Annotated in this window: 48 protein-coding genes, 1 tRNA gene and 3 pseudogenes (2 of these 52 running past the window's edge); 26 read left to right on the top strand and 26 right to left on the bottom strand. The window is 61.0% G+C overall.

Annotation, left to right across the window (positions count from 1 at the left end; translation table 11 throughout):
- The 7 genes from P0D84_RS19750 to P0D84_RS19720 all read right to left on the bottom strand — a co-directional run.
- Positions 1 to 381, bottom strand: partial view of a sensor histidine kinase gene (locus tag P0D84_RS19750; RefSeq protein ID WP_408339125.1) — the beginning only. Its footprint begins 456 nt before the window's first position; the window shows 381 of its 837 coding nt (coding positions 1-381); it begins with the start codon at positions 379 to 381; its stop codon lies off the left edge, out of view.
- Between the two features lie 439 nt (positions 382 to 820).
- Positions 821 to 1,591, bottom strand: coding sequence for a ferredoxin--NADP reductase (locus P0D84_RS19745; RefSeq protein WP_074285705.1), 771 nt, complete (start codon positions 1,589 to 1,591; stop codon positions 821 to 823).
- 585 nt (positions 1,592 to 2,176) lie between these two features.
- Entirely contained in the window at positions 2,177 to 3,136 is a 960-nt protein-coding gene (locus P0D84_RS19740) for an ABC transporter permease (protein ID WP_408339123.1), read from the bottom strand.
- 36 nt (positions 3,137 to 3,172) lie between these two features.
- The gene (locus tag P0D84_RS19735) at positions 3,173 to 4,204 is read right to left on the bottom strand and encodes an ABC transporter permease (RefSeq protein ID WP_408339121.1); all 1,032 of its coding nucleotides are present in this window, start codon (positions 4,202 to 4,204) and stop codon (positions 3,173 to 3,175) included.
- A complete protein-coding gene (locus P0D84_RS19730) occupies positions 4,194 to 5,759 on the bottom strand; it encodes a sugar ABC transporter ATP-binding protein (protein ID WP_408339902.1) in 1,566 nt (521 codons plus the stop codon). The genes P0D84_RS19735 and P0D84_RS19730 overlap by 11 nt, the downstream gene beginning before the upstream one ends.
- A 438-nt stretch (positions 5,760 to 6,197) precedes the next feature.
- Positions 6,198 to 7,217, bottom strand: a complete 1,020-nt coding sequence (locus P0D84_RS19725; RefSeq protein WP_408339119.1) for an ABC transporter substrate-binding protein — start codon at positions 7,215 to 7,217, stop codon at positions 6,198 to 6,200.
- Between the two features lie 117 nt (positions 7,218 to 7,334).
- On the bottom strand, positions 7,335 to 8,387 hold the full coding sequence (locus P0D84_RS19720; protein ID WP_408339900.1) for a LacI family DNA-binding transcriptional regulator: 1,053 nt from the start codon (positions 8,385 to 8,387) through the stop codon (positions 7,335 to 7,337).
- A gap of 337 nt (positions 8,388 to 8,724) precedes the next feature.
- Here P0D84_RS19720 and P0D84_RS19715 point away from each other — a divergent pair, with 337 nt between their 5' ends.
- Complete coding sequence (locus P0D84_RS19715; RefSeq protein WP_408339118.1) at positions 8,725 to 9,705, top strand: aldose 1-epimerase; 981 nt, start codon at positions 8,725 to 8,727, stop codon at positions 9,703 to 9,705.
- 1 nt (position 9,706) lies between these two features.
- On the opposite strand, the gene P0D84_RS19710 is transcribed toward P0D84_RS19715, so the two are convergent.
- Both P0D84_RS19710 and P0D84_RS19705 read right to left on the bottom strand, forming a co-directional pair.
- Positions 9,707 to 10,504, bottom strand: coding sequence for an endonuclease/exonuclease/phosphatase family protein (locus P0D84_RS19710; RefSeq protein WP_408339116.1), 798 nt, complete (start codon positions 10,502 to 10,504; stop codon positions 9,707 to 9,709).
- Between the two features lie 141 nt (positions 10,505 to 10,645).
- A complete protein-coding gene (locus P0D84_RS19705; RefSeq protein WP_408339114.1) occupies positions 10,646 to 11,152 on the bottom strand; it encodes a hypothetical protein in 507 nt (168 codons plus the stop codon).
- 294 nt (positions 11,153 to 11,446) lie between these two features.
- Between P0D84_RS19705 and P0D84_RS19700 the strand changes: the two genes are divergently transcribed.
- From P0D84_RS19700 to P0D84_RS19690, 3 genes are all read left to right on the top strand, one after another.
- Positions 11,447 to 12,424 (top strand): AAA family ATPase, encoded by a 978-nt coding sequence (locus tag P0D84_RS19700; protein WP_408339112.1) that lies wholly within the window; start codon positions 11,447 to 11,449, stop codon positions 12,422 to 12,424.
- 423 nt (positions 12,425 to 12,847) lie between these two features.
- Positions 12,848 to 13,954 (top strand): NAD(P)/FAD-dependent oxidoreductase, encoded by a 1,107-nt coding sequence (locus tag P0D84_RS19695; protein WP_408339110.1) that lies wholly within the window; start codon positions 12,848 to 12,850, stop codon positions 13,952 to 13,954.
- 238 nt (positions 13,955 to 14,192) lie between these two features.
- Positions 14,193 to 14,504, top strand: a complete 312-nt coding sequence (locus P0D84_RS19690; RefSeq protein ID WP_408339108.1) for a high-potential iron-sulfur protein — start codon at positions 14,193 to 14,195, stop codon at positions 14,502 to 14,504.
- 67 nt (positions 14,505 to 14,571) lie between these two features.
- On the opposite strand, the gene P0D84_RS19685 is transcribed toward P0D84_RS19690, so the two are convergent.
- Positions 14,572 to 16,092 (bottom strand): amidase, encoded by a 1,521-nt coding sequence (locus P0D84_RS19685; protein ID WP_408339106.1) that lies wholly within the window; start codon positions 16,090 to 16,092, stop codon positions 14,572 to 14,574.
- A 478-nt stretch (positions 16,093 to 16,570) separates the two neighbouring features.
- Positions 16,571 to 17,269: a dienelactone hydrolase family protein gene (locus tag P0D84_RS19680; RefSeq protein ID WP_408339104.1), complete on the bottom strand. Its 699-nt coding sequence runs from the start codon at positions 17,267 to 17,269 to the stop codon at positions 16,571 to 16,573.
- A gap of 274 nt (positions 17,270 to 17,543) precedes the next feature.
- On the opposite strand from P0D84_RS19680, the gene P0D84_RS19675 reads away from it, so the two are divergent.
- The 3 genes from P0D84_RS19675 to P0D84_RS19665 all read left to right on the top strand — a co-directional run bounded on the left by P0D84_RS19675 (position 17,544) and on the right by P0D84_RS19665 (position 21,383).
- A complete protein-coding gene (locus P0D84_RS19675) occupies positions 17,544 to 18,647 on the top strand; it encodes an NAD(P)H-dependent flavin oxidoreductase (protein ID WP_408339102.1) in 1,104 nt (367 codons plus the stop codon).
- A 433-nt stretch (positions 18,648 to 19,080) separates the two neighbouring features.
- Entirely contained in the window at positions 19,081 to 20,226 is a 1,146-nt protein-coding gene (locus tag P0D84_RS19670) for a branched-chain amino acid ABC transporter substrate-binding protein (RefSeq protein ID WP_408339100.1), read from the top strand.
- Positions 20,227 to 20,366: 140 nt separating this feature from the next.
- Positions 20,367 to 21,383: a cupin-like domain-containing protein gene (locus tag P0D84_RS19665; RefSeq protein ID WP_408339098.1), complete on the top strand. Its 1,017-nt coding sequence runs from the start codon at positions 20,367 to 20,369 to the stop codon at positions 21,381 to 21,383.
- Between the two features lie 139 nt (positions 21,384 to 21,522).
- Here P0D84_RS19665 and P0D84_RS19660 read toward each other — a convergent pair whose 3' ends face one another.
- Together P0D84_RS19660 and P0D84_RS19655 are read right to left on the bottom strand one after the other, a co-directional pair.
- Entirely contained in the window at positions 21,523 to 23,256 is a 1,734-nt protein-coding gene (locus P0D84_RS19660) for a collagen-like triple helix repeat-containing protein (protein WP_408339096.1), read from the bottom strand.
- Between the two features lie 254 nt (positions 23,257 to 23,510).
- Positions 23,511 to 24,722, bottom strand: coding sequence for an MFS transporter (locus tag P0D84_RS19655; protein WP_408339094.1), 1,212 nt, complete (start codon positions 24,720 to 24,722; stop codon positions 23,511 to 23,513).
- A gap of 303 nt (positions 24,723 to 25,025) precedes the next feature.
- Here P0D84_RS19655 and P0D84_RS19650 point away from each other — a divergent pair, with 303 nt between their 5' ends.
- The 5 genes from P0D84_RS19650 (at position 25,026) to P0D84_RS19630 (ending at position 30,695) form a co-directional block, all read left to right on the top strand.
- Positions 25,026 to 26,129 carry an IS5 family transposase gene (locus P0D84_RS19650; protein ID WP_408339092.1) on the top strand — a complete coding sequence of 368 codons (1,104 nt, stop codon included), beginning with the start codon at positions 25,026 to 25,028 and terminating at the stop codon, positions 26,127 to 26,129.
- Positions 26,130 to 26,351: 222 nt separating this feature from the next.
- The gene (locus tag P0D84_RS19645; protein ID WP_408339090.1) at positions 26,352 to 27,668 is read left to right on the top strand and encodes an IS701 family transposase; all 1,317 of its coding nucleotides are present in this window, start codon (positions 26,352 to 26,354) and stop codon (positions 27,666 to 27,668) included.
- A gap of 169 nt (positions 27,669 to 27,837) precedes the next feature.
- Entirely contained in the window at positions 27,838 to 28,500 is a 663-nt protein-coding gene (locus P0D84_RS19640; RefSeq protein WP_408339088.1) for a HugZ family pyridoxamine 5'-phosphate oxidase, read from the top strand.
- A gap of 396 nt (positions 28,501 to 28,896) precedes the next feature.
- On the top strand, positions 28,897 to 29,199 hold the full coding sequence (locus tag P0D84_RS19635) for an H-NS histone family protein (protein ID WP_054037926.1): 303 nt from the start codon (positions 28,897 to 28,899) through the stop codon (positions 29,197 to 29,199).
- Positions 29,200 to 29,456: 257 nt separating this feature from the next.
- Positions 29,457 to 30,695: a cation diffusion facilitator family transporter gene (locus tag P0D84_RS19630; RefSeq protein ID WP_408339086.1), complete on the top strand. Its 1,239-nt coding sequence runs from the start codon at positions 29,457 to 29,459 to the stop codon at positions 30,693 to 30,695.
- A 327-nt stretch (positions 30,696 to 31,022) separates the two neighbouring features.
- On the opposite strand, the gene P0D84_RS19625 is transcribed toward P0D84_RS19630, so the two are convergent.
- From P0D84_RS19625 to P0D84_RS19615, 3 genes are all read right to left on the bottom strand, one after another.
- Positions 31,023 to 31,481, bottom strand: coding sequence for an Lrp/AsnC family transcriptional regulator (locus P0D84_RS19625; RefSeq protein ID WP_408339084.1), 459 nt, complete (start codon positions 31,479 to 31,481; stop codon positions 31,023 to 31,025).
- A 90-nt stretch (positions 31,482 to 31,571) separates the two neighbouring features.
- A complete protein-coding gene (locus P0D84_RS19620) occupies positions 31,572 to 32,201 on the bottom strand; it encodes a 3'-5' exonuclease family protein (protein ID WP_408339082.1) in 630 nt (209 codons plus the stop codon).
- The gene (locus tag P0D84_RS19615) at positions 32,198 to 32,842 is read right to left on the bottom strand and encodes an MBL fold metallo-hydrolase (RefSeq protein ID WP_408339080.1); all 645 of its coding nucleotides are present in this window, start codon (positions 32,840 to 32,842) and stop codon (positions 32,198 to 32,200) included. The genes P0D84_RS19620 and P0D84_RS19615 overlap by 4 nt, the downstream gene beginning before the upstream one ends.
- Positions 32,843 to 33,481: 639 nt before the next feature.
- Between P0D84_RS19615 and P0D84_RS19610 the strand changes: the two genes are divergently transcribed.
- Positions 33,482 to 34,084 (top strand): septal ring lytic transglycosylase RlpA family protein, encoded by a 603-nt coding sequence (locus tag P0D84_RS19610; protein ID WP_408339078.1) that lies wholly within the window; start codon positions 33,482 to 33,484, stop codon positions 34,082 to 34,084.
- 465 nt (positions 34,085 to 34,549) lie between these two features.
- Here the strand turns inward: P0D84_RS19610 and rsmI are convergent, their stop codons facing one another.
- Positions 34,550 to 35,428: a 16S rRNA (cytidine(1402)-2'-O)-methyltransferase gene (gene rsmI, locus P0D84_RS19605; protein WP_408339076.1), complete on the bottom strand. Its 879-nt coding sequence runs from the start codon at positions 35,426 to 35,428 to the stop codon at positions 34,550 to 34,552.
- On the opposite strand from rsmI, the gene P0D84_RS19600 reads away from it, so the two are divergent.
- From P0D84_RS19600 to P0D84_RS19555, 10 genes are all read left to right on the top strand, one after another.
- Positions 35,427 to 35,987, top strand: a complete 561-nt coding sequence (locus P0D84_RS19600; protein ID WP_408339075.1) for a YraN family protein — start codon at positions 35,427 to 35,429, stop codon at positions 35,985 to 35,987. The two genes, rsmI and P0D84_RS19600, sit on opposite strands and share 2 nt — an antisense overlap.
- Positions 35,988 to 36,214: 227 nt before the next feature.
- On the top strand, positions 36,215 to 36,802 hold the full coding sequence (locus P0D84_RS19595) for a phosphoheptose isomerase (RefSeq protein WP_408339073.1): 588 nt from the start codon (positions 36,215 to 36,217) through the stop codon (positions 36,800 to 36,802).
- Between the two features lie 26 nt (positions 36,803 to 36,828).
- The gene (locus P0D84_RS19590; protein WP_408339071.1) at positions 36,829 to 37,623 is read left to right on the top strand and encodes a BON domain-containing protein; all 795 of its coding nucleotides are present in this window, start codon (positions 36,829 to 36,831) and stop codon (positions 37,621 to 37,623) included.
- The gene (locus tag P0D84_RS19585) at positions 37,620 to 37,970 is read left to right on the top strand and encodes a c-type cytochrome (RefSeq protein WP_408339069.1); all 351 of its coding nucleotides are present in this window, start codon (positions 37,620 to 37,622) and stop codon (positions 37,968 to 37,970) included. The genes P0D84_RS19590 and P0D84_RS19585 overlap by 4 nt, the downstream gene beginning before the upstream one ends.
- 76 nt (positions 37,971 to 38,046) lie before the next feature.
- Positions 38,047 to 38,122, top strand: a tRNA-Ala gene (locus P0D84_RS19580).
- Between the two features lie 162 nt (positions 38,123 to 38,284).
- A complete protein-coding gene (locus P0D84_RS19575) occupies positions 38,285 to 39,502 on the top strand; it encodes a tyrosine-type recombinase/integrase (protein ID WP_408339067.1) in 1,218 nt (405 codons plus the stop codon).
- A 1,289-nt stretch (positions 39,503 to 40,791) separates the two neighbouring features.
- Positions 40,792 to 41,337, top strand: a complete 546-nt coding sequence (locus tag P0D84_RS19570; RefSeq protein WP_408339065.1) for a hypothetical protein — start codon at positions 40,792 to 40,794, stop codon at positions 41,335 to 41,337.
- A 62-nt stretch (positions 41,338 to 41,399) separates the two neighbouring features.
- Positions 41,400 to 43,733 (top strand): DUF3631 domain-containing protein, encoded by a 2,334-nt coding sequence (locus P0D84_RS19565; protein WP_408339063.1) that lies wholly within the window; start codon positions 41,400 to 41,402, stop codon positions 43,731 to 43,733.
- A gap of 185 nt (positions 43,734 to 43,918) precedes the next feature.
- A complete protein-coding gene (locus P0D84_RS19560) occupies positions 43,919 to 44,251 on the top strand; it encodes a hypothetical protein (RefSeq protein WP_408339061.1) in 333 nt (110 codons plus the stop codon).
- A gap of 460 nt (positions 44,252 to 44,711) precedes the next feature.
- The gene (locus P0D84_RS19555; protein ID WP_408339059.1) at positions 44,712 to 47,300 is read left to right on the top strand and encodes an N-6 DNA methylase; all 2,589 of its coding nucleotides are present in this window, start codon (positions 44,712 to 44,714) and stop codon (positions 47,298 to 47,300) included.
- Between the two features lie 551 nt (positions 47,301 to 47,851).
- On the opposite strand, the pseudogene P0D84_RS19550 reads toward P0D84_RS19555, so the two are convergent.
- Positions 47,852 to 48,208: pseudogene (locus P0D84_RS19550) on the bottom strand (methyl-accepting chemotaxis protein); the annotation flags it as partial.
- A gap of 134 nt (positions 48,209 to 48,342) precedes the next feature.
- Here P0D84_RS19550 and P0D84_RS19545 point away from each other — a divergent pair.
- Entirely contained in the window at positions 48,343 to 48,603 is a 261-nt protein-coding gene (locus tag P0D84_RS19545; RefSeq protein ID WP_408337159.1) for a hypothetical protein, read from the top strand.
- Positions 48,604 to 48,712: 109 nt separating this feature from the next.
- Here P0D84_RS19545 and P0D84_RS19540 read toward each other — a convergent pair.
- From P0D84_RS19540 to P0D84_RS19505, 8 genes and pseudogenes are all read right to left on the bottom strand, one after another.
- Positions 48,713 to 48,940: pseudogene (locus tag P0D84_RS19540) on the bottom strand (transposase domain-containing protein); the annotation flags it as partial.
- 131 nt (positions 48,941 to 49,071) lie between these two features.
- Positions 49,072 to 50,079 carry a tyrosine-type recombinase/integrase gene (locus tag P0D84_RS19535; protein WP_408339057.1) on the bottom strand — a complete coding sequence of 336 codons (1,008 nt, stop codon included), beginning with the start codon at positions 50,077 to 50,079 and terminating at the stop codon, positions 49,072 to 49,074.
- Positions 50,072 to 51,034: a tyrosine-type recombinase/integrase gene (locus tag P0D84_RS19530; RefSeq protein WP_408339055.1), complete on the bottom strand. Its 963-nt coding sequence runs from the start codon at positions 51,032 to 51,034 to the stop codon at positions 50,072 to 50,074. Before P0D84_RS19530 ends, P0D84_RS19535 begins: the two co-directional genes overlap by 8 nt.
- Positions 51,031 to 52,011 carry a tyrosine-type recombinase/integrase gene (locus P0D84_RS19525; protein ID WP_408339053.1) on the bottom strand — a complete coding sequence of 327 codons (981 nt, stop codon included), beginning with the start codon at positions 52,009 to 52,011 and terminating at the stop codon, positions 51,031 to 51,033. Before P0D84_RS19525 ends, P0D84_RS19530 begins: the two co-directional genes overlap by 4 nt.
- 428 nt (positions 52,012 to 52,439) lie before the next feature.
- Positions 52,440 to 53,777: pseudogene (gene tnpC, locus P0D84_RS19520) on the bottom strand (IS66 family transposase); the annotation flags it as partial.
- A 30-nt stretch (positions 53,778 to 53,807) separates the two neighbouring features.
- Entirely contained in the window at positions 53,808 to 54,155 is a 348-nt protein-coding gene (gene tnpB, locus P0D84_RS19515; RefSeq protein ID WP_408243351.1) for an IS66 family insertion sequence element accessory protein TnpB, read from the bottom strand.
- On the bottom strand, positions 54,152 to 54,550 hold the full coding sequence (gene tnpA / locus P0D84_RS19510) for an IS66-like element accessory protein TnpA (RefSeq protein WP_408337155.1): 399 nt from the start codon (positions 54,548 to 54,550) through the stop codon (positions 54,152 to 54,154). The genes tnpB and tnpA overlap by 4 nt, the downstream gene beginning before the upstream one ends.
- Complete coding sequence (locus tag P0D84_RS19505; protein ID WP_408339051.1) at positions 54,468 to 56,036, bottom strand: methyl-accepting chemotaxis protein; 1,569 nt, start codon at positions 56,034 to 56,036, stop codon at positions 54,468 to 54,470. The genes tnpA and P0D84_RS19505 overlap by 83 nt, the downstream gene beginning before the upstream one ends.
- Before the next feature lie 451 nt (positions 56,037 to 56,487).
- Here P0D84_RS19505 and P0D84_RS19500 point away from each other — a divergent pair, with 451 nt between their 5' ends.
- Together P0D84_RS19500 and P0D84_RS19495 are read left to right on the top strand one after the other, a co-directional pair.
- Positions 56,488 to 57,060, top strand: coding sequence for a TetR/AcrR family transcriptional regulator (locus P0D84_RS19500; protein WP_408339049.1), 573 nt, complete (start codon positions 56,488 to 56,490; stop codon positions 57,058 to 57,060).
- 56 nt (positions 57,061 to 57,116) lie between these two features.
- On the top strand, positions 57,117 to 57,671 hold the 5' portion of the coding sequence (locus P0D84_RS19495) for an SDR family NAD(P)-dependent oxidoreductase (protein ID WP_408339047.1). 321 nt of this gene lie beyond the right edge of the window; only the first 555 of its 876 coding nucleotides appear in the window; its start codon is at positions 57,117 to 57,119; its stop codon lies beyond the right edge, outside the window.

The following is a 57,671-nucleotide window of genomic DNA, read 5'->3' as shown; positions in this document are numbered from 1 at the left end:
CAGCGCCCCGACGATGCCCGCTTCGAGCGACGGTGCATGCAATTCCGCGACGGCCTGACGGCTCGCGGCGCACACGGCGTCGAGCGAACGATTCGCAACGGCGAGCGCGGCGGCGCACTGCGGCGGCGCATCGGCGGGCAGCCAGGTTTCGACACCGGCAAGCGCGAAGCGCGTCGCGGTCAACTCGGCGCCCACGCCGTCGTGCAACTCGCGCGCCACATGACGGCAGGCAGCTTCCTGCGCCTGAACGAGTTCGGTAGACAGTTCGCGCACGCGAGCGCGCAGTTGCGCGAGCTCCCGCTCAGCAGCGGATTGCGGCGTGGTATAGGCAGGAGTGGGCGGATTGTGGCTGCTGAACGGGACGACAGTCGACGTATCCATGACTTTCCCTCTCACTCAGGAAGCAGTGTGGACGGCGAAACGGTTGCGCATCGGCGCGGCGCGAAGACAAAAGAACGCATGCGAGTCTTGGCCTCCAGTGATGTGCTTGACGCGTTGTGCGCGCGACGGACAAATCGCTACAGCATGACGTAACGAAATTTACATTCAGTAACAACTCAATCGCCCATGACGGACATGTCAAACAACTGTTCGTGCGCCGCGATGATATCTGAAAAAAAGAATGAATGCAGGCGCACCAAGGGTTGGCGCCTATATTTCATGCAATGGTCGAGGGTGGGCAAGGGCGAATTTGTAGGAAGAATACTGACGCCAAATGTTAGAACAACGGCGCCGATTTGTAACTGACAATAAAAAAGGAGCCCCGAAGGCTCCTTTTCTGCTGACCAGGCGGCGCGAGCCGCTCAATCCGGACGTCCGTTTAACCCACGAACGCCTTTTCGACCACGTAGTGACCCGGCGCGTTGTTGCTGCCTTCCTGGAAGCCCAGGTCGTCGAGCAGCTTGCGCGTGTCGCGCAGCATGTGCGGGCTGCCGCACAGCATCACACGGTCGTCTTCGAGCGAGAAGCCCGGCACGCCGAGGTCGGCGAACAGCTTTTCGGTTTCGATCAGTTCGGTGATGCGGCCGCGGTTCTGGAACGCTTCACGCGTCACGGTCGGGTAATACAGCAGCTTTTCCTGCACCAGCTCGCCCAGATGCTCGTGCGCCGGCAGGTGATCCGTGATGTATTCCTTGTACGCCAGCTCGTCGACGAAACGGCAGGTGTGCGTCAGGACCACGCGCTCATAGCGGTCGTAAATGTCCGGATCTTTGATGATCGACATGAACGGTGCGAGACCCGTGCCGGTGGACAGCAGCCACAGCGTCTTGCCGGGCAGCAGGTTGTCGGCCATCAGCGTGCCGACCGGCTTCTTGCCGATCAGGACTTCGTCACCGACCTTCAGATGCTGCAGGCGCGACGTGAGCGGGCCGTCCTGCACCTTGATGCTCAGGAATTCGAGGTGCTCTTCGTAGTTCGCACTCGCGAGGCTGTAGGCGCGGATCAGCGGCTTGCCGTCGACTTCGAGGCCCACCATCGTGAACTGGCCGTTTTCGAAGCGGAACGACGGGTCGCGCGTGCAGGTGAAGCTGAAAAGCGTATCGGTCCAGTGATGGACGCTCAGGACGGTTTGTGAATTCAGGTTGCTCATGGCTTCTTGGATAGTGCGAAAACAAAGGCGGCCAGTCGTTTTAGCCGGCCGGCACGGCAAGGGCGATGCTGCGCTAACCCGAGGTCGGGAATCACGCGCAATCCGCTATTTTACCGCGCCCGTTGCCCGAGGGCTGCGGCGCGGTGGTTGAGCGTGGTGAAGCGGGTTACCGGACCTGGAAGCGTTGGCGCCGATGTCGGTACGAGCGGCGCCGCGAAGTACGTTGGCGGGGCTGCAGCCGCGCTTTAACCAGGGTTCGGCGATGGGCGAAAGCCGCGCAGGGCGGCTGCCATCGGCTGTCCGGCATGCGCCGGATAGGCGCGCCGCGCGGGCAACATTTTCAGGATGATACCGAAAGCTGCCGTGCGCCGCAGCATTGACCCTGCTGATAAAACTGGCAAAAGCGGGGGAAACCGGCGGCAAAGGCAAGGAACGGCCTGAGTCGGCCGACATGCACCGTCCGCATCCGGCAAGGCTGGCGGCCGTGAGCCTACGTCGCCTGTTTGGTACACAAAGGTGGCGCTGTGGACGAAATAACCGCCGAAACGTCAATCTAAATAAGAGTTTAAGCGTCGCGCGGTCAGGTCACGCCGGCGCCACCGTACGCTTCTTGCCGCGCTGCTTCAACACTCGCGCTTGCAGCACGATCACCAGCAGCAGGAACACGCCGCGAATCACAGACTGCCAATACGCCGACAAGCTGATAAATCCAAGCCCGTTCTCGAAATTCAGCAAGTTGAACACCAGACCGAGCAGCAACACGCCGGCAATCGTCATCGCAATCGAGCCTTCGCCGCCGGTGAGCAAGGTGCCGCCGAGCACCACCGCCGAAATCGCGAACAGCTCCCAGCCGACGCCTTCGTTCGGCAGACCCGCGCCGAACTGCGCAGCGAGGATCACGCCCGCCATGCCGGCGAGCAGGCCGCTTACCGCATAAGCCAGAACCAACGTCCGGTCGACGTTCAGCCCCATCAGCCGCGCCGCTTCCTCGCTGCCGCCAATGGCCAGCGAATGCGGCCCGAAGCGCGTGCTGCGCAGCGCGAGCCAGCCGGCTACCGCTGCGACTACCGCCACGATCCCCGGAATCGGCAGTCCGAACAGATCGCCTTGACCGAAGTTGCCGAAGTTGGAGTCGGCGGCAATCGACACTGCGTCGTTCTTGCCGAGCAGCAGCGCGACGCCGTGCGCGCCGAGGCTGGTCGCGAGTGTCACGATGAAGGGCAGGATTTTCAGCCGCGTGATGATCAGACCGTTGAGCACGCCGACGGCCATGCCCGCCGCGCAACCGGCTACGACGGCGACCCAGCCGCCGTAGCCGCTGGTCAACGCCGCGACGACGCTCGCCAGAGCGGCCACGGTGCCAACCGAGAGATCGATGCCGCCCGTGATGATCACGAAGGCCATGCCGATCGAGATCAGCGCGAACATCGAGTTGTAGCGCCAGAAGGACGTGATGTTGTAGGCCGAGCCGAAATGCTCGTAGCGCACGAGGCCGAGCACGATGAGGGCGACGAGCGCAAGGAGGATAGGAAGGTTCTTTTTCATCGCATCGAATCCGGGAGGGTTCCTGAAGCGTGAGGGTTAGCGCGAGCGCCGCTGCACATACACCGCGGCAACGATGATGGCGGCCTTCACCACCAGTGCCGCCGCGTCGGGAATGCCGTGCGCGAGCAGTGTGTAGCGCAGCAACTGGATGATCAGCGCGCCGATCAGCGTGCCGCCGATATAGGCCTTGCCGCCCGTCAGCGCCGTGCCGCCGACCGCCACTGCGGCGATTGCATCGAGTTCGACGCCGAGTCCCACCACATTCGCATCGGACGACGAATTCACCGAGATCGAGATCAGCCCCGCCAGGCCTGCGAGGGCGGCGCACAGCGTGTAGGCGATCAGCTTCACGGTGGCCGTCGGCACACCGCACAGATAGGCGGCCTTTTCGTTGCCGCCGGTGATCAACAGGTACTGGCCAAACAGGGTCTTGCGCACGATCCACGCGAACAGCACGACCAGCGCCAGCATCAGCAGCACCTGGAACGGCACGCCGGCGACCTTGCCCAATGCGATCCACTGAAACGCGGGCGTGTTGAACGCCTGCAAGCTGCCGTCCGTGACGACCTGGGCGATGCCGCGCCCGGCGATGAACAGCACCAGCGTCGCGACAATCGGCTGGACGGAGAGCCTCGTCACGAGCAAGCCGTTGAAGACGCCGCACGCGGCCGCCGCCAGCACCGGCAGCACGAACGCGAGCGCAATGCCGCCCGGCCCCGGAATGTTCAGGAACAGCATCGGCGCGAGCGCGCCTGAGATCGCCATCGACGCGCCCACCGACAGGTCGATGCCGCCCGTCGCCACCACCAGCGTCATGCCGATGCCGACAATCACGATCGTCACCACCTGCGTCATGTTGACGTTGAAGGTTTGCAGCGACCAGAAGTGCGGCGTGAAGATCAGGTTGAACAGCACCATTGCGAGCAGCACGATCACTTCGCGTTGCATGGCGAGGTGCCGCCATTTCTTCACCGTCGACGCGGCCGTGGCGCGCGGCGCGGTGGTGGCCGGCAGCGGCGGCGGTGCGGTTTCGTTGTGCAGCGACTCGGTGTGCAACTTAAGCGCCATGACGGTCGCCCTCCAACGCGTCTTCGAGATGGGCGGACTGGACGGCTTCGGCCAGTTGCGACTGGCCTTCGCTGCCGTAGGCGATGGCGTCCATGATCGCGGTCTCGCTCATGTCGGCGCCGTTCAGTTCCGCGACGGTGCGGCCATCGCGAATCACCACCGCGCGGTCGGCCACCGCCGTCAGTTCTTCGAGTTCCGATGCGGACAGCAGCACGGCGAGGCCTGCGTCGCGCAATTCACGCACGATTTTCGCCACGTCGGCTTTGGCGCCGACGTCGATGCCGCGCGTCGGTTCGTCGAGCAGCAGTAGCGACGGTTCGGCGGCGAGCCAGCGCGCGAGGAGGACCTTCTGCTGATTGCCGCCGGAGAGTTCGCGAATCGGCTGATCCGCCGAACGCAGCTTGATGCCGAGCGACGCAATGAAACGGTCGACGATCGCCTGCTGTTTCTTTATGTCGACTACGCCGTTTTTCGCCAACGTGCGCAAGCAGACCAGCGTGAGGTTATCGCGCACCGAAAGTTCGGGGACGATGCCTTCGGCTTTACGGTCCTCGGTGAGGTAAGCGAGGCCGCGCGCGATCGCATCCTGCGGCGACTTCAACGCTACCGTCTCGCCGCCGATCGACAAGGAACCTTGTTCGAGAGGATCGGCGCCGAACATCAGGCGCATGGTTTCGGTACGGCCCGAGCCGAGCAGGCCCGCGAGACCCAAGGCTTCGCCCGCATGGACTTCGAGTGAGACGTCGCTCACCTTCGGGTGCGTGCTCAGGTGGGTCGCGGCGATCGCCAGCTTGCCACGCCGCGCCAGATTCGCTTCGCGTGCCGCGGTATCGTCCTGCACGACGGCGGCGAGCGTGCGACCGAGCATCGTCGTGACGAGTTGCAGCTTGTCCATGTCCGGCATCGTGCTTTGCGCGACCGTCTGGCCGTCGCGCATCACGGTGACGCGGTCGCATAGCGCATACAGTTCGTCGAGCCGGTGCGAGACGAAGATCACCGCGCGGCCGTCGTCGCGCAGTTTGCGCACCACGGTGAAGAGCAATTCCACTTCGCGTTCATCGAGCGACGAGGTGGACTCGTCCATGATGACCATCTTCGCATCCGACGAAACCGCGCGTGCCAGCGCCACCATCTGCTGGATCGCAGTCGAATAGCGGCTGACCGGTTTCTTCACATCGATCTGCAAGCCGAACGATTCGAGCAGGGCGGCGGCGCGCTGCTGCACCGCGCGCCAGTCGATCAGGCCGAAACGGCGCGGTTCGCGGCCGAGGAAAATGTTCTCCGCCACCGAGCGGAACGGCACCAGATTGATCTCCTGATAGATCGTGCTGATGCCGGCTTCGCGCGCCTGTTTAGGCGTGCGGAAATCGACTTCCCGGCCCTCGAAGCGCACCGTGCCCGAGCCGCGCCGATAGGCGCCGGTCAGGATCTTGATCATGGTCGATTTGCCGGCGCCGTTCTGGCCGATCAGCGCATGCACTTCGCCGGCCGCGACGCTCAGATTGGCGCTGCGCAACGCGGGTACGCCGCCGAAGCTGATGCCGATGTCCTGCATCTCCAGCAGCGGCGAACGGGTAAGGGGAGAGTGTGGCGTCTCTTTGCCGGATTCCGTCACGGGTGTCCTCCTGATGCGTGTGCTGCTTCATGTGCTGCCGTGTGCTGCATGCGTTGCACGTGCGAGCTGCTGTGGCGATTCGTTCGGGCTCTTATGCGGGCGCTATCGTCGCATCATGCCGAACCATGTTACGCCGCATAAAAGCGAAGCGACGGCCCGTGCTGCCACGAACGCGTCGCTCCGAACCCTTCCCGTCGCCCGCCCTCCGAGGAGACAGATTCGGGCGGGGACGTCCTGCGAGGCAATCCCTCGATCCCGATGCCCCAAACGGAACTTGCCTCGGGGCGGGGGACTTCCTTCGGGTCGCGGAGCGCGTGGACGCTCCGCTACGGCACAACTCTCAAACTTCAAAACCGCGCATAGAGGCGCGCTTCGCTATCAATAACCGTACTGCATGTTTTGCTGCACGTTGCTCTTGTCGTAGAAGCGGTCGGACACCTTGACCCACGTCGGGATTTTTTCGCCCTTCGCATAACGCTGTGCAACGTCGCAGGCGAGCGGGCCGAAGAACGGGCTCGACTGCACGCTCGCGCCGAGCTCGCCGGCGGCGATCGCGTCCATGCCGCCCTTGGTGCCGTCGATCGTGACGATCTGGATGTCCTTGCCCGGCTGCTTGCCGGCTGCCTTGATCGCGGCAATCGCGCCGAGTGCCATTTCGTCGTTATGCGCGTAGACGGCGGTCACGTCCGGATGCGCCTGCAACAGCGTCTCCATCACCTGACGACCCTTGTCGCGTGCGAAGTCGCCGCTTTGCGAGGCGATGATCGTCATGCCCGGATTTTTCGCGATGATTTCGTCGAAGCCCTTCTTGCGATCGTTCGCGGCGGATGCGCCGGTGGTGCCTTCGAGTTCGATGATCTTCGCCTTGCCGCCGGTCGCCTTGATGAGCCAGTCAGCGGCGCGATGGCCCTGATCGATGAAGTCCGAGCCGATGAAGGTGATGTAGTCGCGGCCCGCCTTGGCCACCGACTGATCGACGTCGCGGTCGACCAGGATCACCGGAATGCCGGCCTTTTTAGCTTGCAGCACGATCGGCGCAAGCGGCTTTTCTTCGCGCGGCGGGAACACCAGCAGATCGACGTGCTGCGCGATCATGTTCTGGATGTCCGAGACCTGCTTGGAGTTCGAGCTGTTGGCGTCGGTCATGACCAACTGCCAGCCGCACTTCGCGGCGATGTCCTTGAAGCTCCTGGTTTCCGCGAGACGCCACGGGTTGTTGCTTTCGGTCTGCGCGAAGCCGACCTTCAGCGGAGTCTTGGTGGGCAGCTTCGGCAGCGCGTCGTCAGCGTGCGCCGTGGCGACGCCGAAACCGATGGCCAGAGCCAGCAGCGAACCTGCCAGCGGACGAATCTGCTGCTTGCGCACGTGCTTGCGCGACTGCGTGTTGAGCGACGCCATTGTCTTCCTCCAGTACCTGGTGAGGTAGGTGTATTTGCTTTTAGTGTTTCTCTTGCCGGCCGGCGCTGTTTCGCCATGACCGGACGTGCCGATTATTTCACTCGGAATTATTATCGGTCAATCACTAATAATATTAATTATTGGCTTTTTTGCCTCGGTAATTACCCTGACCGAAGCGCGTTCGACCAGTGGACCATCGAGCTTGACCATGCGATGCCGCACCGGCGCGCCGGCGGCGCGGTTTTGTTCCTCTTGCAACAGGGTTTCGACGGCCCAGCGCCCCAATTCGTAGTTCGGCAACACCACGGTCGAGAGCGGCGGGTGCGTATGGCGCGCGATTTCCTGGTCGTCGTAACCGAGCACCGACACGTCTTCGGGGACGCGATGGCCGAGTTGCTTCAACGCCTCGATCGCCCCGATGGCGGTCAGGTCGTTGGCGCAAAAAATCGCGGTTGGCGGATTGGCTTCGCGCATCAGCGAGAGCGTCAGTTCGAAGCCGAGACCGGAGCTCCAGTCGCCGTCGCGCACCAGTTCCGGCGCGAACGGCAGGTCGGCGGTGGCGAGCGCGGTGCGGTAGCCCTTGAGGCGGTCTTTCGAGGCGTCCTGCCACGGTTCGCCGTTGATATAGCCGATTCGCCGGTGGCCCGATTGCAGCAGATAGTCGGTCGCCAGATGGCCGCCCGCGACCTCGGCGGGCACCACCGACGAGCACCCGCCTTCGCTCGTGTAGCAGTTCAGCAGCACCGTGGGTACCTGCGAGAGCGCCGCCGGCAGCGTGACCTTGCGGGTGTAGACGGTCGCGTAGACCACGCCGAATACATGCGGGTTCGACAGCGTCGCGTCGAGCACCTGCTTTTCGATGTCGGCATTGCCGTGTGTCGAATAGACGGCGAGCATCTTGCCGCTCGCATAGGCCGCGTCGCGCGCGCCGTCGATGTTGACGACCGGATGCGGACTGGTCGAGATTTCGTCGGCCAGATAGACGATCAGGTTGCGTTCATCGTTCGACGCCGACACCGGTTCGCGCAGCGAAAGCCGGTAGCCGAGGTAGTGCGCGGCCTTCAGCACCTTGTTGCGGGTGCTCTCGGAGAATTTCGCGCCGGTCGCGTTATTCAGCACCAGCGAGACAGTCGATTGCGACACGCCGGTGAGTTTGGCGATGTCGGTCATGGTGGGACGGCGTTGAGTCGATTTTTTCATTGTGCGGGCCGCGCTGCGGCGGCGCGAAAGCAGGAGCATGCCGTGGCATGAGTGGTCCTGACGGTACCACTAATAATATGCGCGCGGCAACGCGCGCTAACCCGCCATTTGGGTGTTTTGGTATGGCATTGGCTGGCTGATCCTAGCGAATTTATTACTAATAATATTGACCGCCGCGCTTTGTCGTGCGATTCTCGGTCGCGCGGACCCCGACAGTTCGCCGGCCGCGTGCAGTACGCGGCACGTCATAGGAGACATTGATGCGCGTTCATGCCGCCCTTCGCCTGAGGTGCCGCCTTTTCTGACCATGCGCGACGTTTCCCTGAACTCGATCCGGCCGCTCGCGACCGAACTCTCATGGCTCGACGACCCCGTGATCGCACCGACGCTTGTCACGCTGAAGGCCGGCGCTATGCGAGTCGTGATCGCGCCTGCGGTTGGCGGCGCGCTGGCGGCTTACTTCGAGATCACGTCGGCAGGCCCGCTGCACTGGTTGCGGCCGGCCACCCAAGCGGCGTTCGACGAACGCGATCCGCTGCGCATGGCGAGCTTTCCGCTCTTTCCTTACTGCAACCGGATTCGCGACGCGCGCTTCCAGTTCGACGGCGACACGGTCGATCTGAGCGGCAATGACCAGCATTTTGCCCACGCGCTACACGGCAATGCGTGGCGGCGTCCATGGGAGGTTGGGGCGCGCACGGAAAGCTCGGTGGAATTGCACTTCGATCACGAACCGAATGCGCGGCAGGCTGGCGACTGGCCGTTTCGTTATCGCGCGCAGCAATGCATCGAGTTGAGCGACGGCGCGCTGCGCATCACGTTGTCCGCGCAGAACCTGGGCGACCGGCCGATGCCCTTCGGCATGGGCCATCACCCGTACTATCCGCGCACCGCACAGACCCGCATTTACGCCGAGGTGCAAGGCATGTGGCATGCCGACGCCGACGTGCTGCCCACGCATCTTGGCGCGCATCCCGCGGTTGAGGCGCTGCGTCACGGCATGTCGCCCGACGCGTTCGATCTCGACAATAATTTTGCCAACTGGTCGCGCGAGGCGACGATCGCATGGCCGGATGAACACCGTCAACTGACGATGACCGCCGATGCGCCCTTCGATCACATGGTGGTATTTGCGCTCGCCAACGACACACAACTCTGCGTGGAACCGGTGACGAACACCACTGATTGCTTCAACACAGTCGATATGCAGAAGCACGTAGGCGGCTGCGTGTTGCAGCCGGGCGAGGAGATCGCCGCGGCGTTGAACTGGACGCCGAGCCGGGGCTAGCTCACTCGACCCTCAAGCGCGCCATATATGGCAAATGATCCGACAGCCACGCAGTCTCTTGCGTCGGCTGGATCCATTCGACCGGTTCCATGCCGCGCACGAACATCTTGTCGAGCGCGAGCGCCGGCGAGAAGGCCGGGAACGTGCGCCCCGCTTCGCCGAGCAGCGTCGCTACTTCCTGCAGACCGTGTTCGGCGAAGAGCGGAACCGAGTCGTTGCGCCAGTCGTTGAAGTCGCCGGCCAGCACCAGCGGACCTTCCGGCGCTTCCTTCGCGATCCAGTGCGCGATCCAGTTCATCTGCCGCAAGCGCGCGGAACGCGTGAGTGCGAGATGCGCGCACAGCAGCGTGACCGAATGACCGCCGAAGGTTGCCCGTGCCACCAGCAGTCCGCGCTTTTCAAAGCGGTGCGCGGAGATGTCCCAGCGGCCGCCGAGGTCGAGCGGATGCGGCGACAAAATCGCATTGCCATGCCGCCACGACGGCTTGAACACGTTCGGTCCAAGCGCGATTTCGAGTTCGGCCGCGCGTGCGATTTCAGTGGCCTGGCAATGCCAGACATCGCTCAACGGATCGGCGAGCGGTGAGCCGAAAGTGCTTGCCAGGATCGGCGAGGGCATGCGCCGCGCCATCGCTTCCTGCAAAAAATACGCATCCGCGTGGGTCGACTGGACCCAGCGCTGCATGGCCTGCCAGGCCTGAAAGCCAAGCGGTGTGCGGCCCTTATGCAGGTTCCAGCTCACCGCAATGAAATCCTTGGGCGCTGCGCTCTCGCGGATCAATTCTTCTGGGTTTCGCATGCCGCGTTGTCCACGTGTTCTGTTGGGGGCTTCGGTTGTTCGCTTCAGTTTCAGTTGGCGCGATTCGCATCCATCCGCGCTGCATTGCGCTAGTTCGTGCAGTTCGCATCCATCCGCACTGGTTTGCGCCGCCTTTTTGCGCTAGTTCGCGCTGTTCGCAAGGCTCGCATGCACGCGATAGACCAGGTTCGGATCCTTGTCGACGATCGTCCAGCTGGCCCACTGCCCGGCCTGCACCTTCAGACCCGGATGGCTCGCGCTGACCTGACGGGGTTGCGGCGGCAGCTTGCAGCCGGTATCGGTTTGCCGCGCGGTGTCTTCCTCGAAGGTTTCCTGGGCTTCGATCGACAGCGTGACCGCATTTGCATCCGCCTGCAGCGGCGAGATGGTTAGCGTGCGCGCCAGATCGATGCTGCCGCCTGGCTGGTCTTTACAGCCGACGTTATGCTGCACCATCTTGTGATGCGTGTCCGTGCGCGCCTGACCGACGGTGGTGGTGCCGTCGAATGAATCGATCTGCTGGCCGTTGCGCATCACCTGCAATTGCCATTGCACGACCTGTTGCGCCGACCCTTGTTGCGCGTTCGCGAGCAGCGAAGTGCCGAACAGCGCGGCGGCTAGCACGGCAACGATACTGGTTTTCCACATAGAAGCATTCTCCGGTCACTGCGTCCGGCAGCGTTGTCAGAGGGCCATCTTACGCCTGATGGGCTGAACGCTTTTCTGACACTTCAAACGGGGCCGGGTTCAGCAATACAGCATTTCGGATAGGGCGATGAATGCCTCGGGGGGACTTCCTCCGGCCGTCGCCGACAACAAGCCGTGGTTAGCAGCAGAGCCGCACGACTGCTGGCTTGCACACGAATATGTCCTCGATACACTGGACTTGAAACGGCGCCCACCAGGCGCCGCCGCAGCAAGACCAGCCAGACGGGGTGAGCGATGACAACAGCAATGGTCAAACAGGAAATCGCCGTGGCGTCTTTCAGCCGGGTGTACGACCTCGATCAGGTCGAGACCGCGCTGAACGATCTCGGCGAAGGCGCGAACGAAGCGCTGCGCAGCACATACGAAAAGATGCTGAAAACCGGCAATCTGCGTTTCTGCGTCAAGCCGAACCGGATGCCGTCGATCGACGATCTGATCGACGCGCTGCCCAACTTTTCCGCGCCGCTCGACGACATCCGCAGGCAGGTCGCCTTGTGCCTCGAGACCGAAGACCGGCTCGAACTGATGCCGATCCTGCTGCTCGGCGACCCCGGCATCGGCAAGACGCACTTTGCCAAGCAGTTGGCGCGCCTGCTTGGCACCGCCTATCAGTACGTAGCGATGAGTTCGCTGACGGCAGGCTGGATCCTTTCGGGTGCCTCGTCGCAATGGAAGAACGCGAAGCCGGGCAAGGTGTTCGATGCGCTCGTGAACGGCAGCTACGCGAACCCCGTGATCACGGTCGACGAAATCGACAAGGCCAGCGGCGATTCGCAATACGATCCGCTCGGCGCGCTTTACGCGTTGCTCGAGCACGACACGGCGCAAACCTTCACCGACGAATTCGCCGAGATTCCGATCAATGCCGGGCACGTGATCTGGATCGCGACCGCGAACGACGAGCGCTCGATTCCCGAGCCGATCCTGAACCGGATGAACGTCTACGAGATTCCGCCGCCGGATCATGACGGCGCGCGCCGCATCGCTCAATCGATCTATGGCGAGATTCGTTCAGCGCATAACTGGGGTCTGCGCTTTCCCGAAACGCTCGGCGACGCCGCGCTCGATGCGCTGAAGCGGGCATCGCCGCGTGAAATGCGGCGTGCGATTCTGAATGGATTCGGCGCGGCGCGCCTTGCCGGCCGCGATCAGATTGACGCCAGCGATATTCGGCTGGATTACGGAAATCGTCGAAAACCGATCGGTTTTTGAGGTTTTGCGCCTGTTTTTGGCTGAAAATTGCCTTCGGGACGGCTTTTTTACAGCGCCAATCGGGCGTCTATACCGAAAATCGGATGAATGCTTTGGCAATTGTTGCTAATCGTGAGGCGGGACTGCGTATCGTCGAATCGCGCGATGCGCCGTCCCGCTCGCATGAAGAATCGAGCGCGTCGACCTTCGACGGCGTACACTGGCTCTCTCAGGCCCAGACGTTCAAGACCTGCTCAAGACAGAAATGCCCGCAGTTATGCGGGCATTTCTGTCTGTGCAGCGTCGTACAATTTGCAAAGCGGTTCCATCAGGGCAGGGTGCGTTCGACAACGAGCGGTGTGTGGTTCTCGATAGCCGCATCCTGTCTTCATCGATATCGGCTGAACGAGGTAGCGCGCGGCGAGGTCAGCCGCGTCAAGGGACATGGATCAAATCGAATGTGTAGTGATCGGCGCAGGCGTGATCGGTCTCGCCGTGGCACGCGCACTGGCGGCGCGCGGGCGCGAGGTGATCGTGCTGGAAGCGGCCGAGGCGATCGGCGTGGGCACCAGCTCGCGCAATAGCGAAGTGATACACGCGGGGATCTACTATCCGCGCGGTTCGTTGAAAGCAGCGCTCTGTGTGCGTGGCCGCGAGCTGCTGTATGACTATTGCGTCGAGCACAACGTGCCGCATTCGCGTTGCGGCAAACTGCTGGTGGCCACTTCGCGCAATCAGATTCCTCAGCTCGAAAGCATCATGGCGAAGGGGCGCGACAACGGCGTGCTCGATCTGATGCGGATTACTGGCGACCAGGCGCAGGCGCTCGAGCCCGCGCTCGAATGCGTGGAGGCGGTGTTCTCGCCGCAGACGGGCATCGTCGATAGTCATCAGTTGATGCTGGCCCTTCAGGGTGACGCCGAGCGTGACGGCGCGGTGTGCGCGTTCCATGCGCCGGTCGAGGCAATCGAGGCGAGCAACGGCCGCTTCATCATCAAAGTGGGCGGCAGCACGCCAACCACGATCAGCGCCGCGTGCGTGATCAACAGCGCCGGTTTGCAAGCCAACGCGCTGGCACGCAAGATTCGCGGTCTGGACGCGCGCCATGTGCCGCCGCTTTATCTCGCGCGCGGCAACTACTTCAGCATCTCGGGGCGCGCCCCGTTCAGCCGGCTGATCTATCCGATGCCGAACGAAGCCGGTCTCGGCGTGCATTTGACGATCGATCTCGGCGGCCAGGCGCGTTTCGGTCCCGACGTCGAATGGGTCGATGCGGTCAATTACGACGTCGATCCGCGGCGTGCCGATTCCTTTTACGCGGCGATTCGCGCGTACTGGCCCGCGCTTCCGGACGATGCGCTGCAGCCCGCCTATGCGGGGATTCGTCCGAAGCTTTCCGGCCCCGGCGAGCCCGCCGCCGACTTCGTGATTCAAGGTCCGGCCGCGCATGGCGTGCGCGGGCTCGTCAATCTGTTCGGTATCGAGTCGCCGGGATTGACGGCGTCGCTTGCGATCGCGCAGCGCGTCTGCGAACTGAGCGGGCGCGCTTGACGGGCGAGATTAACGGGCGCACTTGGCCGCCATACCTCCGAGCCCTCATGTCGCGTTCGCGTCTCGTGTGAACAACCCGCCTTCCGCGCCCGACTTTCGCGCCCAACTTTCGGGCGCGAGGTCGTACCAATTCGGTTATCTCTATCATTTGGGCCGTCACGCGCGACGGCTTCATTGCTATCCTTGGGGACCGCTGTCAATAGAACGGCGATCAGTTCAATACAAATGGAGTGTCCCCATGAAGTCTTCCCGTCGTACGTTTTTGATCACCAGCATTGGTGTGGCATCCACCTTCGCGCTGTCGCGCCAGGCTTTCGCCGACGCACCGAAAGTCGCCGAGACCGATCCGACCGCACAAGCACTCGGCTACAAGGCCGACGCGAGCAAAGTCGACAAGGCCAAGTTCGCGAAGTACGCAGCAGGCCAGGACTGCGGCAACTGCAGCTTCTACCAAGGCAAGCCGACCGACCCCTATGCAGGCTGCCCGATGTTCGCGGGCAAGCAGGTCGCGAGCAAGGGTTGGTGCAGCGCATACAACAAGAAAGCCTGATTACGTTTGGGCCGCACGGACGCTCAGTGACGCGGCAAATCGCCGCAACGTCGCGACGGCCTTTCCTTTAGCTGCGCGCCTGCATCAACGGTGGTCGTTTGTCGAACCACGGGCGCGCCGCTTCGAGCTGCGCGGCCAGTCGCAACAGCATGGCTTCACCGCCGTTACGCGCGGCGAACTGCACGCCGACAGGCAGCCCGCGCGCGTTCCAGTAAAGCGGCACCGACATCGCCGGTTGTCCGCTCAGATTGAACAACTCCGTGCATCCCGCCCACGCGAACGCCTTGTTCGACGCTTCGGTCAGCAGCTTCTTCAGCAACGGTTCGAGTGGCATGGCGGTGACAGCGCGCATCTGCATGCGCTCGGCGGCCGTCGGCTGCATTTCGCCGATCTTGATCGGGGAGCCGGCGAGCGTCGCGCACAGGAGCACGTCGTAGCGGCCCAGCAAATCGGTAAGGCGTTCGGTGATGCGTCGCTGTTCTTCGAGTGCGCCTGGCAAGCCACGCTCGCCAAGTTTGCGGCCGACATGCGCCATGGCCCACGTGGAGATTTCGAATTCGTCGCGCAGCGGTTTGCGGCCGGTGATGCGATCGGCGTTCAGCACCATTTCTTCCGCCGTCACCGACCACAGCATCAGGAACGCATGGCGGACTGCCGCGAAATCAATGCCGAGCGACACCGGTTCGATGTTATGGCCTAGCGAGCTGGCGAGTTGCGCGGCGTCTTCGAGCGCGGCGCGCGAGTCGGCGGAGAGCGAGGGCGCCAGCATCGAATCGGTGACGTAGGCAATGTTCAGCGGCTTGCATGGCTCGCGGCTTGCGCCGAGGAAGGTGCCCGGCGCGCCGAGCGGTCGGTCCGCGTTGCCAGCCAGCAGATCGAGCAGCAACGCGCTGTCGCGCACGCTGCGCGATATTGCGTGATCGATGCCGAGCTCACCGACCGCGGCGGTCGGCGTTGCGCGCGGCACACGTCCGCGGGAAGGTTTGAGGCCAAACAACCCGCAACATGAAGCGGGAATGCGGATCGAGCCGCCGCCATCCGATGCATGCGCGAGCGGCACGATACCCGCGGCGACCGCCGCCGCCGCGCCGCCGCTGGAACCGCCAGGCGTGTGGTCGAGATTCCACGGGTTACGGCACGCGCCGAACAGTTCGGGCTCCGTATAAGGCATCTGACCGAGTTCGGAGGTACTGGTCTTGGCGAAGATGTTGAGGCCCGCCGCTTTCGCGAGTGCGACGACCGGTGCGTCCTGGGTGGGAATGAAATGCCGATAGTGGCGGCTGCCCATCGCCATGCGCAGCCCGGCGACCGCTGCGCCCAGATCCTTGATCAGATAGGGCACGCCCGCGAGTGCGGCTTGCGCGCTTTCACCGTCCGTATGGTTTGCGCCATTCGCTCTGTTCGCATCGTCGAGCGAGGCACGCTGACGCGCTGCGTCGTAGTCCTTCAGGACGATCGCGTTGATGGCGGGATTGACGGCCTCGGTGCGGGAGATCGCGATATCCAGCAACTCGCGCGCGCTCGCTTCGCGGCTTCGGACCAGTTCGGCGAGGCCGATGGCGTCATGGGCGAGATAGTCTGATTGCACGACGGATGGGCCCTCTCTATCGAGTGTTGGAGTTGCCGGTTGCCAATGCGAATGACGAACGGCTTTGCCGGACGTCCCGTCGTCCCCGGATCATCGATAAGCATGGAAGAAGACGACGCGCCGATGGCGCGCCGTCTTTGAGAGAGTAACCCAGTACTGGTGCGAGTTACAGGCGCCGATTGAAGCTGTGAGCTGTAGGCGCGAGCGGCAGGCGTCGGTTGAAGTTGCGAGCGCTGGACGCGAGTGGCAGGCGCCGGGTGAAGTTGCGAGCGCTGGACGCGAGTGGCAGGCGCCGGTTGAAGTTGCGAGCCATGGGCGCGAGTGACAGGCGCCGATTAAAGCTGCGAGTTATCGGCGCGAGTGACACGCGTTGTTTATAAGCGCGTATCACAGCCGTGCATCGCAGCCGCGTACCACAGCCGCGCATCGCAGCCGCGAATCACAACCGCCAATCACAACCGCCAATCACAACCGCGAATTACAGCCGTTCACCGAGGAAGGTCAGCGTGCGCCCATGCGCGAGCGCCGAGGCGTGCTGGTTATACGACGCGCGGTCCGAGCAGTTGAAGCCGTGATCTGCATTCGGATAGATGTTGAATTCCGCATCGGTGCGGCCGGCGAAGCGTTCCTGAATCTGGCCGACAGCCGACAGCGGGATGTGCGCGTCGAGTTCGCCGTAGTGGAATTGCATCGGCACTTTGATCTTCGCGGCTTCATCGAGCTGGTTCTGAATGCCGCCGCCGTAATAGGCAACCGCGCCGTCGAGCGTGCCTTGCGCGGCAGCCAGATACGCGAGTCGGCCGCCGAAGCAGAAGCCGATCGCCGCAACTTTGCCGGTCACTTCCGGCAGCGCGCGCAACGCCGCGGCGGCAGCGCCGATATCGGTCACCGCCTGATCGACATTGGTTTTTTGCATCAACTCGATCCCCTTTTCGCGGTCCGCGCCGTCATACGTCAATTCGACGCGCGGCTGCACGCGCCAGAACACGTCCGGTGCGAGCGCGACGTAGCCGTCTTGCGCGTACTGATCCGCGACCGAACGGATATGGCTGTTCACGCCGAAGATTTCCTGAATGATGATGACGGCCGGTCCCTTGCCGCCTTTGGGCAGCGCCAGATAGCCGCCGAAGCTGTCGTTGCCGGCGGGAATGTCGATCCAGCGGGAAGTCGTGCTCATGTTGCTCTCCATTTACGAGTGAGTTGATACGCGGGGTCGGTCTGAATGAATGCCAGAGGGCCGAATGCCTGAAGCGGGCGGTCAGTGTGCCACCAAAAGAAGCGCCTTGCAGCGGGGTCACGCGAGGCCTGACGAAGCTCGTCGCGCAGCAACAATCTCGTAAGGCGATTGAAACATTCTCGATAATTCATTTCTCCGCGCGCGCCAGGCTCGATACAGTCCAGAGTCTCGGCTCGCCGATGCTGCGAGCGCATTGTCGGAAGGAGAATCGATCATGAGTGAAGGCAGTTTTGTGACGCCGTTCGCGGCGCGCTTCGAGTTGCGGGTGCCGGTCGTGCAGGCGCCGATGGCCGGCGGCGCGACGACGCCGGCGATGGTCGCCGCGGTATCGAACGCCGGCGGTCTCGGCTTTCTGGCCGCCGCCGCGCTATCGCCCGAGAAGATCGCGAGTGAAGTCGCGGCGATTCGCGCGCTGACGGATCGCCCCTTCGGCGTGAACCTGTTTGTACTCGAGCCGGCCGCGCCGGACGAAGCCACCGTGCGCCACGCGCTCGAAGCAATCGATCCATTGCGCGCCGAGCTCGGTTTGCCGCCCGGGCAGCTGCTCGAACGCTATGCGCCGGATTTTCGCGCGCAACTGGAAACGCTGATCGAATTGCGCGTGCCGGTGGCGAGCTTCACGTTCGGACTGCTCGCTGTCGAAGACATCGCCCGTCTGCATGCGAACGGCCTGTATGTAATAGGCACCGCGACGCATGTCGCCGAGGGTGCCGCGTGGCGCGATGCGGGTGCCGACGCAATCGCCGCGCAAGGCGCGGAGGCGGGCGCGCATCGCGGCACCTTCATCGGCGCATTCGAGGACGCGTTGGTCGGCACCATGGCGCTCGTGCCGCAACTCGTCGATGCGACCGGTCTGCCGGTGCTGGCCGCCGGCGGCATCATGGACGGGCGCGGCATCGTCGCCGCGCTCGCGCTCGGCGCGCAAGCCGCCATGATGGGCACCGCGTTCCTCACCTGTTTCGAGAGTGCGATACCGCAGGCATGGAAAACCCGCGTACGTGCGATGTCCGACACGTCGACGTCCGTAACACGCGCGATCACCGGCCGTCATGCGCGCGGCATACGCAATCCGTTGATGCAGCATTTGAGCGAGTCGGCGCACAAGGTCGCGCCTTATCCGGTGCAAAACGCGTTGACTCAGGAACTGCGCCAAACCGCAAGCCGCGCGAATAACGGCGACTATCTGTCTCTCTGGTCCGGCCAGGGCGCACCGCTTGGCCGCGCGCGTCGCGAAGGCCTCGGCGCGGCGGAACTGGTCGGGCAACTCGATCAGGAATGGCATGCTGTGGTTGCAAGGATCGCCGCGATCAAAGGTTGATTCAGCGCGGCTCAGGCGCGCCTCGCAGCGATCCGGGATCGCGCTGTTTTTAAATCCAAAGTCTATTCGAACCATTAACGGTTTAACACGCTAAAAGCTTTAGGCCGGTGCTGTCAGATGAAACGCCTACCTGGCGGAAACCCGCATGGGATGGCGTTTTCCAGCCTCTCTGTCCAGCCGGAATCGGACGCTGTTGGATAAACGCTATTAGTGTTCATCCCACTTCCTCAAAAAAGTCCCACAATTTAATTTGATGGCCTACACTTGCGCGCAAGTACGGTTTACCGCCTGCCACAAACAGGTTGGCGAACGTGCTGGCCAAGTGCATGAACGATGCAACCGGCGTGGTCGTCCACGGGACTGAGCGACACGTGTAGGGAAGCGGGGGCACAGGGCGATTACGTTGTTTTTGGGACCGAAACTGGAGACTTACATGAACATCAAGATTCAAAAGTTGTTGCCGATCAGCGCTGCGGCGATGCTGTTCGCAACGTTGGCAACTTCGGCGGCAGCCGACACGGTCGTCAAGATCGGTCACGTGGCACCGCTGACTGGCGGTATTGCTCACCTGGGTAAAGACAACGAAAACGGCGCGCGTCTGGCGGTTGAGGAAATCAATGCCAAGGGCCTGACGATCGGCGGCCAGAAAATCACGCTGCAACTCGACGCACAAGACGATGCAGCTGACCCGCGCACGGCAACTCAAGTCGCGCAGAAGCTGGTCGACGACAAGGTTGTCGCCGTGGTCGGCCACTTGAACTCGGGCACTTCGATCCCGGCTTCGAAGATCTATAGCGATGCTGGCATCGTGCAGATCTCGCCGTCGGCAACGAACCCGGCGTACACGCAACAAGGTTTCAAGACGACGTACCGTGTCGTGGCAACCGATGCGCAACAAGGTCCGGCACTGGCTAACTACGCAGCCAAGACCATGAAGATGAAGAGCGTCGCGATCGTCGACGACTCGACCGCATACGGCCAGGGCCTTGCCAACGAATTCGAAAAGACCGCCAAGTCGCTGGGCCTGAACGTGATGTCGCATGACGCGACGAACGACAAGGCTGTCGACTTCCGCGCGATTCTGACGAAGATCAAGGGCGAAAACCCGGACGCGATCATGTACGGCGGCATGGACGCCACCGGCGGCCCGTTCGCCAAGCAAGCCAAGCAACTTGGCCTGCGCGCGAAGGTGCTGGCTGGCGACGGCGTGTGTACGGATAAGCTGTCCGACCTGGCTGGCGACGCAACCGACAACATCGTCTGCTCGGAAGCCGGTATGGCGCTCGAGAAGATGGCTGGCGGCCCGGCGTTCCTCGCCAAGTATCAGAAGCGTTTCGGTCAGCCGATCCAGATCTACGCTCCGTTCACGTATGACGCTGTGTACATCATCGTCGACGCTATGAAGCGTTCGAACTCGACCGATCCGGCGAAGATCCTGGCAGCCATGCCGGCGACCGACTACAAGGGTGTGATCGGCGAAACCACGTTCGACTCGAAGGGCGACCTTCAGCACGGCGTGATCTCGCTGTACAACTATAAGGGCGGCAAGAAGACGCTGCTCGACGTAGTGAAGATGTAAAAACCGCATGACCGAAGACAGCTTTGTTTGTCTTCGGTCAAGCAGTTAAAAGGCACGCGCGCCGCAAGGCTCGCGTGCCTTTTCTTTTGGGCATCTGCGTGCGAGGCTAGCGGGTTTGAGAACTTCGTTTGGAGAACGCCGTGACCACTGTGATCCGTTCGATCGATAACGGCTGGCGCCGCTGGATTGCCGAGAATCTGTTGCTCGACGCACCGCCGCCCGCAGTGCATGGTGCGCTGGTCGGACACGGTTTCGACCCTGCCGAGGCCGTGCGCGAAATCGAGGCAGCGCTCGCGAGTCCTTACTTTGAGGGAGCAGCGCGCTTGCGCAATCGTTTGCGCAAGCGCGAGTGGATATTGTCGGTGTACGGCACGCTCAATCGCATGCGCGCGCAAAGCGGCGCGATCGAAAGGCGCGAGCGTCTATCGCGCGACGAGTTCTTTGAGCAGTACTACTTTCAGAACCGGCCGGTCATCATCACCGGCGCTTTCGATTTCTGGCCGGCACGCACGCAGTGGTGTTTCGATTACTTTCGCGAGCGTTGCGGCGATTGCGAGGTCGAAGTGCAGTTCGGCCGCGAGTCGGATGCGAATTATGAAATCAATCAGCCGAAGCTCAAACGGATGATGCGCTTTGCCGATTATGTCGATCTCGTCGAGCGCAGCGGCCCGACAAACGATTTCTACATGACCGCTAATAACACCTCGCACAATCGCGCGGCACTCGCCGCGTTATGGCCCGATGTGCCGACCATTGGCGAATATCTTGACGCCGGATCGCCCGATACCGGCTTTTTCTGGATGGGGCCGGCTGGAACGAAGACGCCGTTTCACCATGATCTGACCAATAACTTCATGGCGCAGGTAATCGGCCGCAAGCAGATCAAGATGGTGCCCTTGTCCGATACGCCTCATATGGCGAACTATCTGCATTGCTTTTCGCAGGTGGATGGCAGTGCGATCGACTACGAACGGTTCCCGTCGATGCGCGATGCGCATTTGATCGAATGCACGCTCGCAGCCGGTGAATTGCTGTTTCTGCCGATCGGCTGGTGGCATTACGTGGAGGGACTCGATGCATCGGTAACGATGACGTACACGAATTTTCTTCAGCGTAACGACTTCTCGCGTAATTACGTCACGTATCACGAACTTTAATAAGCCGATCGATGCGCGGGCGCTTTCGATCCCGTCTCTCGTTGCGGCGATAAATAAACGGCGAGCCGGTTGACCCGGCTCGCCACTCCCTTCGGCGCTTGTTTGCCGCGCTGTTATTTGCTGTCGTTATTCGTCTTCGTCACTTCTTTGCCGCCAGACCGCCTAGGCCGCCGAGCAGGCCGCCGCCTGTCGAGCCGCCTGCCGAGGTCGCCGTACCGGTCAATGCGCCGGTGACTGTGCCCAGCAGGCCGGTGATTGGCGCCAGCGGGTTGCTGGCACCACCGGCGCTACCCGAACCCGCAGCCGAGCCGAGTGCGCCTGTCAGCGACGACACCATCGTCGTCACCGGTGCAAGCGGGTTGCCGCTGCTGCCGGTTGCGCCGCTCAATGCGCCGGTGACCGAACTCACCACGCCTGTCAGCGGTGCAAGCGGGCTGCCCGAGCTGCTACCGCCGCCGCCGATACCGCCGAGGCTGCCGGTCACCGTGCTGAGGACGCCGGTGAGTGGTGCAAGCGGGCTGCCCGAACTGCTGCCGCCGCCGCTGATTCCGCCGAGGCCGCCGGTCACGGTGCTGAGGACGCCGGAGAGTGATGCAAGCGGGCTGCCCGAACTGCTGCTGCCGCCGATGCCGCCAAGACCGCCGGTCACCGTGCCGAGGACGCCGGAGAGTGGTGCAAGTGGGCTGTCCGAACTGCTTCCGCCGCCGATACCGCCAAGACTGCCGGTCACGGTGCCGAGGATGCTAGTCAATGGCGCAAGCCGACTGCCCGAGCCGCTGCCGCCGGTCAGGCCGCCGCTCAAGGTGCTGGGCAAGGCGGTGAGAATGCCGGTCAACGGCGCGAGCGGAGTGCCGCCCAGCGGAGTGCCGCCCAGCGGAGTGCCCGCAGTGCCGCCGTTCCCGCCCGGATTCAGGATGCCCGTGAGCCCGTCGAGCGGGTTGCCGCTGCTCGAACCGCCCGCAGTCAGCAGGCCGCCGGCGGAGGTGACGGTGTCGCCGAGCTTGGTCACGACATTGCCGAGGTTCTGGCCGATCGGATTGCCGGTCGCGCTGCCGACCTGGCTGCCCGCGCTGTCGAGGCCATGACCGATGGTGGACAGCAGACCGTTCAGCGGTGCGCCGAGACCGGTCGTGTCGCCGACGGTTTGGGTCGTTTGGGCGAGCGTGCTTGTGATCGGCGTGATCGAGGTGCTGACAGTTTGCGTGACTTGCTGGATGGTGCCGTTCGTCAGCTGCGAGCTTAGTTGCGTGCCAAGGCCGCTGACTGCATTGCCGACCGTCGAGACTGCGCTGCCGAGCGGCGTGGTCAGCGGACTGAGGGGCGCGGTGGGGCCGCTGCCGAGACTCATCACCAGTTGGCTGGCGCTGTTGATGGCTTGGCCTGCGTCATAAATCAGGTTGTCGCTGCTCGCCAGCGTCGTGCCAAGCGGATCTTTGGAATTGCCGAGCTGGCCGAGGCCGTTCGCGACACCCGTACCGACTGCAGTGACGCGGGCGCCGAGGTTCGAGACGACGTTGCCGAGCGCAGTAGTAGTGGCCGGGTTCGCGCCGGGGATCGGCGTGAGACCGATCTGGCTGCCGACCGCGGAGACCGTTTGGCCGGTTGCGGTGATCACATTGCCGGTGTTTTGGACGACCACACCGATCGGATTCGCGCTGGTTGGCGTGGGTGTCGGAGTTGGAGTTGGCGTCGGAGTCGGCGTCGGAGTCGGAGTCGGAGTCGGAGTCGGAGTCGGCGTTGGGGTAGGCGTCGGAGTGCCGCCGCCCCCACCGCTACCGAGACCAGGCCTGGTCAACGTGCTGCCGCATCCGGTCAGTAAGATCATCGACGACACGCACATGGCGATTGCCGACAGTTTGAAATTGCGATTCATGGTCCGCTCCCCCGTAATTTAGAAATTGCTGAGGAGCTAACTGCAAGGCCTATGCCATTTGTGTTTGCATGGCCAATCCGTCGAATAAATTATTACTAATCAATGGGTTATGCGTGATCGCCCGATGTAGTCAAAGGCTTGATCCCGCCGATGTGCCGAGGAGCACATCAGCGTGCAGACCTCGCGTAACGTAACGTAAGGTTGCGGGTTTTCGTATGGCAGGGCGCCCGCCGATACAGCAGCGTGCGTCTGCGTCAGATCTTCAAACGCCGCAGCACCTTCGGACCCGCGATCGCGATCAGCGCCGCGCACACGGCCACCACGGACAAGCCGATCGGCAAACTGGTCACCTGCGTCACCGCGCCGATGATCACCGGCCCAAGCAGCAGCCCAAAGTACGCCAGCCCGGCGACATGCGCGAGCCCTTCGGCCGCGTGAATACCCTTGACGCTCGCCGCTGCCGCGAACAGCACGGGCATCATGTTCGCGAGCCCGAGACCCATGAGCGTGAAGCCAAGCAGCGCGGCGACCGGATGCGGCAGCAGCAGTGCGCCGACCATGCCCGCGCAGGCAAGCGATGCGCTTGCCATCACCAGTTGCGGTGCGCCGAAACGGGCACGCACGGCGTCGCCGGCAAAACGTGCCGCTGCCATGCCGGCCGAAAACGCCGCGTAGGCCGCGCTCGCGAGGGCAGGCGTGGACAGCACGACGTCGCGCATATAGACGGTGGCCCAGTCGTACATCGCGCCTTCGGCGATCAGCGCGACAAGTGCCATCGCGCCGAGCGCCCACAAGGCAGGCGAGCGCCAGCGGTTGGCGCGTGGCGTGGCCGCGTCAGGATGATCGGCATGCGGCACGTGGGGCAGCACGGAAGGACAGGCCGCGATCAGCACCAGCGCGCTGACTGCCCCAGCCAAGGCGAGATGCAGCGCCGGCGCCATGCCGCGCGCCAGCAAGGCGCCGCCCACCGCCGCGCCGAACATGCCGCCGACGCTGAACATGCCGTGCAGTGACGACATGATCGGCTTGCCGAGCGCTTTCTCGACAGCGCTGGCTTCCGCGTTCATCGCGACGTCGAGCGTAGCCATGCCCGCGCCGAAGACGGCCAATACGATCAGCAGCATCCAGTAAGCCGGCACGATCAGGATCAGCGCCGCACACACCGCCATGACCAGACCGCCTGTCAGACAGGCGCGGCGCGTGCCGACCCGCGCAATCCACGAAGCATTCGCCGCCATGGCGCCGATCGAGCCACCGGCCACGGCCAGCAGCGCGAATGACAGCATCGCCGCATTCAGGTGGAAGCGGTCGCGCACGGTCGGCACGTGCACTCCCCACGACGCGTACATCATGCCGGCGATGAAGAACACCGCCATCGTGGCGATGCGGGCACGCTGCCGTGCGGTGCTGGAGAGATCGCGATGAGCAGCGGGGAGGGTGGCGAATTCGGAAGAACGATCGGACACTGAAATCTCGTGGGAGAGAGAACGCGGGAGAAAGCGCGTTGAAAGCGGAATTGCTGATTCTAACGAAGCACGCTGTCTTATGCTTGGCGCGAATTGGTCCAACGCTTACGATTGTTCGGCTGCACGCGAAAGAGGCGGGGCGGCTCAGCGGCAGTGCGCTGCACTGTCGCCGGGGTGTTGCTGATTCAACCGCGGGTCTGTGGCCTCTCTTGCCTTAGCAGGCTGCGGAAATACCGACGCCGATGAGTCAGCGGATGAGACGACTGAAACGTTATTGTGATGAAGCCCTAACCCTGAGAGATGATGCGCGGCGCCGATACCTTCACCGAGAGCCTGTTCACGATGCACAAGCTGGAAGACTTTGTTCCCGCGAGTCACCCGCTGCGCGCGATTCGCAAGATGGCCAATGCTGCGCTGGCGAAGATGGAGCCGTTGTTTGCCCGCATGTATGAGGCCGACATCAAGGGCGGGCGGCCCAGCATTGCGCCGGAGAAACTGCTGCGGGCGATGCTGTTGCAAGTGCTCTACAGCGTGCGCTCCGAGCGACAGTTGATGGAGCAGGTCCAATATAACCTGCTGTTTCGCTGGTTCATTGGGCTGTCGATGGACGATAGCGTATGGGTGCCGACCGTGTTCACCAAGAACCGGGAACGACTGATTAAACATGACGCGGTCATCGAGTTCTTCAATGAGGTGCTGGCCATTGCACAGCAGAAGGCCTGGCTATCAGGCGAACACTTCAGCGTTGACGGTACGCTGATCCAGGCCTGGGCCGGCCATAAGAGCTTTGTGCGCCGTGACGATGACGACCAAGCCAATGGCGATGGGGGCAACTTCAAAGGCGAGAAGCGCAGCAACGACACCCATGAGTCGAAGACCGATGTTGATGCGCGACTCTATCGTAAAGGCGGCACGGCCAGTGAATTGCGCTACATGGGCCATACCTTGAGCGACAACCGCCACGGTCTGGTGGCCAACGCCGTGGTGACGATCGCTGATGGTTATGCCGAGCGCGAAGCTGCGCGGGTCATGATTAACGATGCCAGACAGGCGCTCGATGACCCGGCGCGTGAGATCACGCTCGGAGCTGACAAGGGTTACGATGCCCAGGACTTCGTGCAAGCCTGTGTGGACATGAAGGTCACGCCGCATGTGACGCAGAACAAGTCGGGACGCCATTCGGCGGTGCCGGAGGCGATTGCGCAAAGTGTGGGCTACGCCATCTCGCAGCAAAAGCGCAAACTGATCGAGCAGGGATTCGGCTGGGCCAAGACCGTTGGGGGCATGCGTCAGGTGATGGTGCGCGGCCTGAAGAAAGTGGATCAGATGTTTGTGCTGACGATGGCGGCGTACAACCTGGTTCGTATGCGCACCTTGGGACAAATCCGTGCGCAGGAGGCGCAATAAGCTAAATCGGGGCTAAAAACGGCACCGACTAGCCACCAGAGACGGGATCGGCCAATCAATTCCCGGATGGTGCAAAAACGACTCCGGCTTCCCCTTCGGGAGGAAAGCCGCTCGTGATTGCTTCGGGTATTTCCGCAGCCTGTTAGTCTTACTGTGTCAAAAAGTATTTACGCCGAATCGATACCTGGTAGTATTGAATAATACAGACTTCGGGCGATCGCGATGACAGAGAATGTCGATGAATTTGATGCCTATCTGAACCATCTGACGCAGGCGTTAGGGCACGCCGATCGCCATGCCGGGCTCAAGGGCTACTGTTCGGGCCTGGTGTTGCCGTTGTCACGCAAGAGCGTCGAGCCGATGGCCGCGCATATTGACCCACTTCACGCGAGTGCGAAGCACCAGTCCCTCCACCACTTTGTGGCCAAGGCAGAATGGTCTGACCGGGCACTCTTGCAGCGGGTACGCGATTGGGTGATGCCCGCATTAGGCGCTCACGCTTCTGAAGAAACCGGCTACTACTGGATTATTGACGACACAGGTTTTCCAAAGAAGGGGCGTCATTCGGTCGGGGTGGCGCGTCAGTATTGCGGACAGCTTGGGAAACAGGACAACTGTCAGGTCGCCGTGAGCCTGTCGATCGCGACGCAACGCGGCAGCCTGCCGATTGCCTGGCAGTTGTATGTCCCCAAGGAATGGATTGACGACCGGGAACGTGCCCGTCGTGCCGGCATTCCCGACGATCTGGCTTTCGAGACCAAGCCGCAGATTGCGCTGGTCCAACTTCGCGAGGCTATAGCATCCGGCGTTGCACCGGGCATCGTGCTGGCCGATGCTGGGTACGGCGACGAAACTGCTTTCCGGGATGGCGTAACCGAACTGGGTTTGTTGTACGCGGTAGGGATCCGGCCGGGCACCTCTGTATGGGCACCCGGTACGGCGCCACTTCCGCCCAAGCCCTGGAGCGGGCGCGGCAAGCCACCGACATTGTTGCGCCGTGCGCCCGGCCATGAACCGCTCGCGGTGAAGGAACTGGCCATGCAATTACCCGTGAACACCTGGCAAACCGTGACCTGGCGCGAAGGCAGCAACGCGGTACTTTGCTCACGCTTTGCCGCCGTACGGGTTCGTCCCGCACATCGCGACGATGAGCGAAGTACTGTGCGCGACGAAGAGTGGCTGCTCATTGAATGGCCTGATGGCGATACGGAGCCGCTCAAATACTTTCTCTCTACCGCCCCGCAAGAGGCGACACTTGAACAGATCGTATTTGTGACCAAAATGCGCTGGCGCATCGAGCGCGACTATCAGGACCTGAAACAGGAGTTCGGGCTCGGTCATTATGAAGGACGAGGTTGGCGTGGCTTTCACCACCACGCCACGCTGAGTATCGCGGCATACGGATTTCTCATGGCTCAGCGCCTGAGGATGCGATCAGATGGACGCGATAAAAAAAACTTCTCCGAACGCGCGCTGCCTGCCCTTCCCCCAGATTACATCCCCCGGGGCAGTCCAGCGCGCACAACGTCACGTTCCTGATTCCATTACCACGTTGCGTATCCTGCTCGGACTACGGCTCATGCAACGATGGCACTCTTCCTATACAGCAATAGACTGCGCAACTAGTTATTTGACACAGTAAGATTAGGTGTTTGTATTACCAATTTGCAGCCCGGCATCCGCAGCTCATCCATCGAGGAACGCGCACTTGAACATTCCCGCTCACGCTCCGCTGCATCTGCTGCATAGTGCCGCTACCGGTACGCTCGCAACCCACGCGCGTCAGCCGGAAGGTTTTCCTTATCCTTCGGTGCTGCCGTTTGCACCGGACCCGCAGCACCGCCCGACGATCCTCGTGAGCCGGCTCGCCGAGCATACGCACAACCTGCATGCCGACCAGCGCGCCGGCTTTCTCGTGGTGGACGCACCGGATGGCGACGTATTGAGCGGCCAGCGCGTTACCTTGCTCGGCATCTTCGAACAGGTCGATTCGAGCCCCGGCCTCGTGCAGCGCTATCTGCGCTATCACCCGGACGCGGAACGATACCTGGTGCTCGGCGATTTCACCTTCTGGACGATGAGACTCGAACGGCTGCGCTACATCGGCGGCTTCGGCGCGATGGGCTGGCTCGCGGGCGCCGAACTCGATCCATTGCCGTCACTCGGCGTCGAAGAAGAAAACGCACTGATTGAACACTTCGCCGCACATTCCTCCAGCACCAGAAGACTCGAATTGCTCGGCGTCGATCGATATGGTGCCGATCTGAAGGTGGACGGCGCGCGCACCCGTTTTGCCTTTGATGACGCCAAACTCAATACCGAAACCTTGCGTGAAACGCTCGAGGATTGCCTCCAGCGCCACACTAATTAAGTTTGGATTGCTGTTTCGGGAAAACACTCATGCCGCAATAACAATGCAGTGCAGGTGTCCTAATAGCCGCCGAGGTTTCATCTTGAAGCTTTCATGGGATGAGATGTTGGTGCCAGCTTTCTATCTTAAATTTCATTTTTTGATAGTTAATCTCATAATTACTGATCCGCGACCACGTTTTTCAGCAAAATACGAAATAGGCGTTGAAAGGGGTTCGGCGTAACATCGTACCTGCCTGAAATTTTTTGAAACGAATTGAGATTAATTTTACGAGAGCGCTTTTGTAGTCTTTCTATTTTGTGTTAATCTCGCCATCAAATTCCGAGGCATGAACACCTTCAAAGGGCAAGCTGGCTTAAGACCCGCAGTCATTTATCCAAACCACAAAGGGAACCTATGTCGTCCTACAAGGAACTACTCGCCCAGCGCGAGAAGCTCGAAAAGCAGATCGAAGAAGCAAAGTCGCGCGAATACGCAGAAGTGTTGAATGAGATCAAGCAGAAAATGGCCGATTACGGCATTTCGCTGACTGAACTCGGCGGTGGCCGTGGCGCCAAAGCTGCTAAGGCTGGTCGTCCGCGTGCAGGCGTCGCGCCGAAGTATCGTGACCCGGATAGCGGCAGCACGTGGTCGGGCCGCGGCAAGCCGCCGCGCTGGATCGCAGGTCTGGATCGCGAGAAGTTTCTGATCCAGAAGTAATACCAATAGGGGCAATCAGGGGCGCTGATAGCGCCCGCTGGTGTCAGAAAAAACCGCGTACCGTTCCAGGGCGCGGTTTTTTATTGTCTATACAAATTGTGGTGACGCTTTGCCGCACGCGCTCCATGAAACTGGAATGCGAATGCTTTTTGTTTCGATAAGCAGATGATTTAAAAGGATTTTTTGTGGTCTACCCGGCGTATATCGAGATGCGCCCGGTAGAATGCAGGCATTGAACTACTCACTTCGTTTCAGCAATGCCTTCGACCACCGCCGTCCAGTTTGCCGAGAAACACCGCGTCGCGCGCAAAAGTACCTTTGTCAGTATTGCGCTCAATACGGTGCTGATGACGCTGCAAATCGTCATCGGCCTGTTTGCCCATTCGCAGGCGTTGATCGCCGACGGTATCCATTCGTTAGCCGATCTGATTTCCGATTTTGTCGTGCTAATCGCTAATCGGCATAGCGGCGCCAAGCCCGATGCGGACCATAATTACGGACATAGCCGCTATGAAACGGTTGCTTCATTATTTTTAGGGGCGCTGCTGATTGTAGTTGGCGTCGGTATGTTGTGGCGCGCCGGCACGCGTCTCGCCGATCTGCACAGCATCCCCGCCATTCATATGAGCGCGCTCGCGGTCGCGGTGCTCGTGCTGGTTTGCAAAGAGAGCCTGTTTCGCTACATGCTGCGCGAAGCGCAACGCGTGCGCTCGGCAATGTTGATTGCGAACGCATGGCACGCACGCTCGGACGCCGCTTCGTCATTGGTGGTGGCGCTTGGCATTATCGGCAGCCTCGCGGGTGTGCGCCTGCTCGATCCCATTGCCGCGGCAATCGTCGGTTTCATGGTGGCGCGCATGGGCTGGATGTTCGGTTGGGACGCGCTGCAAGATCTATCCGACCGCGCGCTCGACGAAGCCGCCTCCGCCGATATGCGCGCGCTGCTGCTTGCGACGCCCGGCGTGCGCGACGTGCATGAAATGCGTACGCGCAAAATGGGTGACTTCGCGCTGGTCGATGCGCATATTCTGGTCGACCCGCAGATTTCGGTGTCGGAAGGGCACTACATCGCGGAATCGGCGCGCTTGCGCGTGCTGGCCGACAATCGCGTGCTCGACGCCCTGATCCACGTCGACCCGGAGAACGACGCGGTTGCGCGGCCGCCCGTCAATCTGCCGACCCGGGAGCGGATCGTTGCCGAAGTTGACGCGGCGTTCGCCGCTGGTGGCGCGAAGCCCGCCGCGGTCAATATTCACTACTTGAGTGTAGGACTCGATGTCGAAGTGGTCTTGCCGGCGGCGGCCTCGCTCGCTGCCGAAAGCGATGCGCAATGCCTTGCGCGCGTCGATCTGGCTGCGCTCAAGCGCCGTCTCGGCGCCCGCAAACTGAGTGTGCTGCGGGGATTGGACGCACTGTCGGACGAATCCGGCTCCGCCATGGAAGCAGGGAGCGGCATCGCTCGCGCGAAGGCAGCGGAACCGCATAGCGCCGGTTGACCGAACGTCCTGCGACGCGAACCGGCGACATGCGTTAGTCGACCGTCGCGAAGTCTCGACATCGTCGCAGCGGGGCGTCACTGCTTCTCAGTGTCACAGCGTTTCGGCGTCAAGGCACCTCGGCAAGGCCGCACAGCATCAAGGCAGCTCGCTTCAAGACATGCCGGCATCAAGGCATCAAGGCATCAAGGCGTCAAGGCATCAAGGCATCAAGGCATCAAGGCATCAAGGCGTCAAGGCATCAAGGCGTCAAGGCATCAAGGCGTCAAGGCATCAAGGCACCAAGGCACTCCGGCATTAAAGCATCCGGACTCAAAGCGCGCAGCCTCACAGCGGCAATTGCGTATCGAACTTGATTTCGCGCAGCACCACGCTCGTGCGCACCTGTGCGACGGCGGGAATCTTGAAGATGCGTTCGTGCAGAAAGCTATCGTACGCCTTGATGTCCGGTGCGACGATCTTGAGGATGTAGTCGGATTCGCCGGTCGTGCTGTAGCACTCGGTGACTTCCGGGCAGGTGGCGATCTCCTGCTCGAACTGTTCGACTCCGCCCTCGGTGTGGCGCGTGAGGTGGATATGCGCGAGTGCGCAGACATGCAACCCCAGCTTTTCGCGATCCAGCAACGCCGTGTAGCGCTGGATTACCCCCGATTGCTCCATATCCTTGATACGGCGCCAGCATGGGGTGCTCGACAGGCCGACCTGGTCGGAAATCTCTTGCACGGACCGGCGTGCGTCCAGCTGCAGCAAGCGCAGGATTTTTTGAGAGAACGTATCGAGTGTCAACTGCGCCTCCGTTGGCGTCGCCTTATCAACGCATGGTAGAGGGCGCGAAAACGAAACGCAATGTAAAACGGCTTCGACGAGGGAGATTACCTAATTTGCCGGTTCCTCAGTGGTGTTTTGTCCTGAGCCGTCCCTATCTTTACCGGCCACCAGCGTGGCTGCCTGAACGGCGCGCAGGTCCTTGAGCATGTTGCAGAACAGCGCGCCCTGTTCGATCGCGTCGTCCAGCGCGACATGCGTATGCGGATGTTCGTCGAACCAGTGCTTCGGAAAGCGTGGCTTGATGTTCTTGCGGTACGGCAGGCCGGTCAGTGCGAAGGCCAGCGTCTTGATATCGAGCGCCGACCACGAAAACGGGCAGCGGCCGACAAACCGCATCATGTACCAGAACATATAGGTGAAGTCGAAACCCGCCGGCATCGCCACGAACACCGGCTTGCCGGGCAATGCCTCGACCCATTCGACATAGGCTGTCAACGCGGCTTGCGGATCCCGCAAATCCTTGCGGCAGGCTTCCCATGCTTCGGGCTGCGTCTTCCACCACGCTTCCTGCACGGGATGCGGCCTGGCGCCGTCGAGCAATTCGAGATTCGCGGAGAAGGTGGCGATTAGCTGCTTGTCTTCCGTGTAGGCGGCGGAGGCGAAACTGAGCATCGAGTGCGGACCGGGGATCGGACCGTCTGCTTCGACATCGGTGCTCACATAGATTTCGCTGCTCATGCTTCTACCCCATCGGCGACATACGGATTGGTGCGACGCTCGGCGCCGAACGTCGAGGTGGGACCGTGGCCGGGAACGAAGGTGACGTCGTCGCCGAGCGGCCAGAGTTTTTCGCGAATCGCGCGCACCAGGTCGGCGTGATTGCCGCGCGGAAAATCCGTGCGTCCGATCGAACCGGCGAACAGCACATCGCCTACCAGCGCCAGCCGATGCGCGCGGCTGAAGAACACCACATGCCCCGGCGTGTGGCCGGGGCAATGATAGACCTCGAGCGTTTCGTCGCCGAACTTCACGGTCTCGCCGTCTTGCAGCCAGCGGTCCGGTTCGAATGCCTCGGCGGCAGGAAAGCCGAAGCGGGTGCTTTGATCCGGCAGCTTGTCAAGCCAGAAGCTTTCGTCGGGATGTGGGCCTTCGATCGGCACGCCGTAATGCGTGGCGAGCGTCTTCGCGCCGGCACAGTGATCGATGTGGCCATGCGTGAGGAACACTTTTTCGACCGTCACGTTCCGGCGCGCGATTTCGCCCTGGATGACATCCAGGTCGCCGCCCGGATCGACGACGGCCGCGCGTCCAGTGGCCTCGCAAACGAGCAGCGAACTGTTTTGCTGGAACGGCGTGACGGGGATCAAAGTGACTTTCATGGCTGAGGGCGCCGCTGGAAAAACGTTGATTGTACCGGCGTCTCGTCGACGCTCGTTGAGGGCGCTGAGGCCCCACTGCAGCGGGCTTTCGGCCGCCCATTTTTGCAGCAGGCGTGAAAATTCATCAAGGTTTTCAGTCGCTTGCCATCCCAAAAATTTCTTTTAGGTATAATGCGTTTCATGCACAAGGAATTGTGCATGCCACAAGGCGATGCGTCCCCATCAAAAATGGGCACGCGGATCGCCACTCAAGTATGGGCTGTCGCAGTTGTGGGCGGCCATCAGGTATCGATGCGTTCGATGCACACGTCTTACCCAGCCAGGCGCCGCGCGCCTGCAACGGACTTAAATGCCGTGACGCTGGGTGGGGCCTACGCCGCCGTTCCTGTGCGCTGAGTTCCGCGCGCAAGAACGTGTTTGCCACGTTCGATGGCGGCATGTGGGGTCTGGTCAGGCTGCCGGGGACAGGTTGCGCCAGACGTGAAAATTAACCGTGCGGTAGCGGCTGGGTGAGCCGCGTCCGGGCTTTGACGTACTGCGCTCGTCTGCGCGGCGCGTGGTTGCCCATTGCCGCCGGAGTCGCAGGCAACACGCTCAACTTTTCGCGTGATGCGGCTCGACAATTTGATTGCACGTCTTATGAAAACTCGGTTATCCCGTGGTCTGGGGACTCTTTTTGCCTTTTTTGTGCTGGCCGGTTGCGCCACGCCTCCGGGGGCTAGCAACATCTCCGCAAGCGACGCGCCACTCAGTACGAAGAATGTGCAGGCAGGCTCCTTCGGCCCACAAGCTTTTGGCAGCGCGCCGGCCTCCGACGCAGCCGCCGGGAGCACGCCGCTGGCCGACGCCAAGCCGATCACTGATGACGGTTCGGGTATTTCGGACTTTGAGCAGACCGGCCGCGCCTCGTGGTACGGCCGAGGCTTCCACGGCCGCCGCACCGCCAACGGCGAGCGTTACGACATGCACGCGATGACTGCGGCGCATCGTACGTTGCCGCTCGGCTCGTATGTGCGCGTGACCAATCCGGCCACGTCGCGCTCGGTTATCGTGCGCATCAACGACCGTGGCCCGTATGCGCGTGGCCGCGTGATCGACCTCTCAATGGCCGCTGCAAGCGCGCTCGACATGCGCCATGCCGGTACCGCGCGCGTCAAAATCGAAGGATTGACGCCGCAGGAAGCACGCGCTGAGCTTAACGAAACGCTGGCGTCGAACTCGGGTTCGAGCGTAGAGAAGTGAGGTAACGGCCGCGGGCGCGCTTGAGGCGCGTGCGCGACGCCGGGCTGCACGGAGGCAACGCATACCGTGTTCGCTGAAAGATGAAGGGCCGCATCGTGAACTGCACCCCAAAAGTTGGACACCCGTCCAGCCGTTGGGGTGTTTTTCATGGCGCGGCCCTTTTTTGCTCATCCAGGGTGACTAGACGCAGCCGCGCATTCCTTGCGGTCGCAGCCAGAATGCGCGATATGTGGAGGCGCAGGTGCCGATCACCGCGGCGGCGGACATCGGCGTGATGAAGTGCGCCGTGGACTAGCGCGTGCGGCGCAGCGCAGGCGTCGCGATTCAGCATGATCGGATCACAGGCTTGTAGCTTGCGCTGCGAGCCCAATCAGTTGGCTGACATCCCTCTACCCGTGGCAAGGCGGCGTACAGGGAGCGCATGCGCCGCTGCTGCACTGAGTGCCTGCGCGGCGCTCGCCCGCTTTATTCCTCGTCTTTCTTCAGCGCCAAAGCGCGCGTATACAGCGCGTTGCGCGAAGCGCCGGTGAGAGTCGCCGCAACTTTCGCCGCGCTGCTCACCGTCAACTCTTCCAGCAGGATGGCCAGCAACGCGTCGTGATCGTGTTCGCCTGCGGCCTCCGGCTGCGCGCCTTCCACCACCAGGACGAATTCACCGCGTTGCCGGTTCGGATCGGCGGCGAGCCACGTTGGCCCTTCGGCCAGGGTGCCGCGGTGCAGCGCTTCATGTAACTTCGTCAATTCGCGTGCGATTAGCAGTTTGCGCTCGCCGCCGAATGCGTCGGCCAATGCCTGCACCGTTTCGACGATCCGGTGTGGCGCTTCGTAGAACACCATCGCGTGCGGATGGCTCGCGAGCGGCTGCAATGCCGCGGCGCGTGCTTTTGCCTTCGGCGGCAGGAAGCCCAGAAACGAGAACGTCGCGACCCAGTCACCGGCTGCGCTCAACGCGGTCGCCAGCGCGCTGGCACCGGGCAGCGGAATGACTGCAAAACCGGCTTCGCGCACCGCGTCGACGAGTTTCGCGCCGGGGTCCGAGATGCCGGGCGTGCCCGCATCGGATACGTAGGCCACGCGTTCGCCCGCTTGCAGATGTTCGATCAGGCGCAGCGCCGCAGCCCGCTCGTTGTGTTGATGAACCGCGACGAGCGGCTTCGAGATGCCATAGCGCGCGAGCAATTGGCCTGTGTTGCGCGTGTCTTCGGCGGCGATCCGGTCCACCAGTCCGAGCACGTGCAACGCGCGCAGCGTCACGTCGGCGATGTTGCCGATTGGCGTGGCCACCACATACAGCGCGGCGGCAGGGTACTGCTGCCCTTGCGCGAGTTCGGAGAGAGGAGTCATGAGGCAGAAGACGCAGACAGACAGAACGAGGCCGCCATTGTGCCACGCAGCGGCGTGCGAACCGGCTGGCGGCCACGTCACGGTGAGTGCGCGGGCAGGTGCTACTGCGGCAGCACGGGCAAGCGCGCCGGTGAATACGGCGAGTAGCGTGGCGGCGAACCCACCCGCCAGCCCGCACAACTTTTCGAGAGCAGTCGGGTCCAAACTCGTCGGCGCGGCTTTCGAGGCGCGTGCGATGGAATTTTTGCAGCGGCAGCGTTTGCGTTTCGTCGCGCGCAATGTGCTGTGCCGGGGCGGTGAGATCGATCTGGTGATGCGCGAGCGTGACGGCGCGCTGGTGTTCGTCGAAGTGCGAGCGCGTGCACAGAAGCATTTTGGCGGCGCGGCAGCGAGCATCGGGTGGCAGAAGAAGCAGCGCATCGTGCGGGCCGCGCGGCATTATCTGGCAACCCGCAGCAGGCATTCGCATGATGAGCCTGCGTGCCGTTTCGACGTGATCGCGTTCGAAGCGGGCCGGCTCGTGTGGCTGCGCGATGCATTTCGCGCCGACGAAGTCTGACGCAGGGCGCGGAGACGCCCGTGAGTGCGATAAACTTGCGCTCGCGTGCGGGCCTCGTGAACCACGCCGGCATATAGGACGCAGTAAGGAAGCAGCGCATTTCGCGATGTATTTTGCGCGCTCGCACTGCATTGCCGGCATGGTTCAGCGGAGCCGCACGATCTTGCAATACGTCTTCACAACACGGCCGCGCACTGCGGTTCACTCGCGGTAGAAATAGAGACTCGATGTCAGTCGAACGCATTCAACAACACTTCCGCGACAGTGCGGCAGTCAAACTCGAAGCCCTCGAAACCCTGTCGATGCCGATCGCCGCTGCGATCGACACGATGTTCGCCGCGCTCGCCAACGGCAGTCGCATTCTGGCGTGTGGCAATGGCGGCTCGGCGGCCGACGCGCAACATTTCGCGGCCGAACTGATCGGCCGCTTCGAGCGTGAGCGCCCGGGTTTGCCGGCGATCGCGCTGACCACCGATACGTCCGTGCTCACCGCCATCGCCAACGACTACTCGTTCGAGCAGATCTATTCAAAGCAGGTGTGGGCCCTCGGTCAACCGGGCGATGTGCTGCTCGCCATCACCACGTCCGGCAACTCCGCCAATGTGCTGGCCGCGGTCGAAGCCGCGCATGAGCGTGAAATGATCGTGGTCGCGCTGAGCGGCAAGGGCGGCGGCCGTATGCAGGACGTACTGAGCGATACCGATATCCACATTTGCGTGCCGTCCGACCGCACTGCGCGTATTCAGGAAGTGCATTTGCTGACCATCCATTGTCTGTGCGACGGCATCGATGCCATGTTGCTGGGCGAAGACTGAGACTGATTCCGAAGGAGAGCTAGTTGATGAGCGTATTCCGCGTCAAGAAGACACTGGTGAGAACCGTGCTGGTGGTCGGGTTCGCGGCGGGACTGTCCGCGACATTGCAGGGCTGCTTTCTCGCCGTTGCCGGCGCGGCGGGCGGCGGCGCGCTGGTGGCGACCGACCGCCGCACGCTCGGCGCGCAGACCGAGGATCGCGAGTTGCAGGTTAAGGCGTTGTCGCAGATCAGCCAGAACCTGCCCGACAACGCGCACGTCAACGTGGCGGTGTTCAATCGCCGCGTGCTGCTGACCGGCGAAGTGGCGGGTGACGTGTCGAAGCAGCGCGCGGAGAGCATCGTGCGTGGCTTGAACAACGTCAACACAATCGTCAACGAACTGGCGATCATGCCGGCCAGCTCGTTCTCATCGCGCACGAATGACACTTACCTCGAGACGCGCGTGAAGACCGCGTTGATCGCCGAGAAGAACATTTCGGCGAACAACTTCAAGGTCGTGGCCGAGCGTGGCTCGGTGTATCTGATGGGTCTCGTCACGATGGACGAAGGCAATCGTGGCGCCGACGTCGCGAGCCGTGTGCCGGGCGTGGTGCAGGTCGTGAAGGTGTTCCAGTACATCCAGCCGCAGGAAGCAGCGGCGGCTGCCGCGGCAGCGGCGACCGCACCGGTTGCCGCGCCGCAGCCGGACGCGAACGAGCCGACCGTGGGTGCGATTCCCGATTCGTCGGTGAGTTCGCGTCCGCTCGAACAGCAGCCGCCGGCGCCGGTGACCAATTCGAATTCGGTGCATCCGGGTAATCCGAAGGCGACTTCGCCATGAAGCGGGGCGTTGCTTTCGTTGCCGCGATGTTGACGGTTGGCGCGTGGACGGGTGCGTTTGCATCTTCCGCGCGTGCGGCCGATGCGCCGCGCGGTCAGATCGTTGCCAGCTCGAATGCCTGCATGGGGTGTCATGCGGTGGACCGCAAACTGGTCGGCCCGTCGTTCCTGCAGATTGCCGCCAGATACAAAGGCGATGCGCAAGCGCCAGCAAAATTGGCGCGTAAGGTGAAGGATGGCGGCTCCGGCGTGTGGGGCATGATTCCGATGCCGGCGCATCAATCGATGAGCGATGCGGACATCCGCACGGTGGTGGATTGGGTGCTGGCCGGCGCGCCATCGAAGTGATGTTTTGACGCCGGTTTTTGCCACCTCGTGGGCTTGGCAAAACAGAAAATGCTTGTGCTAGAATTGTTTGCACGTTGGGGGGGTAGCTCAGCTGGGAGAGCGTCGCGTTCGCAATGCGAAGGTCGGGAGTTCGATCCTCCTCCTCTCCACCATAAAGATTCCTAGGTGCGCAAAAGTTTCACCGAAAAACCCCGCCGGGCTTAGCTTCGCGGGGTTTTTTGTTGCCAGCATTGCCCAAGTTTGCACAGTGACAGCCGGGGGTAGGTGGGGGTATATTCAGGGGTATGCATGCTACCCCTTGAGGCGATACCCCCATGGCGCTTACTGATATCACTGTCAAGAATGCGAAGCCAGCGAACAAGCCACTTAAGCTGTTCGATGGGGGCGGCATGTTCCTGCTCGTGACTCCCGCCGGGCAAAAGTACTGGCGGCTTAAGTTCAGGGTCGTCGGCAAAGAAAAACTGTTGTCGCTGGGCGTTTACCCGGAAGTTAGCCTGAAAGAGGCGCGCGCCCGCCGGGACGATGCACGGAAGCTCCTGAGCAATGGCGTCGATCCGGGCATCGAGCGCAAAGTGCAAAAGGCCGCGACTTTGGACCGCGCCGCCAACAGTTTTGAAGTGGTCGCCCGAGAGTGGTTCGCAAAGCATTCGACAGGCTGGGCCGCTAGCCACGCCGAAAAAGTCATGGCTCGCCTCGCGAAGGACATCTTTCCATGGCTTGGGGGAAGGCCCATCGCTGACATAAAGGCCCGCGAGCTGCTAACGGTCATACGCCGCATCGAGGAGCGCGGAGCGCGGGATACGGCCCATCGGGCATTGCAAAACTGCGGGCAAGTATTTCGTTATGCCGTTGCGACCGGAAGGGCGGAGCGCGATCCTTCCGGCGATCTGCGAGGGGCATTGCCGCCTCTCAAACATGAGCATTTCGCAGCGTTTACCGAACCGGCTAAAGTTGCTGAGATGCTTCGAGCGTTTGATGCGTTCGCCGGGACGTTCGTCGTGAAATGCGCGCTCAAACTTGCCCCGTTGCTGTTCGTGCGGCCCGGTGAGTTACGGCAAGCGAAATGGTCGGAATTCAACTTGGACCGTGCCGAATGGCGGTACACCGTTAGCAAAACGAAGACCGAACACCTTGTGCCGCTCGCTACCCAGGCCGTCGCGATTCTTCGCGAACTGCATGCTCTTACGGGCCTTCGGGAATATGTATTTCCAGGGCGCGATCCCAAAAAGGCGATGAGCGAAGCGGCGGTAAACGCGGCGTTGCGTCGGATGGGCTTCGACACGAAGACAGAAATCACCGGTCACGGCTTCCGGGCGATGGCGCGAACAATCCTGCATGAGCAGCTTCGTTTTCCCGCTGAGGTAATCGAGCATCAGCTCGCTCACAAGGTAGCTGATTCGCTGGGCACCGCATACAACCGGACGAAGTTTATTGTCGACCGTATCAAGATGATGCAGGCGTGGGCGGATTACTTGGACGCGCTTCGAAACGACACCAACGTCGTGCCGATCGGTGGACCCAAGGCGGCGTAGCTTGTGCGCGATCCATCGGAAGGTTACAGCCGCACAGACCTTAATAAACGCGACTTCCGGCGAAAGGCTTTCACGGCCGGCAGTCACTACCTTCCCGGTTGAAGGCAATTTGCAGGTGAGCGCAGCATAAGCGACCGCGACGAGGGGCGGGGCCCCCCCCCCTCTCACGGTTGACGCGGGGCGCGTCAATGCAATGCCGTGGACACTTCCGAAAAAATTGAAAAATTTTGGTTCTCTCGCGCGTACCCATGGCGCCAAAAAAATGGTGCCGCTATACCGTTACGCCACGTCGCTTCGCTTCGGTTCAGCCACGACTTTCTCAATATGGCTGCCACATTGATCCCGCGCCGGACCGCCGTGCTGATTATTACGTCAAAGACGGTTCGCTCCCAAAACCAGGACCAATATTCATCGCCCTGTAGATACTCGGAGTCGACATGGCATGTATGGCAAAGGATGTGGAGGTTTGCTACCGAGTCCAGGCCGCCATCTTCGCGCCGGTGGATATGAGCACGCTCGGGCTTGTAGGGGTAACTCATTCCGCAAGCAAAGCAAAGCTCGGGTTCAAGAAACTCCACGGCAGAATCGAATCCCTTGCGTTCGTAAAATCCTGGGACTTGCACCCAGTACGAGCGGATTGCGTTGTGCGAAGGCATCCGACGGCCCCCCTGTCCATTTTTTGCCTCTCATACTGACGTTTTCCGCGTGGCAAGAAACGTTGGCTGCAACCAAGCTATCGTGAAAGCACACTACAGCTAGTCGGGTGCGCAGCGAATCACGCGAGCCCGGTCGTAACTTGACGAAATTTTCAGACACCTTAGGATGCCTGACATACATTGGTATGCATTGCTATTCATTGTGATATTATAGTCCCCGTCGCCACAACACCGGGCGCGTGATGGAAAGAAGCTGCTCCGCTCTCTATCATTGCGCCGGGGCGAAGTCACAGTATCCCATCGTAGACAGTCGAGACAGAAAAGAAAGGAGCGGTCAAAACCAACTCGACTAAGGATTTCTATGACGACAAAGCCATCATTACGAGCATCCGCTCGTGCTTCGTTCGCCGATACGACGAACGCTCAACCTGCCAGCCTGCAAAAAAATGGCCTGGTGCGCTTTAATCAGATTGCTCCATTTCTTCCGTTTGGCAGGGAAACGTGGCGCCAGCGTGTTAGAGACGGTCGCGCTCCTCAGCCTATTCGGCTGACCGATCGATGCACAGTCTGGCGTGCTGAGGACGTCCACGCGTGGTTCGCGGATCCGCTCAATTACCGAGCCGGGGAGGCGGTATGAGTGAGTTTCCTACGACTACTCGGGCGGAGAAGGGCCGTCGACCTTGGGCCGCCATCGAATACGCCACGTATCGCGAACTCACGCGGCTCGCCGACGACGATATACGACAGGCGATCATATGTGTTGCGTCCGAGTATCCTGCTTTAAGCCGTGCGGGGTGGGGCCATCTCACAGCCCCTCCGCTCGAATCTGTTGCGACTGACGCAGCATTCCAGGACGAGGTCCGCCGATCGCTGCAGTTCATCCGCGCCGAGGTGACGCCGCAAGAAGCGGCAAACAGCGCGGCAAATTCCGCCCGCCTAACTCGGCTTGCAAGAAATTGGTGCGCGCAGAACAAGCAGGAAGCCGGTGTGTCTCACGGCGCAGTGATCGCCGCCGCGATAATCGCGGGTTACCTTCCGGTGCGTTACCCAGGCAGCGGTCTCAGTTGCGCTTTCAACATGCATTTCGGAATGGGCATTTGGTCCCTAGACGCCGAGGCTTGCGCACTGATCGATAGCGTGGCGGAAGAGTTCGCCTTCGCCTTCTCAGGCACCCTATAAAACCGTAAGAAAGAGCCCCCGCCGGCGGCGGGGCTCTCATCTCTTATCGCGGAACATGAAAAATGATATGTACTCCGAATCAAAAAACTAGCGTCGATGACGCCACGGTTCGCCGGTTTGTTGAGCTTGCGTTGGTCGGCGGCGGTCGGCTGATGCTCCTTCATATCGACGAGAAGGGCGGCGCACCGCAAGCCCGTACCTTCACTGTTCCGGCGGAAATGGCCGCTTTGATCGATTGGGTGAGCTTCTACAACGCGAAACGCCGAAATATTTATTGGCTGCCGAACGATACGCGAGAAACCAGTCATAAGCCGAAAAAGGCAGATATGACGGCTGCGCGCTTCCTTTGGGTCGACTGCGATCCTGATATCTCTCGATTTGGCGAATATGGCGCAGCTCGCGCGCACCTGATCGGCGAGCATGCTGCAGTGCTCGGTGAGCTCGCTACGTTTCTCATCGATTCAGGCAACGGCCTGCAAGGGTTCTTCCGGCTCGCTCAGCCAGTTGCGCTTCCCGAGCAGCAAGACGTATACGAAGACGCAAACCGCGCCATTGGTGCGACGTTCGCCGGTCCTGGCGTCTTTAACACCGACCGAATCATGCGTGTACCAGGAACCCTAAATTGGCCCAACCCGGCGAAACTGAAAAAGGGGTATCCGCCGGAGCCGAGCATGAGTCGCATTATCAGCATGACAGAGCGGACCTTTACTGTCGACGAGCTCACGAACCTTGCCACTGAGCACCGCAACCCGATGGCTCGCGTGAACTTCGGATACCCTGTCGCGGCCGGCGGAGATGCTGAAACTGGGGAAATTGGTGCGTCGCGCCGTTTTTTCGATCTGCTGAAATCTGATCCAGTGTTACGAGCCCGCTGGGAGGGTGATACAACAGGATTGAGCGATACGAGCGGAAGTGGCATGGATATGTCTATGTACTCCATGCTCGTGAAGCGTTGCTTCGCGCACGACGAAATTCGCGCCATCATGGCGGAGTGGCCGCACGGCGGCGGCGGTAGGCAACAAGGCGATCGTTACTGGGAGCGCATGCGCAACAACGCCAATGCGGTTCCGGGCGTGGTAACTGACGGTGAATCAGACGATCAAGCCACACAGCGGCTGGCGGCGCTTGGGCCGATGGACTACGACCGCGTTCGTAAAACAGAGGCTCGGCGGATGGGTGTGCAAGTTTCGACACTCGACCGAATGGTCGCGGCGGCGCGTGGCGAAGGCGTTGCGGACGCCTCAGGCCCGTTTCCAAAGGTAGAGCCATGGGCCGATCCCGTAGACGGTGCCGCGCTTCTCGACGAGATCACAACGACAGTGCTGCGCTTTATCGTGTGCGGCGTTGCGACTGCGCGTGCCGCCGCTCTCTGGATCACCATGACTTGGCTAATGGATTCCGTAGATGTCGCGCCCATCGCAGCGATCACAGCGCCAGAGAAGCGGTGCGGCAAATCGCAAATGTTGTCTGTGATGGCGCGACTATCTCGCAACTCACTCGCTGCCAGCAATATCACGCCTGCAGCGCTGTTTCGGTCCATTGAAGCGTGGAAGCCCACACTCATGATCGACGAGGCGGACGCCTTCATGCGTGACAACGAAGAGTTGCGCGGCTTGCTGAACTGCGGTCACACGCGCGACAGTGCGTATGTCGTCCGCACCGTGGGCGACGAGCATACGCCGAAGCAGTTTTTTGTGTGGGGGGCGAAGGCCATCGCCGGTATTGGGCATCTTTCCGACACTTTGATGGATCGCTCCATTACGCTTGAATTGCGTCGCAGATTACCTCACGAGACCGTAGACAAGCTGCGCCATGCCGAATCAGAACTGTTCGATACACTGCGTTCAAAATTAGCCCGTTGGGCTGATGACAACGCGGATGCCGTACGGCGCGCTCGCCCTTTGTTGCCGAAAGCGCTGCACGATCGCGCTGCCGACAATTGGGAGCCGTTGCTTCAGATCGCCCATGTCGCGGGCGGCGCATGGGCCGAACTAGGCGCGGCGGCCGCAACTGCGTTGTCGGGCAGTGCCGAGCCGTCAGCGAGCGCAGGTGCCGAATTGTTGAGTGACATCCAGGAGCTGTTTGCCGTAGAGCGTAAAGCTAGGCTTTTCTCCGCCGACTTGCTGGTTGGCTTATGCCGCGACGAGGAGAAGCAGTGGGCAACATGGAATCGGGGGCGTTGCATGACGCCGCGCCAGTTGGCACGAAAATTAGAAAGTTATGGCATCAAAAGCGCGCAGATCCGCATTGGGCACGAAACGAGGAAGGGCTATCGTCTTGAGCAGTTTGCGGACGTTTTTACCCGGTATCTATCGTTGCCTCCGACGAACGCTTTTCCGAAGGATGTCGGGCAAATGTCGAATGATGCGTTGTCCGACCGCTTCGGCCTGATGTGACGCGCGGCTAATTCTTCCGTTCGCCAGCTTGCTGTTTCTGCCGAAACGCTGAAACAACCCAATACCCGCGTGCATTCCGGCGTTTCGAATAAGAACGGTGTTTCGAAACACCCGCCGCAAGCGAAACGCCGCAATCCTTGGTGCATATGGTTTGTTTCGTTGTTTCGGACATGATACGAGTGCCGATGGCGGAGATTTCCGTGGCAACCCTCCGGATGCAATGGGTGTATGCAAGCGTGCGACTTTCAAGAGGAAATGCGATGCCATCGAAAAATGCCGAGCGGTTGAAACAATACAAGTCCCGCTTACGAGCGGCCGGATTCAAGCGCGTTTCGGTTTGGGTCTGCTCGGACCTGGCACAGATGATCGCCGCCGAGCGCTTGCCAGCCGAATGCGGCGGCCGGACCCTGGAGCGGCTACTTTTGGGCGAGGCGGCAAGAAGGCCCGAATACTGGACAGCGGCGGAAAGGGCGACTCGCAAGCGTGCCAACAGTTACCTGCTACGCGCGCGCCCGTAAGTGCGGAAACAATTTCATTTGTCGTGCGGGAGCACCTCATCTCTACGGCGATCGGCGACCCCGCGCACTTTTGCAAAGTCTTCTCTGCTCTATTGAGAGCGCGACGTCAACAGACCTCGCGAAAGCGCCCTCAACAGATTCTCTCTTTTCGGAAAGCTTTTTTTCGGTCTCGCATCTCCCGCGCTTGGGCACGACCTTCCGGCGAGCGCAGTTCGACGAGGTGGCGGAACAGCCCAAACCGGCTCGGAAGTGGGTCACGTCTGCCAAGACGGAGGTAATCTCTCGATGTAGCAAGCTCACAGCCGGCGAACAGAAGAGGGTGACGGCCCGATGGTCTCGGGTGCACGTGGTTTTTTTGCTATACCCGATTGCGGCTTGCTTTACAATCTGCCGGCTACCGGCAGCATCTGGACACAGACGAGCAGATGCTGATACGCCACAGACCTCAGCAGATCCCCAGATGTCAAAACTTGCAAACGAAACAGAAACAGTAATAAAGCGCATCCTGCCGTACTTGCAGCGGCGAGGGTATGACATCGCCACTGACTTGCACTTCGAGACGGCCGCGACTTCGGCAGTGCGCTATGAGGCCGGGTACGTTGATATCCTGGTGTGGCCGAATGACAAGACCTACCCGAAGGGCAAACCCGCTTTCCTGATTGAAGCAAAGCGAATCGCCAAAAAGCTGTCTGATCATGACAAGAAACAGGCGCTAACATATGCGCGCGCCGATGGCTACGACGTGCCGTTCGTCGTCGTGTGCAACGGAACCGAAATTCGTTCTTACAACGCGAAGAACGGAGATCCTATCCTTTGGAACGGAAAGCTGTCTTCCAAAATTCCTTCCAAGTCGCAGCTTAAAGCAGTTTTGAAGGATTTTAAGGCCGAGCCAGAAGCGGTGCGGATTGCGTTGCCCGGAGAAGATGGTCCGTTGGACGGGTCGTCTGCGCTTCCGTTTCGCCCTAGTCTGCCGTTGCGTCAACTGAACGCGCTGTTCTCTCGCTGCCACGACGCAATTCGCAAAAACGAAAAGGACGAGAATCACGTTTTTGACGACTTTTCGAAGCTTCTATTTTTGAAGCTCCTTGAGGAGAAAGCGGACACCGAGCCAGATTTCGAGTTGCCATACACCTTTACGTTTCACGAGTTGGCGGCGCTGCCAGAGGTAAAGGCCGATCAGGTTCAAAGCGCTATCATGGACATGATCAACAAGATCCGAAGCCACAAGTCGTATGGCGAGGTGCTCACGAATCCGATTCACCTGAAAGTTGCGAAGACTTTCTCTTACCTTGTTCGGCAACTTGCGGCAGTGTCATTTACGGACAGCACGACCGACTCAAAGGGCGCAGCTTTTGAATATTTTGTTCGTGCCACCCTGAAGGGCAAGAAGCTTGGTCAATACTTCACGCCGCGTCCGCTAGTCGGACTGATGTCGGCGATAATTGGACAGGAAAAGATCGTTAATGCTCTTCTGTCAGGTGGCGATGGTCCGAAGGTTCTAGATCCGGCGTGCGGAACGGGCGGCTTTCTCGTTTACCTGATGGGTGACAGCTTGCGCATCCTCAATAAAAAGCTGGAAGACCGCGCGATAAGTACCGCAGTACACCGCGAACTTGTGAAAAAGATAAAGCAGAAGGTGTTCTTTGGATCCGACGCCAACGAAGGCGTGGCATGTGCCGCGAAGATGAACATGATCGTCGCTGGCGACGGTCATTCAAACGTTAAGGCGGAGAACAGCCTTGCCGTTTCCGCCGGAAATTGGTCCATCAAAAACCCCGACTGTGATTTCATCTTAACGAACCCGCCGTTTGGTACGTCCGAAAGCGGAGCCCTGTCGGCTGCCGATTTGGGCCAGTTTGAAGTGCAGACGGTTAAAGGCCAACTCCTTTTTCTGCAGAAGATGGTGTTGTCCACCCGCCCGGGCGGCGAGATCTGCACGGTTATCGATGAAGGGGTGTTGAACACGGATACAGCCGCACCGATTCGGAAGTGGCTGCTCAGTAAGGCGAAATTGCTTGCGGTCGTTCATTTGCCAGACGAGACTTTCCGCCCGAATAAGATCAACGTCCGTTCCAGCGTGCTTTACCTGCAGCGCATGACCCCGGAAGAGGAGGAGATCGCCGATGGCATCGAATATCCGATCGCCTTTTGCGACATCGCGACTTTCGGGATGGACGGTTCAGGCGATATCGCTCGCAACTTTGATCTCGATACTCTGCTGGAGCAGGTTGGGAAAAATCTGCTCCGAAATGGCCATTCCCGGAAGGGCGAGCACTGGACGGTATTCGACATAGCGGCAGGGAAGGTGCGCGATGACAAGGCATCCCGCTTCGACGTGAAATACTGGCGTCCCGGCGTTACGCACGCGATGAAGGAAATCGTAGTTGCCGGCGGCATGACCATCAAGGAGCTGAACAAGATTCCTACGTCGCGTGGCTCTAGCCCGAGCGCGGACACCTATGTCGACGCCGAAGATGGATATGCACTTGTCATAAAAGCGGGAAGTAACATTTCCAAGTTCGGGGAGTTGGTGGTCGATGGTGACTACATCGAGAAAAGTTTGTTCGACGAGTATGCGGAGAAAGCGGATACGCAAGGGAAGAACCTGAATCTTATAAAAGCGGGTGACGTTCTCGTTTCGTCTACCGGCGACGGTACCCTTGGCAAGTGCTGCGTATATCGCCCGGCTGTCGATACGACGACCGGCGAAACCTTACCCAAAGCCGCGATTGGAGAAACCCACGTCGCGATTATCCGAGTTAACCCGAAAGTCATTTGGCCTGAGTACCTGTGTGACTATCTGCGGGTGGGATTCGGTGCGCAGCAGATCGACCGTTTGTACACCGGGTCTACGGGCATGATCGAGCTAACGCCCGCCGCATTAGACGAAGTTGTTGTCAATCTCCTATCGGGTGTCGCCGAGCAAAAGCGATTTTCGAAGGCGCTTCGCGCTGGCGAGTCGAAGGCCCGCGCTACCTCCGACGAGGCTGCTGCAGAACTGAAATCTGCCTTTGATGCATTCCAAGCCGGAACGGCGGCCAAGTCGTAGATCGGGTGGAGGCACACAAGCATTTAGCCCGGTCGTTGCGACCGGGCTGTCTTTGTGGTGATCGACCAAACCGCTGCGGAACGGCGCGATCAGCATCTTGGGCAAGCCAAAGCGATAAACGCGTTCGCCAGATCGTTTTGAGCACGAAGGCTTTCGGCGGATCGCGTTGAAGTTGGATCTAATCTGATGTCCGATGTGAAAGCCTCGCCGCCAACACAATTTTTCCGATGTGGCAAAGGCTCCTAGTACTTTTCGGCAGAGGATGCGCTGCGAACGCATGAAACGGTGAATCCTTGGGCTAGCAAGATCGGTCGGGGGTATGTTTGGGGGTATATCGCAGCGATATAATCGATTCCGCCTTTATGGGCAATGGATTCGGCGATTAGTTCGATAGTCCTCCTCCCACCAAGAGGATTCTGTTTCAACGCAAAAACCGGCTACGCGCCGGTTTTTGTGTTTCAGGCATCGGTTTTTTACACTGTGCTTGGCGGTCTCTTTCGCTGCCGAACTGAGCGTCACCCATAGGCGACGCGTCATCAGAAAAACTCCGATCAGAACTTATCCCACCCGTCATCCGCAGCCGCGGCCGCAGTAGCAAGCGCAGCAACCGGCGCCACAGCAGTAGCCCGCACAACACGCCTGGCAGGAACAGCAACCGCAACCTCGCGCCGCGGCGCCTCACGCCGGGCAGGAGTGACCACTACCGCAGGCGCCGCCACTACCGCAGCCGCCCCCTCCTTCACCTGAAAAAACGCCACCGCCTGATTCAGTTGTTCGCCCTGGTCTTCCATCGATCGCGAAGCCGCCGCTGCCTCTTCCACCAAAGCCGCATTCTGCTGCGTGACGTTGTCCATCTGGGTAATCGCGAGATTGACCTGCTCGATCCCTCGGCTTTGTTCCGTAAGCGCCTCGCTTGGACCGTTCGGGTTTTTCTGGACGACGCGATGTGAAGCGGGACATGCTATCTCCTTTGGGTATTTTGCGTTACCCGGTAACGAATTCAGACATATCGTTACCGGGTAACAACGACGAGGAGAAACCGATGGCGCAAACAACAGCGGAGCGGCAGGCCGCCTTCCGGGCAAGGCGGGCGACAGCTGGAAACGATGGCAACGGGGAGCGGCGGCTTGATATGTGGGTGACCACTGAAGCCGATCTCGCGCTCGCACGGCTGGCACGCCGTTACTCGGTAACGAAGCGTGAGATGCTGGAGCGGCTGGTAGTGCGGGCCGACGCGGCTATCGTGCGCAGGCTCGATCCGGACTCCGCAGAATGGGATACCTACTTCCAGGTTCGACGGTAGCCCTTCAGCGTTACCGGGTAACGGACCGCTGTCCCAGGTGCAGTCGGCTACTGGCTCAGCGCGTGTGAGCCGTTCCGGGCGATCGGGGCGTGCTGTCCACCGCTGTTGTTCAACCGGTCGGAACCGCAGGTTGGGGCGGATTTTGCAGGTGTGCGGCAACGCGCCAGGGCAGCAATTCGTCGACGCGGTTGATCGGGTGATCGGCGATGCAGGTCAGCACATGGCACAGGTAAGCACGCGGATCGACGCCATTGAGTTTGCACGTGGCGATCAGCGAGTACATCGCCGCTGCCCGCTCACCGCCGCTGTCAGAGCCGGCGAACATGAAGTTTTTTCTGCAATGCAATTATGTGCATTGTCGGAATAATGCGCAGTTGCAAATTATGCGGAGTTACTCATTGTCGAAGAGTGCCATGCGAGTCGCCGACGCGATCCGCAGGGATTCGCGGTTCGGCGAGCTACGCATAATTACAGCGACTCAAGGAACTGGAGGATGCGGTCCGGTGGTCGATAGCGACGGTTCTTCACTTCCGGTGGCTGAATCCTGCTCAGCGCTCGCTGCTTCATCGTCAGATCGGCTTCCATATAGCAGTGTGTTGTCGATGGGCTTTCGTGTCCCAGCCACAAGGCGATGACCGAGAGGTCGACGCCTGATTGAAGTAGATGCATGGCAGTCGCGTGACGAACCAGGTGCGGAGAAACACGCCGTTTGGCGAGTTGCGGACATTGGTCCTTCGCGCGCGTTACGGCAATTCTCATTCGATCGGCGACATTGGAGCGTGTCATCGCGTTTCCCGATCGATTTGGAAAGAGCCTCTGACTTGATGCATCCTGGATCTGCGGCAACCACCCCTTGATGAGCCTGGCCGTGGATCGCCATAAAGGCACCGTTCGTTCCTTGCGTCCTTTGCCAAGAATATGAACGAAGGGTGATGTACCCAGCACGACATCACTGACGCGTAGTGCCAGCATCTCCGAGACGCGCGCCCCCGTGTTATACATCGTTGCCAGCAGAACCCTGTCGCGTTGACCCGACCAGGTGTCCGGGTCAGGCGCCGTCAACAGTTGCTGAATCTCTTCGCGTGACAGGAATCCGACCATAGGTTTATCGCACCGCTTCATCGGCACGGAGAGTGCGCGCTGTATAACGGCCAACGACGCGACGTCACGGTGTGCCGCGTACTTCAAGAACGAGCGCAACGCTGCGAGTCGAACGTTGCGGGTCCGCGTGCTGTTGCGCCGCTCAACCTCGAGATGCCGCAGAAACGCCAAGATCAGCGGCGCATCCATGTCCGACAGCTTCAGATCAGTTGGGCACCTGGCAAGGCGATCCGATGCGAACTGAAGAAACAGACGAAACGAATCGCGGTAGCTCGATATCGTCTCCGGGCTCACCGCACGTTGCTGCATCAACCGTTCGACGAAGAAGTCCTGCAGGAGCGTCGCGAAGGAAGGAACTAGGCAGGCTTTAGTCATGACGTACCCCTTCGGCAAAGCACGCAAATTTCCGGCTCACGATTTCCATGAGATCGGGAACCGCAGTCAGATACCAGTAGGTATCGCTCGGCTTCACGTGCCCCAGATATGTCGACAGCGCAATCATCCGGTTGTCGACGTTCACGCCGTCCTGATACCACTTGAGGATGCACCGGCACACGAACGTGTGGCGAAGATCATGGATTCGAGGCAACGCGTGGTCACCCCGAGAAGTCCACGCGAGTTGCTCGCGAAGCCGACCGAACACCCAGTGCACCGTTCGGGCCTGCAACTTCCTGCCATCAAGATTCACAAAGAACGAATCGCACGGCTCTGCGGCGACGACCAGCGCACGGCGAGCAGCGTAACGCTTCATGGCCAGAGTTACGGTAGGATGCATCGGAATAAGGCGCGACTTGTGAAACTTCGTCTCGCGCACCGTGAGCGTGCCCTCAGCAAGATTCACGTCGTCTCGAGAGAGATTGATGGCTTCCGAGATACGCAAGCCGGTTGCCGCAATCAAACCAAACAGCGCTTCATATGTAAGCGGTATGATCGAACCGACGGGTAACATCGCCGCCGACGCCGTGAGGAGTTCGCCGAGTTCCTGCTCCGTGTAGATGTGCGGCGCCAGACGACGATGGGCCCGCCCGCACAAGTCGCGTCGCGGAACAACCGTATCGGGATAGAACTGCCTGAGGTACTTCGCGAAGGGGCGCACTACCTCGATCCGACGCGCCCAGGTAATGGACCTTTGGCTCGGTGTCGAGTGTGCCCAAGCAAGGGCCAGACTTTCGGTGATCGGACCGCGATCGTGCGCCGTATCCGCGAAGCGGGCGAAGTTCATCAGCACCTGCCCCGAGATCGCAAGGTCGAAGCCGAGACAGCGTCGCTCTGCGAGATACGTTTCCACCAGCGATACCATTGTGTGTGCCGATTTGACGGGACGCTTCATGATTTGCTCCCCGGCCAGGGAAGCGCCACGGCCTCCAGGCTTCGCAGGTCGATCTTCGTGTAGATCGCGGTGGTGTCGATGCTCTGATGGTGCAATACGTCAGCCACTTCCTTCAACGACGAGCCGGAACGAAGCAGCCGTCGGGCCACGCTGTGCCTCAGAAGATGGGTTCCAGATTGTTCAGTCCAGCCGCAGCGAACATATGCGGCATGCACGGCCTGATGGACGCGCCCGGTTCCCAACGGAACGTCGGCGGGTGCGTAATGCCGGACAAAGACAGCACGGGAGGTCGTCGTCTTCCTTCGGGCTAACCGGATATAGTCGGCGATCGCACGACCTGTTGGCTCGGGCAACGGAATGACGTAGCCCCGTCGCGATTTGGTGCGACGGATTTGCAGCGTGCCTTCGCGCCAGTTTAAATCGTCGAGTTGGATTTGCACGACTTCCGCAGCCCGCAACCCAAGATCAGCCAGACAGCGCGCCACTGCGTAATCACGTAAGCTGGACGCAGTCGCGCGATCGAAGGAGTTCAGGAACTGCTCAATCGCTGCATCCGAAAGCGTTTCAGGCAGCGCCGCCAACCTCCATCCAGCCACGTTCGGTACTGCCGCGATCAGCTCTTCGACCTGGTCGTTATATTGCATGGTCCTGAATCGCAGATAACTGCGCAACGTCACGCCCGCTACGTGAGCGGCTCCAGCATTGCACCCGTCAGGGTAGCGCGTAACGAAACGACGGATATCCCGAATCGTTAGCTGCTCCATGTCGATGTGTTTGCGACCAAAGCGCTGACGCAAGAAATCGCGAATGATTCGACCACGCTGATATCGCGTGCATTCGGCTAGGCCGCAAACGTCCTTGAGGTGGTCAGTAAAGCGACACACCTCCTGTTGCACCGAATCCGGTTCTGCCTGCAGAAACCGAGGGACACCGCACGCGCCCAACACGACCAGCAAATGCCGAAGTGCAGCACTCACGTCTGTCCGACACCTCGGAATCGGATCTGGGCAGGTACATCGCCGCAAATGGTCGTTCACGAACCTGCAGACAAGTCGATCGTCGACACTTGCTACGGCTATACGGTGCGTTGTAAGCCAATACGCAAAGTGCGCGGCGCACCTCACGTAGCGGTTGACGGTGCCGGCCGCGTAGCCGGTATCAACGAGATATTCGCAGTAGCGCTCTGCGAAAGGAGAAAGGACGCTGCGCCACAACCACGCCTGAGGCTGCGGTCGAAGAGGAACCAAGCCGATCATGATGATTCTCCTGAATGGGTAACAACCCAAACAGGAAAGCATCTTTTTTATGTGCAGTTTGCTGCAAGCCACAGATCCCTGCAAGGCGCGTCGCACTGGCGCTCGTGACGAGCCGTACGATGCAAACTCCGCATAATTTGCGGCTGCGCATTATTTCGTCCCAGTGAGACACAGCGCAGCGCGTTCTCCGCGATGTTGTTGTCTATCTCCACCGTGCCATCGTCGCAGTACAGCGTCAGCGCGAGCCATTGATTGAGCGAGTAGTTGATGGCCTTGGCCGTATCCGACTTCGTTGACAGCATCTGGAGCTTTGCCCTGAGCCATGCACCGTAGGTTTCAAGCAGCGGTTTGGCCTTCTCCTGCCGCACACGCAGCCGCTCGGCAGGCGGCTTGCCGCGGATACTGGCTTCGATGCCGTAGAGCTCGCCAATATAGTCGAGCGCCTTTTGCGTGGTTTCAGACGGCGTGCGCACGTGAATGTCGTACAGCTTTCTCCTCGCGTGCGCCCAGCATGCTGCCTCGCGCATCGAGCCGTCCCGGAACAGCTCGTTGAAGCCCGAATACGCGTCTGCCTGCAGGATCCCGCTGAAGCCGGTCAGATGGCGCTGGGGATGGACGCCTTGCCGGTTGGGCGAGTACGCAAACCAGACGGCGGCTGGTTCCTTCGAACCGGACCGACGGTCATCACGCACATAGACCCACAGCCGGCCTGTCTTTGTCTTCTTGTTGCCCGGCGCGAGCACAGGGATCGGCGTGTCGTCCGCATGGATCTTGAGGCCGCCCATCGCGTAGCGGCGCAGCGCTTTCACCAGCGGATCGACGAGCGCCTCGCACTGACCAACCCAGCGGCCCATGCTCGCCGGGTCCAGTTTGACGTTTTCGCGTGCAGCGATCTCCGACTGCCGGTAAAGCGGCTGGTGATCGGCATACTTGGCCACAAAGATCTCGGCAAGCAGGCTTGGGTGCGCGATGCCGCGCTGAATCGGCAGGCTCGGTGCCGGCGGCTGAACGATGCGACCGCAGCAGGCGCAGATCTTCTTGCGCCGGATGGTGCGGATGACCTTGAACGCTGCCGCGATGCGGCCGAGCTGCTCGGAGACGTCCTCGCCCAGCGCTTGCATCTGGCCGCCGCATTCGGCGCAGGTTGGCTCCGGCTCGAGCACGTGCTCCTCACGCGGCAGGTGGTCCGGGAGCGCCTCGCGCGAAGCACGTTCGGGCGCGTCGGACCTGCTCCTGCCGCCGGCCTGTGCTTCGCGCGTTTCGGCTGCGCCACGGCTGCCGGTCAGATCATCCAGTCGGGTCTCAAGTTCCGCAATTTGCCGGTCCAGTTTCTCGGACTTGCGGCCGAACTGCATGCGCTTGAGCTTGTCGATCTGTGCCTTGAGCCGTTCGATTTCCAGATCGCGCTCGGCCAGGGACGCCCGCGCCTCGAGCAACAAGGCCTTGAGTGCATCGATGTCATCAGGAAGGTCGCTGGCATCAGACATGCCACGCAGTTTACGCAGGTGTTGCGCGGTTTACAACATCGACAGTGGCTCGGCGGTACGGCGTGGCTGCCGCCAGTCGATGCCCTCAAGCAGCATCGACAGCTGGGCCTGGGTCAGATGGATCTTGCCGCTATCGGCCTGCGGCCAGACAAAGCGGCCACGCTCGAGCCGCTTTGCAAGCAGCCATAGCCCGTCGCTGGTAGCCCAAAGAATTTTTATCAGATCACCTCGACGGCCGCGGAAGATGAACACGTGACCGCCCAGCGGATTCTCCTGAAGCGCCGTCTGTACCTTGGCGGCCAGGCCCTGGAACCCGGAACGCATGTCGGTCACCCCCGCGGCAATCCAGATGCGTGTGCCCGCCGGCAGACCGATCATCGCGACAGCTCGCGAATCAGCAGCCGCAGTGTCTCCGGCGAGACCTCGCCGCGAATGCGCAGGCGTGCACGCTCGAACTCCACCTCGCAGACACTCTCCAGCGGCTCAGTTGTAGTGACCGTTGGCGGCGGCGCCTGTACAGACGTACCGTCGATGATGTTCACCGGCAATAACGGCGGAATCTCGCACTCCGCCTGCTCGGACAGCGTCGGCAGACCGTACGCTCCCTCGAGATACGCTCGCCGCCACTTGAAGAGCAGGTTCGCGTTGACATCATTGCCGCGCGCGATCAGGGCAACCGATGCACCCGGCTCAAAGGATTGCTCGACCAGGTGCCTCTTGAACTCGAGCGAGAAATTCGGCCGCTTGGTGCGTGCGCTTGATGTTTTGTCCACGTTGGTGCCCACAATAATTTGGTGGACACCAAATTACCCAAAGCATCGACCAGTCGTCCAGAATGGCCCTCGCGAGTTGCTTACTTTGTTCCGTCGATGCCGCCGCGATCTCCGACATGATGTCCGTCACTCGCGCGACCGCCTGAGTCACTTCCGCCATCGTCTTGCCCGCCTCACCGGCAAGCGCGGAGCCATCGCGAATCTTGTCGACGGAGTTGGCGATTAGCTCCTTGATCTCCTTCGCCGCGCTCGAAGAACGTTGAGCCAGGCTTCTGACTTCGCTCGCGACCACCGCGAAACCCCGTCCTTGTTCGCCTGCCCGTGCGGCTTCGACGGCCGCATTCAACGCGAGGATGTTCGTCTGGAATGCAATGCCTTCGATGATGCCCGTGATGTCCGCGATCTTGGTCGAACTATCGCTGATGTCATGCATCGTGTTCACCACCTGACCGACGACCTTGCTACCCTTTTGCGCCACTGTCGATGCATTCGCGGCCAGCATGCTGCCTTGCTGCGCGTTGTCGGCGTTCTGCTTAACCGTGGAGGTGAGTTCCTCCATGCTGGACGCGGTTTCCTGCAGCGACGCAGCCTGCTGCTCAGTACGCTGGCTCAGGTCCATATTGCCCGCCGCGATCTGACGGGCCGCGCCGGCGATGCTGGCGCTGCTGTCGCGCACCCGTCCGACAATCGCCGTCAACCGTTCGTTCATCTCGCGCAGGGCGCTCAACAGTTTGCTGATTTCGTTGTTGCCTTCGACGGTGATCCGCGTGCGCAGGTCGCCTTCCGACACGGTGCGCGCAACGTCGATCGCAAAACGCAGCGGTCCGGTCACCGCACGCGTGATCACCACGCACGCGCCGGCGGCGAGCCCCAATGCGATGAGGCAAATCGCGATCAGCAGATTGCGCTGGCTCTGGTAGTGAGCCTCGTATTCGTTGACGATTTGTTCCTGACGTCCATGCGTGTAGTCGGCATATGCGTTGGTCGCCTGAATCAGCGCGGCGAGCAGCGGCCGGCAACGATCGTCCAACTCGACGATCGCTTCGTCATGCTTGTTGGTGAGCGCGAGATTGACGATGTTGAGAGCAACCGGCCCATAAGCCGACTCCACCCGATTGATGTCGGCCACGAGGCTGCGCGCTTTCTCCGTCGTGTCGGTCGCAGTCGCGATCATGTCGTTGAGCTTTTTCAGGTCAGTTTGCACATCTTCGTGCGCGCGCGTCACGTCCGCTTTCTCTACTTCGAGATCCTGAGGTTTGGTCACGAGCACGAGGTTGCGCGCCGCGATCGCCCTGCGGTCCACAGCGGTTCGAACCTGTACCGCCATGTCGGCGCGTGCGTTGATGCCGTGTACAAAGTTGGCAAAACCATCGGTCGAATCGCTCAGCGCTTTCAAGGAGAGGCAGGAAACCGCGACGACAATGAAAGACAACATGCCGAAGCCGGCAATGAGTTTGGTCTTGATGGTGAGATGCTTGAGTGTCACGTTTTTTCTCCAATAACGAAACGTTAAAGCGTTCGCAATGGACTCTCAGGTCCGGGCGTGGGAGCGTCTATCTGGCTGCCGGTCATCGCGGCAGCCCCGCGCGGTTTGCCCTTCGTGGCTCCTATCGGACGCATGGCCAAAAGCGCGCCGAGCGCCGGGCAACAAATGGGTATCCCATTTATTGGTTATCGGACTGGATTCTTACTACTTAAGAAATTGCGGGTATTTCCTTGCCAACCTTGCGCGCGATGCGCGAAGAACGCGTCTTTTCGCATAATTTTGAATATATTTAGTCAGATGGTGAAAGCATTTCCTTTTCACTTCAGGGCGGATGCCGAGCAAATAGCCATCGCCGGGCCTGCAGCAACAAAAATGGCTTGAGCAAGCGGACGTCCACGGCTATGATTGAGCAATCACTCATTTATTATTTGTTGTTAAAGCGAACCGTCGTATGGCCCGTCCGAAAAGCGAAGACAAACGCAACGCCATTCTTGCAGCTGCCGCAGAGATCATCGCCGAGCAGGGCTTGGGTGCGCCCACCGCGCGCATCGCAAAACTCGCGGGCGTGGCTGAAGGAACACTGTTCACGTACTTCGACAACAAGGACGAGCTGCTGAACGAGCTCTACCTGGACATCAAGGCGGAGCTGCGGGAAGTGATGATGACCGCTTACCCAAAGCAAGCCAGCGTGCGTGAGCGCGCCCAGCACGTATGGAACAAGTTTGTCGATTGGGGCGTGGCCCAGCCGCAAAAGCGCCGGGCAATGGCGCAACTGTCCGTGTCGGAGCGCCTGACTCACTGCACGCGCGCGACGGGCATGGAGTCCTTCGCGGACATCAACGCAATGATTCAGGCAAGCGTGGCGAGCGGCGCGTTGCGTGATCATCCGCCGGCTTTCGTGTCGGCGATCATGGCGGCGCTGGCCGAAACCACCATGGATTTCATCGCTCGCGAACCGGCCGCCGCCGACCGTTACCGCAAGGCCGGCTTTGAAGCGTTCTGGCACGCGATCGTCCAGAACTAATTTTTTTGTCTAATTAATGAGTGATTGCTTGCTCATTTAAATGCAAGGAGCGCACTATGTCGAAAGTCTGGCTGGTTACCGGGAGTGCCCGTGGGCTGGGGCGTGAAATTGTCGAAGCGGCGTTGCGTGCCGGTGAGCGCGTGGTGGCTACGGCGCGCGATCCGCGTCAGCTGGTGGAGCTGGTTACGCGCTACGGCGAGCAGGTTCGGGCGGTCGCGCTGGATGTCACAGATCCGGCGGCGGCACGCCATGCGGTGCAAGCCGCTGTGGACGCATTCGGCCGGCTCGATGTGGTGGTCAACAACGCGGGCTTCGGCCACCTCGCACCGTTCGAGCAAACCACCGAGGACGATTTCCGCGCGCAGATCGAGACGAACTTCCATGGCGTCGTCAATGTGACGCGCGCGGCGTTGCCGGTGCTGCGGGGGCAGCGAGCCGGCCACATCATCCAGATTTCGTCGGTGGGCGGCCGGGTCGGGATCGCTGGTTTGAGCGCCTATCAGGCGGCGAAGTGGGCGGTCGGCGGCTTCACCGAGGTGATCAGCCAGGAACTCGCGCCGTTCGGCGTCCACGTGACTGCGCTCGAACCTGGCGGCATGAAAACAGAGTGG

It is taken from the genome of Paraburkholderia sp. RL17-337-BIB-A, assembly GCF_046025895.1.
Classification (GTDB): domain Bacteria; phylum Pseudomonadota; class Gammaproteobacteria; order Burkholderiales; family Burkholderiaceae; genus Paraburkholderia; species Paraburkholderia fungorum_C.
The sequence above is the reverse complement of the archived record's forward strand: the minus strand, read 5'-3'. Positions and strand labels throughout refer to the sequence as shown.

Bases quoted from the DNA above. Each gene is read 5' to 3' on its own strand.
- P0D84_RS19535 (WP_408339057.1), bottom strand. From the start codon at position 50,079: ATGACTAAAGCCTGCCTAGTTCCTTCCTTCGCGACGCTCCTGCAGGAC.
- P0D84_RS19660 (WP_408339096.1), bottom strand. From the start codon at position 23,256: ATGAATCGCAATTTCAAACTGTCGGCAATCGCCATGTGCGTGTCGTCG.
- P0D84_RS19545 (WP_408337159.1), top strand. From the start codon at position 48,343: ATGGCGCAAACAACAGCGGAGCGGCAGGCCGCCTTCCGGGCAAGGCGG.
- P0D84_RS19560 (WP_408339061.1), top strand. From the start codon at position 43,919: ATGGCGGAGATTTCCGTGGCAACCCTCCGGATGCAATGGGTGTATGCA.
- P0D84_RS19595 (WP_408339073.1), top strand. From the start codon at position 36,215: ATGTCAGTCGAACGCATTCAACAACACTTCCGCGACAGTGCGGCAGTC.
- P0D84_RS19635 (WP_054037926.1), top strand. From the start codon at position 28,897: ATGTCGTCCTACAAGGAACTACTCGCCCAGCGCGAGAAGCTCGAAAAG.
- P0D84_RS19745 (WP_074285705.1), bottom strand. From the start codon at position 1,591: ATGAGCAACCTGAATTCACAAACCGTCCTGAGCGTCCATCACTGGACC.
- P0D84_RS19565 (WP_408339063.1), top strand. From the start codon at position 41,400: ATGATATGTACTCCGAATCAAAAAACTAGCGTCGATGACGCCACGGTT.
- P0D84_RS19585 (WP_408339069.1), top strand. From the start codon at position 37,620: ATGAAGCGGGGCGTTGCTTTCGTTGCCGCGATGTTGACGGTTGGCGCG.
- P0D84_RS19630 (WP_408339086.1), top strand. From the start codon at position 29,457: ATGCCTTCGACCACCGCCGTCCAGTTTGCCGAGAAACACCGCGTCGCG.
- P0D84_RS19570 (WP_408339065.1), top strand. From the start codon at position 40,792: ATGAGTGAGTTTCCTACGACTACTCGGGCGGAGAAGGGCCGTCGACCT.
- P0D84_RS19695 (WP_408339110.1), top strand. From the start codon at position 12,848: ATGGATCAAATCGAATGTGTAGTGATCGGCGCAGGCGTGATCGGTCTC.
- P0D84_RS19575 (WP_408339067.1), top strand. From the start codon at position 38,285: ATGGCGCTTACTGATATCACTGTCAAGAATGCGAAGCCAGCGAACAAG.
- P0D84_RS19615 (WP_408339080.1), bottom strand. From the start codon at position 32,842: ATGAAAGTCACTTTGATCCCCGTCACGCCGTTCCAGCAAAACAGTTCG.
- P0D84_RS19600 (WP_408339075.1), top strand. From the start codon at position 35,427: ATGAGGCAGAAGACGCAGACAGACAGAACGAGGCCGCCATTGTGCCAC.
- P0D84_RS19675 (WP_408339102.1), top strand. From the start codon at position 17,544: ATGAGTGAAGGCAGTTTTGTGACGCCGTTCGCGGCGCGCTTCGAGTTG.
- P0D84_RS19735 (WP_408339121.1), bottom strand. From the start codon at position 4,204: ATGGCGCTTAAGTTGCACACCGAGTCGCTGCACAACGAAACCGCACCG.
- P0D84_RS19645 (WP_408339090.1), top strand. From the start codon at position 26,352: ATGACAGAGAATGTCGATGAATTTGATGCCTATCTGAACCATCTGACG.
- P0D84_RS19730 (WP_408339902.1), bottom strand. From the start codon at position 5,759: ATGCAGGACATCGGCATCAGCTTCGGCGGCGTACCCGCGTTGCGCAGC.
- P0D84_RS19705 (WP_408339114.1), bottom strand. From the start codon at position 11,152: ATGTGGAAAACCAGTATCGTTGCCGTGCTAGCCGCCGCGCTGTTCGGC.
- P0D84_RS19720 (WP_408339900.1), bottom strand. From the start codon at position 8,387: ATGACCGACATCGCCAAACTCACCGGCGTGTCGCAATCGACTGTCTCG.
- P0D84_RS19740 (WP_408339123.1), bottom strand. From the start codon at position 3,136: ATGAAAAAGAACCTTCCTATCCTCCTTGCGCTCGTCGCCCTCATCGTG.
- P0D84_RS19650 (WP_408339092.1), top strand. From the start codon at position 25,026: ATGCGCGGCGCCGATACCTTCACCGAGAGCCTGTTCACGATGCACAAG.
- tnpB (WP_408243351.1), bottom strand. From the start codon at position 54,155: ATGATCGGTCTGCCGGCGGGCACACGCATCTGGATTGCCGCGGGGGTG.
- P0D84_RS19715 (WP_408339118.1), top strand. From the start codon at position 8,725: ATGCGCGACGTTTCCCTGAACTCGATCCGGCCGCTCGCGACCGAACTC.
- P0D84_RS19530 (WP_408339055.1), bottom strand. From the start codon at position 51,034: ATGAAGCGTCCCGTCAAATCGGCACACACAATGGTATCGCTGGTGGAA.
- P0D84_RS19555 (WP_408339059.1), top strand. From the start codon at position 44,712: ATGTCAAAACTTGCAAACGAAACAGAAACAGTAATAAAGCGCATCCTG.
- P0D84_RS19725 (WP_408339119.1), bottom strand. From the start codon at position 7,217: ATGGCGTCGCTCAACACGCAGTCGCGCAAGCACGTGCGCAAGCAGCAG.
- P0D84_RS19610 (WP_408339078.1), top strand. From the start codon at position 33,482: ATGAAAACTCGGTTATCCCGTGGTCTGGGGACTCTTTTTGCCTTTTTT.
- P0D84_RS19690 (WP_408339108.1), top strand. From the start codon at position 14,193: ATGAAGTCTTCCCGTCGTACGTTTTTGATCACCAGCATTGGTGTGGCA.
- P0D84_RS19670 (WP_408339100.1), top strand. From the start codon at position 19,081: ATGAACATCAAGATTCAAAAGTTGTTGCCGATCAGCGCTGCGGCGATG.
- P0D84_RS19500 (WP_408339049.1), top strand. From the start codon at position 56,488: ATGGCCCGTCCGAAAAGCGAAGACAAACGCAACGCCATTCTTGCAGCT.
- P0D84_RS19700 (WP_408339112.1), top strand. From the start codon at position 11,447: ATGACAACAGCAATGGTCAAACAGGAAATCGCCGTGGCGTCTTTCAGC.
- P0D84_RS19680 (WP_408339104.1), bottom strand. From the start codon at position 17,269: ATGAGCACGACTTCCCGCTGGATCGACATTCCCGCCGGCAACGACAGC.
- rsmI (WP_408339076.1), bottom strand. From the start codon at position 35,428: ATGACTCCTCTCTCCGAACTCGCGCAAGGGCAGCAGTACCCTGCCGCC.
- P0D84_RS19590 (WP_408339071.1), top strand. From the start codon at position 36,829: ATGAGCGTATTCCGCGTCAAGAAGACACTGGTGAGAACCGTGCTGGTG.
- P0D84_RS19620 (WP_408339082.1), bottom strand. From the start codon at position 32,201: ATGAGCAGCGAAATCTATGTGAGCACCGATGTCGAAGCAGACGGTCCG.
- P0D84_RS19710 (WP_408339116.1), bottom strand. From the start codon at position 10,504: ATGCGAAACCCAGAAGAATTGATCCGCGAGAGCGCAGCGCCCAAGGAT.